Annotated in this window: 48 protein-coding genes (1 of these 48 running past the window's edge); 11 read left to right on the top strand and 37 right to left on the bottom strand. The window is 73.2% G+C overall.

Features of this window, described 5'->3' with window-relative positions; all coding sequences use genetic code 11:
• The 16 genes from IE311_RS32490 to IE311_RS32415 all read right to left on the bottom strand — a co-directional run.
• On the bottom strand, positions 1 to 663 hold the start of the coding sequence (locus tag IE311_RS32490; protein ID WP_189835460.1) for an acyltransferase family protein. It extends 678 nt beyond the left edge of the window; only the first 663 of its 1,341 coding nucleotides appear in the window; it begins with the start codon at positions 661 to 663; its stop codon lies off the left edge, out of view.
• A 213-nt stretch (positions 664 to 876) separates the two neighbouring features.
• Positions 877 to 1,068: a DUF6052 family protein gene (locus IE311_RS32485; protein WP_189835459.1), complete on the bottom strand. Its 192-nt coding sequence runs from the start codon at positions 1,066 to 1,068 to the stop codon at positions 877 to 879.
• Positions 1,037 to 2,317 carry a phenylacetate--CoA ligase family protein gene (locus IE311_RS32480; RefSeq protein ID WP_229902304.1) on the bottom strand — a complete coding sequence of 427 codons (1,281 nt, stop codon included), beginning with the start codon at positions 2,315 to 2,317 and terminating at the stop codon, positions 1,037 to 1,039. Before IE311_RS32480 ends, IE311_RS32485 begins: the two co-directional genes overlap by 32 nt.
• 131 nt (positions 2,318 to 2,448) lie before the next feature.
• Positions 2,449 to 3,447 carry a zinc-dependent alcohol dehydrogenase family protein gene (locus tag IE311_RS32475; protein WP_189835458.1) on the bottom strand — a complete coding sequence of 333 codons (999 nt, stop codon included), beginning with the start codon at positions 3,445 to 3,447 and terminating at the stop codon, positions 2,449 to 2,451.
• Positions 3,444 to 4,100 (bottom strand): anthranilate synthase component II, encoded by a 657-nt coding sequence (locus tag IE311_RS32470; protein WP_229902303.1) that lies wholly within the window; start codon positions 4,098 to 4,100, stop codon positions 3,444 to 3,446. The genes IE311_RS32475 and IE311_RS32470 overlap by 4 nt, the downstream gene beginning before the upstream one ends.
• Positions 4,097 to 5,572, bottom strand: coding sequence for an anthranilate synthase component I family protein (locus IE311_RS32465; RefSeq protein WP_189835456.1), 1,476 nt, complete (start codon positions 5,570 to 5,572; stop codon positions 4,097 to 4,099). Before IE311_RS32465 ends, IE311_RS32470 begins: the two co-directional genes overlap by 4 nt.
• Positions 5,573 to 5,588: 16 nt before the next feature.
• Positions 5,589 to 7,022 (bottom strand): phenylacetate--CoA ligase family protein, encoded by a 1,434-nt coding sequence (locus IE311_RS32460; protein WP_189835455.1) that lies wholly within the window; start codon positions 7,020 to 7,022, stop codon positions 5,589 to 5,591.
• On the bottom strand, positions 7,019 to 7,687 hold the full coding sequence (locus IE311_RS32455; protein ID WP_189835454.1) for a flavodoxin family protein: 669 nt from the start codon (positions 7,685 to 7,687) through the stop codon (positions 7,019 to 7,021). Before IE311_RS32455 ends, IE311_RS32460 begins: the two co-directional genes overlap by 4 nt.
• A 256-nt stretch (positions 7,688 to 7,943) precedes the next feature.
• Complete coding sequence (locus IE311_RS32450) at positions 7,944 to 9,560, bottom strand: MFS transporter (RefSeq protein WP_189835453.1); 1,617 nt, start codon at positions 9,558 to 9,560, stop codon at positions 7,944 to 7,946.
• 28 nt (positions 9,561 to 9,588) lie between these two features.
• Entirely contained in the window at positions 9,589 to 10,704 is a 1,116-nt protein-coding gene (locus tag IE311_RS32445; RefSeq protein ID WP_189835452.1) for a serine hydrolase domain-containing protein, read from the bottom strand.
• Positions 10,705 to 10,750: 46 nt separating this feature from the next.
• Positions 10,751 to 12,133 carry an FAD-binding protein gene (locus tag IE311_RS32440; protein ID WP_189835451.1) on the bottom strand — a complete coding sequence of 461 codons (1,383 nt, stop codon included), beginning with the start codon at positions 12,131 to 12,133 and terminating at the stop codon, positions 10,751 to 10,753.
• Complete coding sequence (locus IE311_RS32435; protein WP_189835450.1) at positions 12,130 to 13,395, bottom strand: acyl-CoA dehydrogenase family protein; 1,266 nt, start codon at positions 13,393 to 13,395, stop codon at positions 12,130 to 12,132. Before IE311_RS32435 ends, IE311_RS32440 begins: the two co-directional genes overlap by 4 nt.
• A gap of 26 nt (positions 13,396 to 13,421) precedes the next feature.
• Positions 13,422 to 14,768 (bottom strand): FAD-binding oxidoreductase, encoded by a 1,347-nt coding sequence (locus tag IE311_RS32430; protein WP_189835449.1) that lies wholly within the window; start codon positions 14,766 to 14,768, stop codon positions 13,422 to 13,424.
• 57 nt (positions 14,769 to 14,825) lie between these two features.
• Positions 14,826 to 15,608 (bottom strand): SDR family oxidoreductase, encoded by a 783-nt coding sequence (locus IE311_RS32425; protein ID WP_189835448.1) that lies wholly within the window; start codon positions 15,606 to 15,608, stop codon positions 14,826 to 14,828.
• Positions 15,609 to 15,660: 52 nt separating this feature from the next.
• The gene (locus tag IE311_RS32420; protein ID WP_189835447.1) at positions 15,661 to 16,377 is read right to left on the bottom strand and encodes a DUF2306 domain-containing protein; all 717 of its coding nucleotides are present in this window, start codon (positions 16,375 to 16,377) and stop codon (positions 15,661 to 15,663) included.
• A gap of 41 nt (positions 16,378 to 16,418) precedes the next feature.
• Positions 16,419 to 17,780: an extracellular solute-binding protein gene (locus IE311_RS32415; protein ID WP_189835446.1), complete on the bottom strand. Its 1,362-nt coding sequence runs from the start codon at positions 17,778 to 17,780 to the stop codon at positions 16,419 to 16,421.
• 168 nt (positions 17,781 to 17,948) lie between these two features.
• On the opposite strand from IE311_RS32415, the gene IE311_RS32410 reads away from it, so the two are divergent.
• The 4 genes from IE311_RS32410 to IE311_RS32395 are packed head-to-tail and all read left to right on the top strand — an operon-like array spanning position 17,949 to position 21,536.
• Positions 17,949 to 19,502: a 4-hydroxyphenylacetate 3-hydroxylase family protein gene (locus tag IE311_RS32410; RefSeq protein WP_189835445.1), complete on the top strand. Its 1,554-nt coding sequence runs from the start codon at positions 17,949 to 17,951 to the stop codon at positions 19,500 to 19,502.
• A gap of 13 nt (positions 19,503 to 19,515) precedes the next feature.
• Positions 19,516 to 19,770: a phosphopantetheine-binding protein gene (locus tag IE311_RS32405; RefSeq protein WP_189835444.1), complete on the top strand. Its 255-nt coding sequence runs from the start codon at positions 19,516 to 19,518 to the stop codon at positions 19,768 to 19,770.
• A complete protein-coding gene (locus tag IE311_RS32400) occupies positions 19,767 to 21,170 on the top strand; it encodes a condensation domain-containing protein (protein WP_229902302.1) in 1,404 nt (467 codons plus the stop codon). Before IE311_RS32405 ends, IE311_RS32400 begins: the two co-directional genes overlap by 4 nt.
• Positions 21,171 to 21,176: 6 nt before the next feature.
• Positions 21,177 to 21,536: a YciI family protein gene (locus IE311_RS32395; protein WP_189835443.1), complete on the top strand. Its 360-nt coding sequence runs from the start codon at positions 21,177 to 21,179 to the stop codon at positions 21,534 to 21,536.
• 81 nt (positions 21,537 to 21,617) lie between these two features.
• Here the strand turns inward: IE311_RS32395 and IE311_RS32390 are convergent, their stop codons facing one another.
• The 12 genes from IE311_RS32390 to IE311_RS32335 all read right to left on the bottom strand — a co-directional run bounded on the left by IE311_RS32390 (position 21,618) and on the right by IE311_RS32335 (position 38,983).
• Positions 21,618 to 22,451, bottom strand: coding sequence for an SAM-dependent methyltransferase (locus IE311_RS32390; RefSeq protein WP_189835442.1), 834 nt, complete (start codon positions 22,449 to 22,451; stop codon positions 21,618 to 21,620).
• Between the two features lie 39 nt (positions 22,452 to 22,490).
• Positions 22,491 to 24,740, bottom strand: coding sequence for a cytochrome P450 (locus IE311_RS32385; RefSeq protein ID WP_189835441.1), 2,250 nt, complete (start codon positions 24,738 to 24,740; stop codon positions 22,491 to 22,493).
• Between the two features lie 31 nt (positions 24,741 to 24,771).
• Entirely contained in the window at positions 24,772 to 25,953 is a 1,182-nt protein-coding gene (locus IE311_RS32380) for an acyl-CoA dehydrogenase family protein (RefSeq protein WP_189835440.1), read from the bottom strand.
• Between the two features lie 178 nt (positions 25,954 to 26,131).
• Complete coding sequence (locus IE311_RS32375) at positions 26,132 to 27,661, bottom strand: class I SAM-dependent methyltransferase (RefSeq protein WP_189835439.1); 1,530 nt, start codon at positions 27,659 to 27,661, stop codon at positions 26,132 to 26,134.
• A gap of 116 nt (positions 27,662 to 27,777) precedes the next feature.
• The gene (gene cmdF, locus IE311_RS32370) at positions 27,778 to 29,394 is read right to left on the bottom strand and encodes a tyrosine 2,3-aminomutase (protein ID WP_189835438.1); all 1,617 of its coding nucleotides are present in this window, start codon (positions 29,392 to 29,394) and stop codon (positions 27,778 to 27,780) included.
• Between the two features lie 45 nt (positions 29,395 to 29,439).
• Positions 29,440 to 32,016 carry an AMP-binding protein gene (locus IE311_RS32365; protein ID WP_229902301.1) on the bottom strand — a complete coding sequence of 859 codons (2,577 nt, stop codon included), beginning with the start codon at positions 32,014 to 32,016 and terminating at the stop codon, positions 29,440 to 29,442.
• Between the two features lie 213 nt (positions 32,017 to 32,229).
• Entirely contained in the window at positions 32,230 to 33,480 is a 1,251-nt protein-coding gene (locus IE311_RS32360; RefSeq protein ID WP_189835436.1) for an ATP-grasp domain-containing protein, read from the bottom strand.
• Positions 33,477 to 34,439, bottom strand: a complete 963-nt coding sequence (locus IE311_RS32355) for a PLP-dependent cysteine synthase family protein (RefSeq protein WP_189835435.1) — start codon at positions 34,437 to 34,439, stop codon at positions 33,477 to 33,479. The genes IE311_RS32360 and IE311_RS32355 overlap by 4 nt, the downstream gene beginning before the upstream one ends.
• A gap of 58 nt (positions 34,440 to 34,497) precedes the next feature.
• Positions 34,498 to 35,232 (bottom strand): serine O-acetyltransferase EpsC, encoded by a 735-nt coding sequence (epsC, locus tag IE311_RS32350; protein ID WP_189835434.1) that lies wholly within the window; start codon positions 35,230 to 35,232, stop codon positions 34,498 to 34,500.
• A gap of 30 nt (positions 35,233 to 35,262) precedes the next feature.
• Positions 35,263 to 36,588 carry an ATP-grasp domain-containing protein gene (locus IE311_RS32345; RefSeq protein ID WP_189835433.1) on the bottom strand — a complete coding sequence of 442 codons (1,326 nt, stop codon included), beginning with the start codon at positions 36,586 to 36,588 and terminating at the stop codon, positions 35,263 to 35,265.
• Entirely contained in the window at positions 36,585 to 37,835 is a 1,251-nt protein-coding gene (locus IE311_RS32340) for an ATP-grasp domain-containing protein (protein ID WP_189835432.1), read from the bottom strand. Before IE311_RS32340 ends, IE311_RS32345 begins: the two co-directional genes overlap by 4 nt.
• A gap of 221 nt (positions 37,836 to 38,056) precedes the next feature.
• Complete coding sequence (locus tag IE311_RS32335) at positions 38,057 to 38,983, bottom strand: GNAT family N-acetyltransferase (RefSeq protein WP_189835431.1); 927 nt, start codon at positions 38,981 to 38,983, stop codon at positions 38,057 to 38,059.
• Between the two features lie 399 nt (positions 38,984 to 39,382).
• Between IE311_RS32335 and IE311_RS32330 the strand changes: the two genes are divergently transcribed.
• The 4 genes from IE311_RS32330 (at position 39,383) to IE311_RS32315 (ending at position 44,711) form a co-directional block, all read left to right on the top strand.
• Entirely contained in the window at positions 39,383 to 40,690 is a 1,308-nt protein-coding gene (locus tag IE311_RS32330) for an aldehyde dehydrogenase family protein (RefSeq protein WP_189835430.1), read from the top strand.
• 119 nt (positions 40,691 to 40,809) lie between these two features.
• Positions 40,810 to 42,531, top strand: coding sequence for a thiamine pyrophosphate-binding protein (locus IE311_RS32325; RefSeq protein WP_189835429.1), 1,722 nt, complete (start codon positions 40,810 to 40,812; stop codon positions 42,529 to 42,531).
• The gene (locus IE311_RS32320) at positions 42,528 to 44,123 is read left to right on the top strand and encodes a class I adenylate-forming enzyme family protein (RefSeq protein ID WP_229902300.1); all 1,596 of its coding nucleotides are present in this window, start codon (positions 42,528 to 42,530) and stop codon (positions 44,121 to 44,123) included. The genes IE311_RS32325 and IE311_RS32320 overlap by 4 nt, the downstream gene beginning before the upstream one ends.
• Positions 44,124 to 44,270: 147 nt before the next feature.
• Entirely contained in the window at positions 44,271 to 44,711 is a 441-nt protein-coding gene (locus IE311_RS32315) for an enediyne antibiotic chromoprotein (protein WP_189835428.1), read from the top strand.
• 57 nt (positions 44,712 to 44,768) lie between these two features.
• Here IE311_RS32315 and IE311_RS32310 read toward each other — a convergent pair whose 3' ends face one another.
• The 9 genes from IE311_RS32310 to IE311_RS32270 form a co-directional block, all read right to left on the bottom strand.
• Entirely contained in the window at positions 44,769 to 45,101 is a 333-nt protein-coding gene (locus tag IE311_RS32310; RefSeq protein ID WP_189835427.1) for a hypothetical protein, read from the bottom strand.
• A 90-nt stretch (positions 45,102 to 45,191) separates the two neighbouring features.
• Positions 45,192 to 47,042: an NAD(P)H-dependent oxidoreductase gene (locus tag IE311_RS32305; RefSeq protein WP_189835426.1), complete on the bottom strand. Its 1,851-nt coding sequence runs from the start codon at positions 47,040 to 47,042 to the stop codon at positions 45,192 to 45,194.
• A 1-nt stretch (position 47,043) separates the two neighbouring features.
• A complete protein-coding gene (locus IE311_RS32300) occupies positions 47,044 to 48,510 on the bottom strand; it encodes a dihydroorotase (RefSeq protein WP_189835425.1) in 1,467 nt (488 codons plus the stop codon).
• The gene (locus IE311_RS32295) at positions 48,498 to 49,604 is read right to left on the bottom strand and encodes an acyl-CoA dehydrogenase family protein (RefSeq protein WP_189835424.1); all 1,107 of its coding nucleotides are present in this window, start codon (positions 49,602 to 49,604) and stop codon (positions 48,498 to 48,500) included. The genes IE311_RS32300 and IE311_RS32295 overlap by 13 nt, the downstream gene beginning before the upstream one ends.
• A complete protein-coding gene (locus IE311_RS32290) occupies positions 49,601 to 50,662 on the bottom strand; it encodes a PrpF domain-containing protein (RefSeq protein ID WP_189835423.1) in 1,062 nt (353 codons plus the stop codon). The genes IE311_RS32295 and IE311_RS32290 overlap by 4 nt, the downstream gene beginning before the upstream one ends.
• Positions 50,659 to 52,500 carry an asparagine synthase (glutamine-hydrolyzing) gene (gene asnB, locus IE311_RS32285; RefSeq protein ID WP_189835422.1) on the bottom strand — a complete coding sequence of 614 codons (1,842 nt, stop codon included), beginning with the start codon at positions 52,498 to 52,500 and terminating at the stop codon, positions 50,659 to 50,661. The genes IE311_RS32290 and asnB overlap by 4 nt, the downstream gene beginning before the upstream one ends.
• 31 nt (positions 52,501 to 52,531) lie before the next feature.
• Complete coding sequence (locus IE311_RS32280) at positions 52,532 to 53,488, bottom strand: PLP-dependent cysteine synthase family protein (protein ID WP_189835421.1); 957 nt, start codon at positions 53,486 to 53,488, stop codon at positions 52,532 to 52,534.
• 26 nt (positions 53,489 to 53,514) lie between these two features.
• Entirely contained in the window at positions 53,515 to 54,300 is a 786-nt protein-coding gene (locus tag IE311_RS32275) for an HpcH/HpaI aldolase family protein (protein WP_189835472.1), read from the bottom strand.
• A 44-nt stretch (positions 54,301 to 54,344) separates the two neighbouring features.
• A complete protein-coding gene (locus IE311_RS32270) occupies positions 54,345 to 55,205 on the bottom strand; it encodes a TauD/TfdA dioxygenase family protein (protein WP_189835420.1) in 861 nt (286 codons plus the stop codon).
• Between the two features lie 389 nt (positions 55,206 to 55,594).
• On the opposite strand from IE311_RS32270, the gene IE311_RS32265 reads away from it, so the two are divergent.
• The 3 genes from IE311_RS32265 to IE311_RS32255 all read left to right on the top strand — a co-directional run.
• On the top strand, positions 55,595 to 55,801 hold the full coding sequence (locus tag IE311_RS32265; protein WP_189835419.1) for a tautomerase family protein: 207 nt from the start codon (positions 55,595 to 55,597) through the stop codon (positions 55,799 to 55,801).
• Entirely contained in the window at positions 55,798 to 57,108 is a 1,311-nt protein-coding gene (locus tag IE311_RS32260) for an MDR family MFS transporter (RefSeq protein WP_189835418.1), read from the top strand. The genes IE311_RS32265 and IE311_RS32260 overlap by 4 nt, the downstream gene beginning before the upstream one ends.
• 1 nt (position 57,109) lies before the next feature.
• On the top strand, positions 57,110 to 57,671 hold a 562-nt coding region (locus IE311_RS32255; protein WP_308439850.1), incomplete at its 3' end, for an S-adenosylmethionine synthetase N-terminal domain-containing protein.

Raw genomic sequence — 57,671 nt, 5'->3', positions numbered from 1 at the left:
GTACCAGACGTCGGCCGTCATGGACGGCAGGAAGCAGTAGGCGGTCCAGGCCATGCCGATGAGGACCAGGGCGACGAGCGGGACGAACATCCGGCGGGCGCGCTGGGCCGGGGTGGCACCGCGCACGGCGAACTTGTGGATGATCCAGGCGATCACCGGCAGCGCCAGGTAGAACAGCATCTCGGTGGGAACGGTCCAGGTCGGCTCGATGCCGGTGATCCACTCGGCCCGGGTGAAGAAGTGGATCATCAGGAGCGGCCGCAGGAAGAACCAGACGCCGTCGATCTTGTCGTAGTCCAGGAGCAGGATCGAGGCCAGCACCAGCGCCCAGAACGCGGGAACGATGCGCACGAAACGGCGCCAGTAGAAGGAGGCGACCCGCGGGGTGGCGCCCTCGGCGGTCACCGTGCGGCGGGCGAAGGGCCGGTAGAGCATCAGGCCGGACAGGACGAAGAAGGGAGGCAGGAAGACGCCCATGCCCTCGGTGAGATAACCCCACAGGTTGGCGCGCGGGTCCGCGAAGTGATTGCTCACACCGGCCGTGTAGGCGACGTGATAGACGAGGACTGCGACCGCGCACAGTCCGCGCAGACCGTCGAGGACGGGGACTCTGCGCTTCTGGGGGGATTCGGCGGCGCCTGTTCGGACATTGCGAGATGCCACGTTTCGCGCTCCCTTGGAAGTCGATACCTGATGGGCCGCGAGTCATGCTGGCGTCGGCGCCGCACCGCCGCACCTTCAGAAGTGCGGTGTTTTCAGGGAAGGTTTAGACGCGGGGATCACCCGCGGACGTGGGCCGGCCCGCCACCCCGGGTGGCGTGCCGGCCCACGTCGCGGCGGGATCGGGCGGTGTCGGTACGGACCTCGGCGCGGGCCTCAGACCGTGGAGAAGTAGTCGAACTCCACGCCCTGGCCGTCGAGGGCCGTGCGCAGCTCGGCCAGGGCCATGGTCACCGCGGCGCCCACCGCGGGCACCCGGCAGTCGGCAGACAGCTCCTTCAGGGCCGTGTAGGCGCCGAGCAGCCGGGCCTCCTGCTCAGGGCTGAGAAACGAGTGCGCGTTCGTCACTGAGCCTCGCCGCCTTCCATTCCTGCCGGGGCAGAGTGCCCTCGGGGGCCAGCTCCACCTCGGGCCGTATCCCGATCTCGCGCTTGAACTCCTCGGCGATCCGCCGGGTCAGGGTGGTCACGTCGCCGCCCGGCACGTGCCGCGGCTCCACCCGGACGAAGACGGTGTCCAGACCGCGCACCGAGCTGATCGACGTCGAGAACTCGCTGACCTCGTCGAAGCCGCGGACCACGTCCTCGATCATCACCGGGGTGACCGACACTCCGCGGATCTTGCGCATGTCGTCGACCCGCCGGATGATCCCGCCGTCGTAGAAGTCCCAGGTCCTGCCGCAGCCGCAGGCGGCGGCGGGCCGCTTGACGACCACGTCCTCGGTCCAGTGCCGGAACAGCTGCATGCCCTCGCGGGACAGTCCGGTGGTGACCCGGACCCCCTCCTCGCCGTAGCCGACGGGCAGCTTGGTCTCGGGGTGCAGCACCTCCTCGATCGTCGAGGGCTCGATGATGTGACAGGCGCCCCGGCGCGACGGGCACTCGAACATGAAGACGCCGCCGAACTCGGTGGTGCCCGCGGCGTTGAAGACGCGCGCCCCGAAGGCCTCCTCGATGGTGCGCGTGGTGAACTTCGACCGGGGCTCGGCGCCCGCCAGAATGATCTTGACGTTCGCCTCCTTCGCCAGATCGACGCCCATCTCGCGGGCCGTCTCGATCAGGCGCATCGCATAGCTCGGGGTGAGCCCGACGACCTCGATGCCGTAGTCGACGAGGAGCTTGATCCGCGTCCGGGAGTCCAGGCCGCCGGCCGGGACGACCGTGCAGCCCATCCGCTCCAGGCCGTAGTGCATTCCCCAGAAGCCCATGAAAAGGCCGTATCCGAAGGCGACCATGCCCTTGTGGTGCGGGCGCACGCCCATCGCGTACAGCGCCGTGCAGAAGGTGTCCGTCGACCAGGTCCAGTCACCCGCCGTGTCGATGGTGCGTACCGGCGGATTGCCGCTGGTGCCGCTGGTCTGGTGGTGACGGATGCCACGGGCCGGGTCGATCGACGGCCAGGTGCCGTACGGCGGCGCCTGCTGCTCGGCGGCGAGCAGGTCCGCCTTGTGCAGCAGGGGTACGCGCCGGGCGTAGTCCTCCATCGAGGTGATGTCTCCGGGCAGCCGGTCACGCCAGAAGGGCGAGCGGGCGCGGGCGTTGAGGAGCGCCCGTTGTAGCCTGCGCCACTGCCACGCCTCGAGCTCGTGGCGTGGCATGGTTTCTGCCTTGGGGTTCCAGTACTCCACTTCGCCTCCGTCGCCGGTGGGGTCCCCCCGGATCCTCGTCGGCGCGCGCACGTCGCCGCATCTCCTGGCGTGCTCACCAGAAGGCACCGGAGGCGGCCGGGTCAGTCGGCGGTGATCACCACCTTGCCGATGTGGCCGGCGGCCTCGAGGTACCGGAACGCGGCACCGGCCTCCGAGAACGGGAACTCCCGGTCGATCACCGGCCGGATGCGCCGCTGCTCCAGGGCGCGGTTCATGGCCCGGAACATCTCCGCGCTGCCGACCTGGACGCCCTGTACGCACAGCACCTTGCGCAGCAGGGGAACCGGGCTGATCCCGGCCCCGCCGCCGAGCACACCGATGACGCTGATCCGGCCGCCGACCCGGGCCGCCGTGATCGACTGGCGCATGGTGCCGGCCCCGCCGACCTCGACGACATGGTCGACGCCGCCGCCGCTCAGTCCGGCCGCGCGCAGGCCCCATTCGGGCTCCCGGGCGTGGTCGATCACCTCGGCCGCCCCCAGCTCGCGCAGCCGCTCCAGCTTCGCCGGGCTGCCGGAGGTCGAGATCACCCGCGCGCCGCCCGCCGCGGCGAACTGCAGCGCGAACACCGACACGCCGCCGCTGCCCAGGGTGAGCACCGTCTGGCCGGGGTGCAGACCGCCGAGCTCCACGACCGCCTGCCACGCGGTGAGCGCGGCGCACGGCAGGGTGGCGGCCTCGGCGAAGTCGAGATGGGCGGGGACGGCGACGACCGCCTCCTCGTCGAAGACCACGTACTCGGCGAGGACCCCGTCGACGGACCCGCCGAGGGCCCGGTCGACTCGGGGGCGTCCCGAGCGCCAGCCGGGCAGGAACAGCCCGGCGACCGCGTCCCCGGGCCGCCAGGCCGTGACCTCCGAGCCGGTCTCGACGACCTCGCCCGCTCCGTCCGACAGCGGTACGAGGCCGGGCACGACGTCACGGCTGTAGCGTCCGTGCGCGATCAGCAGGTCACGGTGGTTGAGGGACCAGGCCCGCATCCTGACCAGCACCTCGCGAGGGCCGGGCCCGGGGATCTCGCACTTCTCCTCGTGCAGCGAGGCCGGGCCGTCGAAGCCGGTGAGCCGGTAGCGCCTCACGCGGCGACGCCGCGGTCCTGCCAGGACGGGAACGCCGCGGCCGCGCGCACAAAGTTGTGGATCATGCGCATGCCGCCCTCCGTCCGGATGGACTCCGGGTGGAACTGCACCGACTCCACCGGCAGCGTCCGGTGCCGGAGCCCCATGACGTAGCCGTCGTCGACGGAGGTCGCACTCACTTCCAGGACCGGCGGAAGGCTGTCCTCGACCACGACGAGCGAGTGGTAGCGGGTCGCCTGGAACCCCTCGGGCATGTCCTCGAAGAGGCCGCGGCCGTCGTGGCTGACCCGACTGGTCTTGCCGTGCATCAGGTGCTCCGCCGGCACCACGGACGCCCCGTAGGCCCGCCCGATCGCCTGGTGACCGAGGCAGACGCCCAGGATGGGCAGCCGGCCCGCGAAGGAGCGCACCAGCTCCACGTGCCCGCTGATGTCCGGGTGGCCGGGGCCCGGGCCGAGCAGCAGCGCATCGGGCCGCAGCTCCACCACCTGTTGCTCGCTCATGGTGTGGGACCGTGCCATGACCGGATCGGCCCCGGCGGACATCAGGTACTGCCGCAGGATGTCGACGAAGCTGTCGAAGGCGTCCACGACGAGGATCCGGGGCCCGGGTCCCGGCCGTTTGACGCCGCTGTTCAGGGCGGTCACGCTCACAGCAGTCCCTTTCCGGTCACCGCCCAGTAGGCGGCGCTCATCTTCGCTAGCGTCTCGGTCCATTCGCGCTCCGGAACGGAGTCGGCGACCACCCCTGCGGAGGCCCGCGTGCGGTACAGGCCGTCCTCGTGGAACAAGGTGCGGATGCACAGGGCGAGGTTGGTGTAGCCGCCGATGTCGATCACGCCGATCGCGCCCGCGTACAGACCTCGGCGGCTGCGCTCGATCTGCTCGATGATCTCCATGGCCCGGATCTTCGGCGTTCCGGTCATCGTGCCCGCGGGGAACAGCGCGGCGATGATGTCGTAGGTGTCGCGGTCCGGCTCGGCCTCCCCCACCACCGTCGAGACCAGGTGCAGCACGTGCGAGTAGCGCTCGACGATCAGCTCGTCGGGCACCTCCAGGGTGTCCGCGCGGCAGATCCGGCCGATGTCGTTGCGGCACAGGTCCACCAGCATGATGTGCTCGGCGATCTCCTTCTCGTCGGCCAGCAGCCGGGCGCCCGCCGCCTCGTCGTCGCCGTCGCGCGGGACGGTGCCGGCGATCGGACGCATGGTGACGGTGCGGTCCTCCACCCGGACGAACAGTTCCGGGCTGGCGCCGAGCACGGTCTGCCCCCGCACGTGCGCCAGGTACATGTACGGCGAGGCGTTGTGGGTGCGCATCCGCTGGTAGACGTCGATCGGATCGACGGCGCTGCGGATGGTCAGCTCATGGCCGAGCTGCACCTGGTAGATGTCGCCGACGGCGATGTGCTTCAGGGCCCGTTCGACGTCCCGGCGGTACGCGTCGGGGTCGGTGTCGTCCGAGGCGGCCGAGGCCGGCACGGGACCCGCGGGGGGCACCGGATGGTCCGCCTCGGCCCGCGCGAGCAGCGCCGTCACCTCGGCCGGGTCGAACGCCCGCCAGTGGTCGGACTCGTGCAGGAGAAGCTCCCCCTCGCCGCTGTCGAGGTCGGTGACCACACAGCCCTGGTGCAGCACCAGGTGGACGTCGGGCAGCGGGGGACGCTCGTCGATGACGTACGGCAGGTCCTCGATGTAGCGGACGGTGTCGTAGCCGAAGTAGCCGAGGAAACCGAAGCGGAACCGGTTCGGCGAGCCCTCCGCGTCGAACAGCGCGTGCAGCTCCCGCAGGACCTGCCACAGGTCGCGCCGGGCGCGCAGCCGCAGGCCGCCGGCCGTCTCGTCGAGCAGCGGGGCGATCCGCCGCAGCAGCGCCTCGCGCAGGGACGGTTCGCCGTCGAGGCTGACGACGCTGTCCGTGACGGACAGCGAGAGCAGCTCGCCGAAGCCGACGAACTGGTACTTGCGGTCGCGGTCCGGTCCCGCGGCCGACTCGAGCAGGTACACCTGCTCCTTGCCGAAGCGGTGGGCGAGCGCCTGGTGCACCGGGAGCGTCGGGTACGACGGCAGGACGTCGCGGCGGGTGGTCACCCGGATCGCGGCGGGCTCCGGCCTGGGGTCGGGCATGGTGGGTCCTCTCCGCTCAGGTGGTGATCGCGTACCGGTGAGCGACCTGACGCGCCACCAGCACCGACGTGTCCAGGGGGCCTCGGTCGTCCAGCACGCGCGCCGCCTTCCAGCTGACGAAGGATCCGGTGTGGGTCACCGGGTCCAGCTCGTCCTCCACGACGACCGTCGTGTCGAGGCCGGTCAGCGCGCGCAGCCGGGCGGCGACGCCGGCGGTGGTGCCGTCCCGGTCGGGGTGGCCCGGCAGCAGGTCGAGCCGTACGGTGACGCGGTCGCCGCCCGCCTCGTCGCGGTCGATGACGACCTGGTAGCCGAGGCAGCCGGAGACCGTGTCCAGGACCGCGGTCTCGAGCTCGGCTGGCTGGAGCACGGAGTGGCCGAGCCGGATGCGGTCGGCGGCCCGGCCGACCACCTCGACGACATCGCCGGGCAGCGGGGCGCCGGGCGGCGCCGCGGTGATCCGGACCAGGTCGCCGGTGCGGTAGCGGATCAGCGGCTTGATGCCGTCGACCAGCATGGTCAGGACGAGTTCGCCCTCGCCCCGGGTGCCGAGGAACTCCCCGGTGTCCGGGTCGACCAGCTCGAAGAGGTAGTTGGGCTGCGACAGGTGGAGCTGTCCGGTGTCGGCGCCGGTCGCGATGCACAGCGACTCCTGGGAGCCGTACAGCGTCGGCCGGACCTGGGCGTGCGGCCACACCGTGGCGACGTCGGCGGCGAACTCGGGGGTGCAGATCTCGCCCAGCACGAGGAACAGCTTCACCGGCAGCCGCGCCAGGTCGTAGCCGTAGTGCAGGGCGGCCTTGGCGAGGCTCAGACAGAGGGCGGGGGCGCAGACGATCACCTCGACGCCGAGGTCCTCGATCAGGCGCAGCGCCTTCTGGAAGCCGACGCGCGGGGACTCCGGCCAGATCTTGACGTGACAGGCGCCCAGCGCGGCGGTCACCGAGGTGAACACGTCGCCGAAGGCGTACAGCTCCGAGGGCCCCATCAGCCCGACGACGGGCATCCGGTCGCCGAAGTGCGCGCGCAGCACGCGCCGCCAGGACTCCTCCACGGCCGCGTTGCTGGTCGCGATGTCCCGGGGGCCGCGCGGGCAGGGCGTGGACGGCCCGGTGGTGCCGGTCGTCTCGTAGAAGACGGCGGCGTCGGCGGGACTGCCGGAGAGCACGTCGTACATCTCGCGGCGCAGGTCGTCCTTGGTGGTGAAGGGGAGTTCGGCGAGGGTGTCCGGGGTGACCCGGGTGACGTCCACGCCGGCGAGGTGACGGCGGTAGAACGGCGAGCGCTCGGTGACGTGCCGCAGGACGGCGGTCAGCCGCTCGGTCCGCCAGCGCTCCATGTCCTCGTCGGCCAGGGTGCCGTCGTGGAAGGCGCGCAGCACCGGCTCGTACGACTCCCAGAAGGCGGGCAGGCCCGGGTCGCCGGAGGAGAGCGGGGCGGTGGTGCTCATACGGCGTCCACCAGCTCGTTCAGAGGCAGACCGACCCGCTCGTTGCGGTCGCCACCGGCCAGCGCGTCACGGCCGGTCAGCTCGCGGTGCTCGCGCAGCAGCGTGATCATGTCGGACATGCGGTCGACCAGGCGCTCGACGTTGCGCAGCCCCTCGTCGTCCTTGGCGGCGTCGCCGCGGTGCAGCGCGTGCACGGTCGCCGGGAAGCCGCTGCCGACCAGGATCATGCGGTTGAGCAGGGCGTTGACGGTCAGCTGGGCCCACACCTCGCCCGCGCTGTAGCGCCGGGCGACGGAGATGATGCCCGCGACCTTGTTGCTCAGCGGACGGTCGAAGCGCAGATAGCCGACCCCGGCCCGCTCGATGAAGGTCTGCATGAGGCTCGCCGTACCGAAGCCGTGCACCGGGGCGGCGAAGACGATGCCGTCGGCCTCGATCATCCTGCGCACCACGGAGGGGATGTCGTCGCCCACGGCGCAGACGACCGTGCGGTCGTTGCAGTCGCCGCACGGGCCGCACCGCTCCATCCGGACGTTCCGCAGGTCGACGACCTCGAACTCGACACCGAGCGCACGGGCGTGCTCCGCCGCGTGCCGGAGCACGTCCGCGGTGTTGCCATCCCGCTCGGAGCCGTTGATGGCGAGGATCTTCGGTGCTGCGGTCATGGTGGTGCCTCCTAGGAATCGGGCGGCGGTGACGGGGTGGGCAGCGCCGAGCGCTGCCGGGCATCGCGGGGGCACGCGCGCACCGGTCGTGACGGCCGCACCGGACCGGTCGTCGGAATCGTCGCGGCTCGGGACAGACCGCGCATCTCCTTGCGTGCTTGTTTGAAACCGCGCCCCACAAGGGAGTTGACGCACCGTCAGCAGGCATGGCCGAGGGGCGCGACGCGCTCGGCGCCGCGCCCCTCAGGCGTCGTTCTCAGACCCCGGTGCGCTCCGCGGCGGGTGCCCCGGCCGTGGCTTCCGCCCCCGCCGGCTCCGTCGTGCCGGGCTCCTCCGCCGGGCTCCTCTCCCGCAGCTTGAAGGCGACGGCGACGGCCACGGCGGCCACCGCCGCGGACGCGACCCAGCTGACCGTGTGCAGCGAGCTGGTGAAGGCGTCACGGGACGCCGTCACCAGGTCCTGCCCGGCGCCGCCGGACAGCTCGCGGGCGGCGGCGGTGCCCCCGGCCACGGTCTCCTGGGCGGCCTCGGCCAGCGGGGCGGGCAACGAGGCCGGAATCTGCCCGGCCATCTCGTCCCGGTAGAACGCGGCGCCCAGAGTGCCGAGGAAGGCGAGACCGAGCGTCGAGCCCAGCACGTTGCTGCTCTCGGACAGCGAGGCCGCGGCGCCCGCCTTCTCCACCGGCACGGCGCCCACCACGAGCCCGGTACCGAGGGCGAACAGCGGACCGACACCGAAAGCGACGAGCGCGATGCAGACGACGACCCCGACGACCGAGCCGTCGCCGCCGACCTGGGTGAGGGCGAGCAGCGCGAGGAGGGAGACGCACAGCCCGCCCACCATCGCGGTCACCGGCTTCATCCAGCGCAGGAACAGCGGGGCGAGCAGCACGCCCGCGGCGATGCCGCCGCCCGTCGGGGCCTGCCAGAGCCCCGCCGCGGTCGGGCTCAGTTCCGCCACGGTCACGATGTACTGGCTGGTGAGGAACGAGGTTCCGGCGAAGGCACCGGAGGCCACGGCCATGCCCGCCAGTGCGACGGAGAAGGCCGGCCTGCCGAACAGCCTCAGGTCCACGAGCGGGTCGGCGAGGGTGCGCTGGCGACGCAGGAACACCGCGCCCGCGCCGAGCCCGACGGCCAGCGACAGCAGAGCCAGCGGGGTCGAGCTGTGGGCACCGCCCGCGGCGAGCTCCTTGACGCCGTAGATCACCGGGAGGATCGCGAACAGGGACAGCGCCACGCTGATCAGGTCGAGCGGGCCGCTCGCCCTGCCCGTGCGGTACTCGGGGAGCAGCAGAGGTCCGGCCACCAGCAGCACCACCATCACGGGGACGCCGAGGAGGAAGACCGAGCCCCACCAGAAGTGGCCCAGCATCACCCCGCCGACCAGCGGACCGACGGCCGCACCGCCGAACTGGCAGGTCGCCCAGAGCGAGATCGCGAGGCCGCGCTCCCGGTCGTTCCGGAACATGTTGCTGATCAGCGCGAGGGTGGAGGGATTGAGCGTGGCACCGGCGACGCCCAGCAGGGCGCGGGCCGCGATCAGCATGCCGGGGCTGCTCGCGTAGGCGGCGAGCAGGGACGCCGCGCCGAACGCGGCGGCACCGATCAGCAGCAGCTTGCGCCGCCCGATCCGGTCACCCAGGTTTCCCATGGTGATGAGGAAACCGGCGAGCATGAACCCGTAGATGTCGGTGATCCACAGCTGCTCGGTGCCGCTGGTACCCAGGTCATCGCTGAGCTGGGGCAGCGCGAGGAACAGGACGCCGATGTCGAGTGCGATCAGCAGGGTCGGCAGGGCCAGAACGCCGAGGCCGATCCACTCGCGTCGTCCCGCCTTCGCCCCGGCGACGGCCTGGGCTGCGTTCGTCATGACGGACACCTCTCTGACTACGGCCCGTTCAGGCTCCGGCGACGGCCTGGGTGACGATCTCGCTGACGCGCTCGAAGGCGCTCGCCTCGGTCGGGTTGAAGCGGTTCTTGGTGAGGGCGAAGGCGACCTTGGTACGGGTGTCGGCGTAGGCGCCGCTGCCGCCCATGCCCTGGGCGCCGAAGACGTTCAGGGTCTGCTGCGGGTCGCTGCCCGGGCGGCCGAGGAAGTAGCCGAGGCCCTTCGGGGACGGCGCGAACACGACCTGGTCGAGGTCGTCGACGGCCACCGCGCTGATCTGCTCCAGGCGCTCCTGCGAGACGAGGCGGACCCCGTCCACCTCGCCCAGCAGAGCCGCGTACATCTTGGCGACACCGCGGGCGGTCATCGTGCCGCCGGCCGGGATGTCGGAGGCGAGGATGTCGGAGCGGTTGCCGTAGGAGGCGCTGGGCATGATGGCCGGCGGCGCCGCCTTGAGCAGCGGGAAGTCCTCCGGCATGTCACCGAACGCGGCGGGGTCGATCGGCGCGTCCTCCAGGCGGGCCAGCAGGCCCTGCTCGGCCTGCGGGACACCGAGGTAGAGCTCCTTGGAGATACCGAGCGGGGTCGAGACCTCCTCCAGCAGCACCTGCGAGATCGGCTTGCCGGTCGCCCGGCGGACGATCTCGCCGACCAGGTAGCCGAAGGTGACCGCGTGGTAGCCGGTCTGGGTGCCGGGCTCCCACCAGGGCTCGGCGGACGCGACGATGGACGTCATCTTGTCCCAGTCGGTCAGGTCGTCCGGAGTGATGTCGCCCGGCAGACCGGGGACGCCCGCGGAGTGGGTCAGGGCGTGCGCGACCGTCGCGTTCTCCTTGCCGTGCACACCGAACTCGGGCCACAGCTCGGCGATGCGGGTGTCGTAGCCGAAGAGGCCCTTCTCGACCAGGGTGTGCACGACGGTGGCCGTGACGCCCTTGCCGGTGGAGGCGCTCCAGAACGGGGTGTCGGAGGTGACCGGGCGGCCGGTCTCCGGGTCGGCGACACCGGAGACGGCGTCGACGACGAGCTCGCCGTCCACGTAGACGGCCGCCTGCAGGCCGGTCTCGGCACCCGACTCGGTCAGCTCGTCCAGCACGGTCTGAACGTGCTTCTGAAGGTCGCTCATGTCTCTCTTTCCTCGTGTGCGTGATGCGGGGTGGGGGGAAGGCCCGTCAGAGGAGGTCCGACGTGCCGGTCATGGCATCGGGCCGGAACAGCCCGTCCGGGTCGTACGCCAGACGGACGCGGTCCACGGCGGCGATGTCCGCCGCGTCCAGATGGCCCTGCGGCTGGTCGGGACTCTCCACGAACCCCGGCGCGGTGCGACCGGTGTCCCAGGGGGCGAGCGCGGCGCGCAGACGCGCGCAGCGCTCACGGATCACGGGCGCCGGATGCAGGCCGGGAAGTCCCGCGGCCATCACCGCGTAGGCGGCCGGCAGATGGTCGAGGACACCGCCGCGCGGGTCCGGCTCCGCCAGCGCGCCGCCGAGCTGCCGCAGTTCGGCGGCGACCAGGGGGGACGAGGACTCCGGTCCGACCACGTGGAGCAGGGCCTCGGCCCCTTTCCCGCGCAGGTCGCCGACGAGCAGGTGGTCGCCGAGCACCTCCACCGGACCCGGCGGGTCCTGGTGGGCCTGCGCGACCGCCGGGGTGGCGCCCGGCGCCCAGCTGTCCTCCAGCGGGGCGGCGACGGCGCGCAGTGGCCCCAGCAGGTCGTCGGCCCGGCGTCCGGCGGTCGCCAGATCGCCTTCGGCCGGGGCGAGCACCGCACCGGCCACGCACACCACGGGCCCCGAGCGCAGCTCGACCGGGATCTCGGGCACCGGCGGCAGGTTCATGACCCGCAGCGAGGTGGACACCTCGCGCGGAGCGTCGGCGGCCCAGTCGAGCCATCGTTCGAGCAGCCGCTCGGCGTGCCGGCCGGCCCAGAAGGCCGCCCCGGTGACCACCCCGGCGGCCGGGAACAGTTCCAGCTCCACACCGGTGACCACACCGAGTCCGCCACCGCCGCCGCGCAGCGCCCACAGCAGCTCCGGCTCGTGGCCGGCGTCGACCCGGCGCACCTCACCGTCGGCGGTCACGACCTCGACGGCCGTCACCCCGTTGGCCGCGATGCCGGTCCGGCGGCCGTACAGGCTCACCCCGCCGCGCAGCAGATAGCCGACGGCGCCGACGGTCGGCGACGTGCCGTGCGCGGCCGCCAGGCCGTGCCCGGCCGCCGCGGCCACCACCTCGGCCCAGCGGGTGCCGGCCGGGATCCAGGCGGTGCGGCGCGCGGGGTCGACCCGGACCCCGCCGCCGAGTTCGGTACGGATCAGCAGCTGGCCGTCCATCGGCCGGGCCGCCCCGGCGGAGTGGCCGGTGGTGTGCACCCGGACCGGCAGGCCGGCGGTGCGCCCGTACCGTACGGCCGCGCGTACCTCGGCGACCGTACGGGCGGTCAGCGCCGCCGCGGGGCGGGCCGGCGCGGCCTCGTTGAAGACGGCCGCGGCACGCGCGTACTCCGGCTCGCCGGGCAGCGCGGGCCGGATGCCCGTGGCGGCGGGGGCGGTCACGAGTGGGCGCCTTCGGCGACGCCGAAGCGGACCCTGGCGTACTCGCGGGTGGCGACGCTCTGCAGCAGCACGCCGATCCCGGCGTGGCTGTGCTGGGTCGACATGTCGCGCCAGATCCGCTCGATGCGCTCGCCGGAGCGCACCGCGCTCGACCCGGCGGTCGGGAACAGATGCCGCTCCACCGCGCCCCAGGCGAGCTTCAGCACCTCGCGGCAGATGGTGGCGAGCCGCAGGTCCTCCTCACGGGTGAAGTCCTCCGGCGCCCTGGCGCACAGCTCCTCCCACTGGCGCACGGCGTGCAGCAGCGCCGCCTCGGCGGTCGCGACCATGCCCGAGGCGTGCCCGTACCAGTACTGGTAGTCGGGGTCCTCGGCGCGCGAGGTGCCGGTGAAGATGGTGGTGCGCGAGCGCATCAGCTCCTCGTAGGCGTCCAGCGCGCCCTGAGCCATGCCGACCGCCACGGCGGCCGACTCCAGCAGCATGAAGCTCAGCGGACCGCCGCCGTACTGCCCGTTGCCGTGCAGCGCCCGGCCGGGTGTGCCCGCGCTGACGTCGACCTCGCTCAGGTGGGTGGCCTCGATCGCGTAGTGCGCCGGGACCCGCCCGCCCTGGAAGGAGACGCTGTGCGAGCCGCTGCCCTTCAGTCCGAGCTGACGACCCCAGTCGTCGAGCATCGTCCACTCGGAGCGCGGCGCGACGAACAGCAGCAGCTTCGGATCCGCGCCCTCGCCGGACTCCTCGTCCTCGATGACGGTGTGCCCGATGAAGTGCGTGGCGTAGGGGGCGCCGGAGCAGTAGGGGAAGGTGCCGTCGATGATCCAGCCGCCGCCGGGGGCGCGCCGCGCGGTGCCGGCCGGGGTGATGGTCGCCGGGCTGATGAAGTCCCCGTCGGCGAACAGCTCGGCCTGCGTGCGCTCCTCGAACAGCGAGGCGACGGCGAGGGAGTGCGCCGCGCCCAGGCAGTACATCCAGCCCGTCGACGGGCAGCCCCGGGACAGAGCCATCGTGACCTTGAGGAAGGTCTCGGCGCCGAACTCGTACCCGCCGTACCTGCGGGGCACCAGGATCCGGTAGAGACCGGCCCGCGCGAACTCCTCGTGGGTGTCGGACGCGTAGTAGGTGCGCTGTTCGGTCTCCGCCTGCCGGTCCACGAGGCCGGCCGCGAGCCGCTCGGCGCGGCGCACCACCTCCTCGGGGGTGAGGCCCGGCTCCGGCGGCGCGACGCCGACGCCCGGTACGTCCGTGGCGACGAGGGTGGTCATGGGGGTGTCCTTCCCGTGTGGGCGCGTCAGGCCTGCGCGTGCGGAGCTACGTTGGCGTTGCGGGAGAACACGTTCTCCGGGTCGTAGGCGTCCTTGACCGCCCGCAGCCGCTCGTACGTCTCCGGCGGGTAGACGGCGGCCAGGTCGTCGGCGTCCAGCTCGCTGAGGAAGCCGCTGTAGGCGCCCTCGGTGAACGGGGCGAGCGCCGACCAGAACGCGGTCAGCTCCGGCAGAGCGGCCTCGTTGTCCGCGCGAGAGCCGAGCTTGGCCGTGTTCACCATGACCTCCGCGTCGCGGTGTCCGAACGCGGTGGCGCCGGCCGGTACCCGGCCCAGCGCGCCGCCCAGGCTGCGCAGCTCCACGAAGAGGTTGTCGAAGGCGGCCGCACCGGTGAGCAGGGTGTCGACCAGCTCGTCGGAGCACTCCCGCGCGAAGCGGTTGCGCACCATCGGCTCCCAGTCCGGCGGGAGCTCGCCCGCCTGGTCGAGCACGTCCGGGTAGGCGACCAGGTTGATGTCCTTGCTCTCCAGCGTGCCCAGTTCGAGCAGCGGGGCGATGGCCGCGCTCGCGGCGGCGATGTCGTCGCCCGCGTAGCAGACCAGGATGTTGACCGGCGCAGGGTCGCCACCGAACGACGGGAACAGCTGAACGTGCGAGGTCAGCTCCTCGGGCGCCTCGCGCAGCGCGCGGGCCCAGCCCTTCACCACCGGGGCCGCCTCGGCCGCGGGGTAGACGATGGACCCGAAGTGCACCTTCGGCAGCGGCTTGGCGGCCACCTCGAAGGAGGTCACCACACCGAAGTTGCCGCCGCCGCCGCGCAGCCCCCAGAACAGGTCGGCGTGCTCGTCGGCGGTGGCGCGCAGCACCCGGCCGTCCGCGGTGACGACCTCGGCCGCCACCAGGTTGTCGATCGCGAGACCGGTGGCGCGCACCGTCCAGCCGATGCCGCCGCCGACCAGCAGGCCGCCCACCCCCACCTGGTCGGTGTCGCCCGAGGAGAAGGACAGGCCGTGCGGCGTCAGCGCCTGGGCCACCTGACCCCACTGCGCGCCGGGGCCGATGCTGACCAGGCCGCGCTCGGCGTCGAGGACCTCCACGCCGTTCAGCGGCGAGACGTCGACGACCAGGCCGCCGACGTCGGTGCTCAGGCCCGCGTTGCTGTGGCCGCCGCTGCGCACCGAGACGCGCAGGCCCTGCTCGCGCGCGAACGCGAGGGCCAGACGCACGTCCTCGGCGCCGTGACAGCGGACGACGACGTCCGGCTGCCCCTTGTGGACGAAGATGTCCTTCACGTCGTCGTAGGCCGGGTCGCCCGGCAGGACGACCTCGCCGATGACGGACTCGGCCAGGGCGGTCGCCGCAGCGCTGTTCATGGGGTCTCCCGTGGTGGTTCGAGGTGGGCTGGTCGCGTCCCGGCAGGGACGACCGGGTCAGTGGTGGAACTCGCCGCCGTTGACGTCCAGGCACTGCCCGGTGACGGCCCGGGACAGGTCGGACAGCAGGAACAGGACGCTGTCGGCGATCTCCTGCGGCTCGGGCAGCCTGCGCAGGTCGAGATCGGCCGCGACCTCGTCGTACACCTGCTGCTCGGGGACCCCGCGCTCACCGGCGAGGTAGGCGAAGTAGCCCTGGAGGGCGGGCGCCCAGATGTATCCGGGAGCGACCGTGTTGACGCGGACGCCCTGCGGGCCGAGTTCGCTCGACAGGCTCTGGGCGAGCGCCAGCAGGCTCGCCTTCGCCATCTTGTACGTGCCGAAGAGCGGCTTGGAGTGCCGGATCGCCACCGAGTTGATCATGACGACGGAGCCCTTGGCCTCGGCGAGCGCAGGGGCGAACAGCCGGGTCAGCCGCAGCGCCGCGTAGACGTTGGTCTCGAAGCCGGAGCGGATGTCGTCGATGGCCACGTCGGCGAGCGGCGCCATCGGGGGCAGCGCGAAGGCGTTGTTGACCAGCCCGTCCACCCGGCCGAAGGTGTCCACGGCCGTCTTGACCAGTGCCTCGACGGCGGCCTCGTCGGTGATGTCGGTCGGTACGGCGAGGGCCCGGCGGCCGGTCTCCTCGACGGCCGCGGCGGTCTCCGCCAGCACGGAGGCGGTCCGCGCCGCGAGCACGACGTCGGCGCCCGCACGCGCGGCGCCCAGCGCCAGTGCCCGGCCGAGGCCGGGACCGACACCGGACACCACCACGACCTTGTTCTTCAGCAGTTCGCTCACTTGGATCCTTGTTCCTTCTGTCCCTCGGGTCGTCGTCCGCGGCGGCGGGCGCTCAGACGATTTCCTTCAGCGGACGGTCGGCGGTGCGGTTCAGCCACCACTGGACGAGGAAGAGGTTGATGACCCAGCCGAGCCACGGCGCGGTGCCCGCGACCTGCGACCAGATCGCCTGGTTCTGCACGCCGAGGCTCATCAGCAGGACGACGAAGACCCGGCCCCACACGATGTTGATGGCGAAGGCGAAGCTGTAGAGCATCCACATCCGGTGCGCCTGGACGCGCCCCTGCACCGCGCGGGTGAAGCCCATGCCGGTGGTGAACAGCCACAGCACGCCACCGAGGGTGGTGCCGACCGAGGGGCCCATCGACAGCGGTGTGATGAAGAAGGCGAGCAGCGCGGAGGGCAGGACGCCCGCGAAGACATAGGCCCGGCCGATCAGCCGGTGCGCGGCGGGGTGCCGGCGGCGGAGCCACGGCCACAGCTGCAGCACGACCGTCACCAGCGCGATCGTGCCGGTGGCGATGTGGGCGACCAGCATCGGGTAGTGCTGCGGGGCTTCGGGCCGGATGGGTATGAGCGAAGCCTTCGGATCCAGGCCCAGGTACGGCGGCCACACGAAGCTGAGGAACGCGAACACCACGACGCCGAGCGGCAGCACCCACGGTCGCCGCCACCACACCGGGGCGGCGGACCGCTTGGCCGCGGGGCGCGGCTCCACCGCGTCCGGGGCCGGCCTCGTACGGGGAGCCGTGTCCAGGTTCTGCGCCACTGTGTTTCCTCCAGAGAAAAGTCCTGTGCGGGCCGGGTTGATCAGCCGACCCGGAAGCGGTGCGGCCCGCGCTGACCGGGCATCAGGCCCAGGCAGTGGGCGTTGTGGTCGTCGAGGAGGCGCTGTGCCTCGGACCTGGCGAGGGCGAACCGCTCGGCGGGGTCGGCGCCCGCCGTGAGCACGTCGTGCATCGCCGCGGTCAGCGTGTCCTGGATGCCGACGAAGTCGCCGACCAGCGCACCGTCCGCGGCGGTCGCGCGCTCGCCCGCGGCGAGCTGGTCGAGGGCGACCCGGTGGTGGGGGTTCGCCTCGAACCAGCCTTCGTCCTCCAGGAGTGCCCGGGCGGACTCGGTGACGGGGATGAAGCCGCTCGTCTTGTGGCGTTCGGCGGCGTTACGCGGGGTCAGGAAGGTCAGGAGGAAGGCGAGCGCGGCGTCGCGGGCAGCGGGTTCGAGCCCGGCCGCGAGCCACAGCGAGTCGCCCCCGATGACGTTGCCCGCGTAGGGCACCCCGGCGCTGTACGGCATGGGCGCCGCCACGACCTCGAAGCCCCCGTCGTGGCCCGCCTGCACCATCCGGTCGGCCTCCACGGAGGTGCTGAGCACGAACGCGACCCGCTGCTCGGCGAACGCACGGTAGTTGCGCTCCCACGCCGGGTAGGTGTCGTCGCCCGCCGACCGCAGGCCGGAGTAGAGGTAGTGGCCGTCCGCGTGCAGCCCCTGCCACCAGCGGGCGAAGCGCAGCACCGCGGGCGAGTCGGCCTCGACGGCGGTAGCGCGCTCCGTCCGGCCGTTGCCGGGTGTGGCGAGCAGGGCGCCCTGCTGGGCCACCGCCTGCTGGAACAGCCAGCCGTGGTTGGGCCAGGTCACCCCGTGCGAGGGTCCGCCGTCCAGGCGCGCCACCGCCGCGCAGGCGGCGGTCAGTTCCTCCCAGGTGCGGGGCACGGAGCGCACCCCGGCGGCCTCCAGCACGGTGGTGTTGGCGTACAGCAGGGTCGTCGACGTCAGCGGGGGGAGGGCGAAGAGCCCCTCGCCGTCGAAGGTGTAGTAGTCGCGGGCGGCCGGCACCAGGTCGTCCAGGCGCGCGGGCACACCGAGGATCTTGTCGCGGCCGTCGACGGCCCGCTCCACGGAGGTGAACAGTGGCGAGCCGTCGGACGCGAGCAGATCGCGGGAGAGCTGTGTCGAGGTGTAGAAGCTCTGCACGATGGCCGGCGGACGCCCCTCGCGGGCGGCGCGGGCCACTTCCTCGGGGAGCTTCAGATGGTCGACCCCGCGGACCTGGACCCGCACCCCGGGGTGGGTCCGCTCGAACTCCGCCGCCAGTTCCCTGGTCTCGCTCAGGAACAGCGGAACGACCGGGTAGTCGTTGAGCCAGACGTCGAGAACGACCTGGTCGGACATGGGGTTCGGCCTCCGCTCGGGGGAACTGCGAAAGACAGTCGGCGCTCATTCTTCGTGAGCGGAATGCGCACTGCATCTTCTGCCGTGCTCTCAAGGCGGCAATCTGGGATAAGGCCCCGCCGGGTCCGTGGTGCCAGACTCGCTGCCCTGGGCGAGGAGAGGAACACCATGCCTGAAGAGCGCCGCAGGACACGCCCGTTCACCGGCGATGAGTACGTGGAGAGCCTGCGCGACGGCCGCGAGGTCTTCATCTACGGGGACAAGGTCAAGGACGTCACGACGCATCCGGCCTTCCACAACCCGATCCGGATGACCGCCCGCCTCTACGACGCGCTGCACGACCCGAAGCGCCGGCCCGTCCTCACCGCCCCCACCGACACCGGCAGCGACGGCTACACGCACCGCTTCTTCACCACGCCCCGCTCGGTCGACGACCTCGTCGCCGACCAGAAGGCCATCGCCGAGTGGTCCCGGCTCAGCTACGGCTGGATGGGCCGCAGCCCCGACTACAAGGCGGCGTTCCTCGGCACGCTCGGGGCGAACGCGGACTTCTACGGCCCGTTCGCGGACAACGCGCGGCGCTGGTACCGGGAGTCACAGGAGAAGGTCCTCTACTGGAACCACGCGATCGTCCACCCGCCGGTCGACCGCAACCTCCCCCCGGACCAGGTCAAGGACGTGTTCGTGCACGTCGAGAAGGAGACCGACGCCGGCCTGGTGGTCAGTGGCGCCAAGGTGGTGGCGACCGGTTCGGCGCTCACCCACTACAACTTCATCGCCCACTACGGGCTGCCGGTCAAGGAACGTGAGTTCGCGCTGGTCGCGACCGTTCCGATGGACGCGCCCGGGCTCAAGCTGATCTGCCGCCCGTCCTACTCCGCCACGGCCGCTCTGGCCGGCACCCCCTTCGACTACCCGCTGAGCTCGCGCCTCGACGAGAACGACACGATCCTCGTCATGGACAAGGTGCTCATCCCCTGGGAGAACGTCTTCATCTACGGGGACCTGGGCAAGGTCCAGATGTTCACCGCCAAGTCCGGCTTTCCCGAGCGGTTCACCTTCCACGGCTGCACCCGCCTCGCGGTGAAGCTGGAGTTCCTCGCCGGGCTCCTCGCCAAGGCCCTGGAGGTCACCGGAACCAGCGAGTTCCGCGGTGTGCAGAGCCGCCTCGGCGAGGTGCTCGCCTGGCGCAACCTGTTCTGGGGTCTCTCCGACGCCGCCGCCCGCAACCCCGTGGAGTGGAAGAACGGCGCCCTGCTGCCCAACCCCGAGTACGGCATGGCCTACCGCTGGTTCATGCAGATCGGCTATCCGCGCATCAAGGAGATCGTCCAGCAGGACGTCGCCAGCGGACTGATCTACGTCAACTCCAGTGCCGACGACTTCGCCAACCCCGAGATCCGCCCCTATCTCGACAAGTACGTGCGCGGCTCGGGCGGCACGGACGCCGAGGGGCGCGTCAAGGTCATGAAGCTGCTGTGGGACGCGGTGGGCACCGAATTCGGCGGCCGCCACGAACTGTACGAGCGCAACTACGCGGGAAACCACGAGAACACCCGCGTCGAGCTGCTCTTCTCACAGACCGTCAGCGGCCAATTGGATCAGTACAAGAGTTTCGTCGACGATTGCATGAGCGAGTACGACCTGGACGGCTGGACCGTCCCGGATCTCTCCTCCTTCGACGAGCTCAGGAAGACCAGGAACGAAGCGTTCCGTGACTGAGGAGAACACACCCGTGACGAACAGTGTCGAGGAGACCGCCACCCGCATCTGGACGGACATCCTGCGTCCGGCCGCGGGACAGGAGGATCGCTCCTTCTTCGCCCTCGGCGGCCAGTCGGTCTCCGCCGTGCGGATCGTGGCCCGGGTCGAAGCGGAACTCGGTGCCGAGCTCGACATCCGCGTCCTGTTCGAGGACCCGGACCTGGCCGCCTTCCGGCAGGCCGTCGGCGAGGCCGTCGACGCGCTTGCGGAGAGCAGGGCCGCGTGACTGTCGCCGACCTCGCGCCGGCCGAAGGATTCCCGCTCGCGGTCCAGCAGGAGTTCCTGTGCCTGTGGGACAAGGGCGACGACATGGGACCGTTCGGCCCCCGCTTCCACATCGTCGACGGCTGGCGGGTGAGCGGCCGCATCGACACCGCGCTGCTGCAGGCCGCCCTCGACGACGTCGTCGTCCGGCACGAGGCGCTGCGTACCACCGTCGTCCGGGACGCCGAGCCGCGCCACCAGCGGATCCTCGCCCCCGCGCCGGTGCCGCTGGAGGTCCGGGAGCTGCCCGTGACCGACCCGGCCGACGAGGAGGGCCGTCACCTCGCCGGCGAGGAACTGCTCAACGAACTCGCCGCCGACACCATCGGCGTCCGCCGCATGCCGCTGCTGCGCGCGGTCCTCGGCCGCTTCGACGACGAGGACGCCGTCCTCGCGCTGATCGCCCACCACACCGCCGTCGACGCCTGGTCGATGCAGGTCATCCTGCGCGACCTCGCCGCTCTCTACGCCCGGCGCGCCGGAGCCGACCTGCCGCCGCTCGCCCCCGCGCCGCAGTACCGCGAGTACGCGCACTGGCAGCGCTCCGACGAGGCCCGCGAGGCCGAGCGGACCGCCCGCGCGTTCTGGCGCACCAAGCTCGACGGCGCCCGCGCCCTCGCGCTGCCCACCGACCGGACCCGCAGCGAGGCACCGGAGTTCTCCACCTCCTGGCACCGGTTCGGCTGGGGCACCCGGCTGCGCGAGCAGGTGACGACGCTGGCCGCGGGTACCCGCAGCTCGGCCTTCATCGTGCTGCTCGCCGCCTTCAACGTCTTTCTCAACCGGCAGACCGGCGACACCGACCTCGTGGTGCCCACCTTCACGCCGGGCCGTACCCAGGCCCGCTTCCAGGACGCCGTCGGCTCCTTCTTCAACTTCCTGCCGCTGCGCACCGACCTGACCGGCTGCGCCACCTTCCACGACGTGCTCGCCCGCACCCGCGAGAGCTGCCTGGACGCCTACACCCGGGAGATCCCGCTGGCGCACGTCCTGGACGAGGCACCCGACCTCATGGCCAGGGTCGGCGTCGACGGCCTGGCGTCCTGCGTCTTCCAGGTCATCCAGACCCCGTTCACGATGGCGGGGGAGCGGATCGGACCGCTCGCCTACCGGGCCGTGCGCCGCAAGGTGCTCTCGCAGAACGTCGGCTCGGACATCCCCGACGGCACCCTGCTGTGCCTGGAGGTCTCCCCGACCGGAGAGCTCATCGGCGAGCTCGGTTTCAGCAGCAACCTCTACGACGAGAGCACGGTCCGGCGCCTGGTCGCCGACTTCCGCGACGTCCTGAGCGAGCTGATGGCCGACCCGCTCGCCCCGCTGCCGGCCCCCACCGATTTCCCCCCAGCCCCGAACCAGGAGTGACGACAGGTGAAGTTCCTGCTCATCATGCACATGAACCCCGTCCTGTGGGACAAGCTCTCCGAAGCGGAGCAGCAGGAGGTGTTCGACGGCCACGACCGCTTCCAGGAGATCATCCGCGGCAGCGGTGAGATGGTCGGCACCAAGGCCCTCGACGCCCCCACGAACACCGTCACCGTGACCGTCGCGGACGGCGCCGTGCAGTCCGTCGAAGGACCGTACGTGCCCGGCGAATCGTTCCTGTGCGGCTACTACGTCGTCGACGTGGCCTCCAAGGAGCGTGCCGTCGAACTCGCGGCGCTCATCCCCGACGCCAAGCTGACCGCCGTGGAGGTCCGCGAGGTCGTCCACGACGACGGCGCCGAGTAGCTCCCGCCGGAGACGACGAAGGGGGCCCGCCGCGTGAGCGGCGGGCCCCCTTCGCGTGTCCCGCGTCACGGGACGGCGTATTCAGACGCGAGGCCTGCGGACCGTGACGATGCTGTACGCGACGCGCTCGGAGCCCGGGCTGAAGAAGTCGGCCATCGCCTCCTTGAGTCCGGCGACCGCCTCGTCGCCGAAGGCCGCGCGCAGCGTCTCCCGCTCCTCCTCGGCGGCCTCCACGTACTTCGGACCCATGCCGAACACGCGCGGACCGCACTGGGTCCACTCCTCGACGTGGAAGCCCGCCGCGCGCAGCGCCACCAGCCACTCCTCGACCGGCTGGAGCAGCGGCAGGGCCAGCTTCTCGGCGAGCGCGTTCCGCTCGTCCGGCGGCACGCCCGGGGCCAGCGTGTAGTCGGTCATCGTCAGGGCACCGCCCGGACGCACCACCCGGAACAGCTCGCCGAGCGCCGCGGCCAGGTCCGGCGCGTACTGCAGCGACTCCATCGCCATCACGGCGTCGAACGAACCGTCGGCATGGTGTCCGAGCTCGGCGTAGCTGCCGTGCTCGAACCGGAGCCGGTCGGACAGGCCGCGCGCGGCGGCCTTCTCCGTACCGGCACCGGCCTCGAACCCGCTGACCGTCACGCCCGTGACATCGGCGCCGGTCTCCTCGGCGACCAGCAGCGCCGGCCCGCCGGGCCCGCAGCCCGCGTCGAGGACCCGCTGACCGGCCCGTACGCCGAGCACGTCGACGACCTTGCGGGTCAGCCGGCGCGACGCCTCCGCCATCGGGGTGTCATCGTCCGGACCGAACCAGTAGCTCAGATGGGCCTGGCCCTCGTTGAAGACGTCGGAGACCGGGGACGACTGGTCCCAGCGCTCCCCTTCGCGCATCGCCTGCGCGGTCGTTGTGCTCATCTCTCCTGCTCCTGGCGGTGACGGCGGATCGGTGACGGATCAGTAGGTGACGACGGCCCGGAACCGGACCTCGCCCTTGGCGGCCAGGGCGACCGCCTCGGCGATCCGCTCCTTCGGGAAGACCTCGACGATCGGGTCGACCTTGCCCTCGGCGACCAGCCGCAGCGCCTCGGTGAGCTGCTCGAGACCGTTGTGGGTGGCGCCGATGATCTGCTGGCGCTGCGCCCAGACCGGGCTGGTCGGCCCGATCGAGAAGGACCCCTCGGGGTCGATGGTGGCGAGCACCAGACGGCCGTTGGGGCGCAGCCCCTGCAGCGCGTCGGTGGCCGCCTCGTACGAGGTGCCGGTCACCAGGATCACATCGGCGCCGCCCGCGGCCGCCAGCTCCGCGCCGTTGGCCACGACGGTGGCGGCCCCCAGCTCGCGGGCCAGGTCGTGCTTGTCGGGGGAGCGGGTGATCGCGACTGTGTCGAAGCCGCAGGCCCGGGAGAACTGCAGCGCCAGGTGACCGAGGCCGCCGATGCCGAGGACAGCCACCCGCTCGTGCGGCTTGGGGTCGGCGGCACGCAGTGCGCTCCACGAGGTGTACCCGGCGCACAGCACGGGCGCCGCCTGCACATAGCTGACCTCGTCGGGCAGCAGCACCGTCGAGTCCGCGAGCACGGTGACGTACTCGGCGTGGTGGCCGGGGACGGTCAGGCCGCTCATCACGGGAGCCGCGCAGTTCATGCCGGACTGGCCGGTCAGCGGCAGGTTCAGCTTGCAGTAGTCGCACGTCCCGCAGGTGCCCTGCACCCAGGTCGCCCCGACCCGGTCACCGACCGTGCGGTGGGTGACGCCGGGGCCCACGGCGACGACGTCGCCCGCCGCCTCGTGACCGACCACGACCGGGTCGAACCCGGGGAACGGGAAGTGGCCGTCGGTCAGCCAGAGGTCGTTGTGGCACAGGCCGCTGGCCCGCACCCGGATCAGCACCTGGCCGGGGCCGGGCTGCGGCACCGGGACGTCCCGCAGCTCCCAGGTGGCACCCACCTCGGGCACCACGGCGGCCTTCATGGTCGTCGGGCGGGCGTCGAGCAGCACAGGCAGCTCGGCCACGCCGTTCATGATGAACGTGCCCTGCGGGGCGATGGACTCGGCCGGCACGGCCAGGCCCAGGTGCGGGAACCGCTCGAACAGCGCGGCCAGCGCGATCTCGGCCTCCAGCAGGGCCAGCGGCTGGCCGATGCAGCGGTAGATGGCGTGCCCGAAGGAGAGGCTCTCCTTGTCGGCGCGCGTGATGTCGAAGCGGTCGGCGTCCGCGCCGTGCACCTCGGGGTCGCGGCCGATCGCCGCGTAGTTGACGAGCACCGGCTCGCCCTTGGGGATGGTGACGCCGCCGATCTCGACGTCCTCCACGGGGAAGCGGAACGGCAGGTGCGCCACCGGCGCCTCCACCCGCAGCGTCTCCTGGATGACGTCCTGCCAGGTCGCCGCGCCGGAGCGGACCAGGGCGAGCTGCTCCGGGTGCGTCAGCAGGGCGAGCACGGCGTTGGCGATGAGGTTCTTCACCGGTTCGGTGCCGGTGGCGAGCATGATGTGCAGCGTGCCGACCAGCTCGTCGTCCGACAGCAGCGCGCTGTCCCCCTGCTGGGCCGCGACGAGGTCACTGGTCAGGTCGTCGCCCGGCGAGCGCCGCTTGGAGTCGACGAAGTCGAGCATCTCCTGGTGCCAGCGGGCCACGTTGGCGGCCGCCTCCTCCGGCGAGATGCTGGTGTCGACGTTGACCTCGCCGCCGCGCAGCATCTCGGCGCGGGCCTCCGCGGGCACCCCGAACAGGTCGCAGATGGCGCGGGCCGGCAGCGGGTGGGCGAACAGGCCCTTCAGGTCCACCGGCTCACCGGCCGGAAGGGCGGCCAGCTCGTCGAGCAGTTGGGTGGTGATCGCCTCCACGGCCGGCCGCAGCGCTTCCACCCGGCGCGGGGTGAAGGCGTGCGCGCACGGCTTGCGCAGCCGGGTGTGGTCGGCGCCGTAGGCGGTGGTCATGTTCTCCATGAGCACCCAGCCGATCAGCGGGAAGTCCTCGCCGACCGTGCCGTCGACGTAGGCGTCGAAGTGCCGCCTGCCGTCCTTGGAGAAGCGGTGGTCGCTGAGGATCTCCCGGGCGGCGGCGTGGCCGGTGACCGACCAGGCCTTCACACCGCCCGGCAGCTCGATCCGGGCCACCGGTCCCTGCGCCCGTATGCGGGAGCCCTCGGCGTGGATGTCGGCGCCCAGGGGGTCCAGGGCGACAGGGCAGCGGCTTTCCATCGGGAAGTCCTCCGGCGGATCTCGGGTGGGCCTACAGGTAGACGGTGTTGGGCTCCTGGCCGCAGACGATCCGGCCGTACAGCTCAAGGTTGGTGTTGGGGTGGAGGATCGCGTGCAGGTTGATGGTCTGCACGTCCCGCTCGATGCGCTGGATCGGCACCGAGCTGTAGATCGAGGAGCCGCCGCTCGCGGTGTTGAGGAGGTCCACGGCCTCCTTGGCGCGCTGGGTGACGGCGCCGAGGTCGAGGCGGACCCGGGCCCGCTCCTCCAGCGTCCACTCCTCACCCGCGGCACCCTTGGTGTCGACCATCGCGGCGGCGCGGTGGGCGTGGAAGTCCGCCTCGTCGATCTTCACGGTGGCCTCGGCGACCTGGAGGTGCGTCAGCGGGGCCTCGGCCTGGCTCTCGTACGCGGTGTACGTGATCTTGCGGCCGGGCAGCCGGTCCAGGAACGCGTCCTTGGCGGCGCGGGCGAGACCGAGGGCCGGGGCGGAGATGGTGGCACAGGCGGTCGGCATGAACGGCGCGCTGTAGAGCGGGGAGCCCGCGTTGAGCACCGAACGGTGCTGACCCATGAGCACCGGCACCATCGGGAGCACGCGCTCCTGCGGCACGAACAGGTTCTCGGCGATCGTGCTGACGCTGCCGCTGCCCCGCAGACCGGCGGTGTGCCAGTCGTCCACGATGGTCAGGTCGGAGACCGGGATGGCCACCATGATCGGCTGCGGCTCGCCGTCCTCACCGATGAGGATCGCGGCGTTGGTGTTCCAGTGGCTGTGCCGGACACCGGAGTTGAACGACCACTTGCCGTTGAGCACGATGCCGCCGGGGACCGGGGTGGCCATCGCGGTCGGGCTGAGAATGCCGCTGATGCGGACGTCGGGGGTCGAGAAGACCTCGTCCTGGACCTCGTCGGGGAAGAGGCCGACCATCCAGGAGCTGATCGCCCAGACCGAGGCGGTCCAGGCGGCGGAGCCGTCACCCCGGGCGAGCTCGGCGAGCGTGTCGACCACGGTGCGCATGTCGGACTGGTAACCGCCGTAGCGGTGCGGCACGCGCATCTTGAGGATTCCGGCCTCGGTGAGGGCCTCCACCGTCTCCTGGGACAGGTTGCGGTTCTCCTCGCCGACCGGAGCGTTCCGCTGGAGCAGCGGAATCAGGTCCGTCGCACGGCGGACGAGTTCTTCGCGGGACGGCGCCTCGATGGTCTGCATGAATTCTCCTGAATCGGTCACCGGAGTTGGGCCGAAAGGATCGTTTCACCGAGCAAAGGGCGGTTCCATATTCAATGTTGCTCAGTGCGAATTCCGGTGCTCGGCGAGCCCATGGGGCCTGCCGAGCACCGGATCATCGGGAATTTTCCATGCTTTCCGGGAATCTCCGGACGTGCCGTCAGCGCTTTTCGGCGGTGATGATGACGAAGGTGCCGGGACCGGTCTCGGCCACCGGGGAGAGCCCCGCCTCGTCCAGCCAGGCATGGACCTGCCGGGTCTCGAACAGCTTGATGCCGTCCGGGCTGCCCGGGAACGCGTGCGAGCCCTGGAAGTAGCGGTAGACCGGGTCGGACGCCCAGCGGAACGTCAGCAGCGTCAGCCGGCCGCCCGGCCGCAGCGCGCGACCGATCTCGGAGATCGCCTTGCCCGCGTCCGGCAGCGCCTGGAGCGCGTTCCAGCAGTTGACCGCCGCCAGCGAGGAGTCCGCCACCGGCAGCGCGAGGGCGCTCGCCCGCAGCGTCGCGATCTCGGGCAGCCGGGCCCGCAGACCGGCCAGCATGGGCGCGATCAGGTCCAGGGCCAGCACCCCGCCGTCCGCGGCCGCCTCGGCGACGACGGCGGTCCAGCGGCCCGCCCCCGCGGCGACGTCCAGGACGGGACCCTCGACGGCGGACAGCTGCTCGGTCAGGTAGTCGTCCTCGTCGACGGGGCTGACGGCCCCGCCCCAGTTCTGGCCCATCACCCTCAGGAACGCCGGACGCAGCACGTTCTCGTAGTGGAAGCCGATGCCCTGCAGACCGGCCGCGTTCTGCAGCACGTCGTCCTCGTCGTGCTCACCGGCGCCGGCGGTCAGGTCGAGCACACCGTGCGGCAGCGCGTAGCTCCGCTCGCACCCGGTGCAGGACGCACCGGTGGCCGCGAACGACAGCGTGGCGCGGCAGGCGGGGCAGCGCAGCACGTCCGCGAAGCGGCTGAACTCCTCGATGCGCGGGGCCGGCGGCTCGGCCGGCCGGGCGTCGGCGTGGACGCTGGTGTCGCGGACCACCGTCGGGCGGCCGTTGCGCAACGCCCACACGGCCTTCGCGCCGGTGTACGCGAGCACCGACCGGGTGTCGCTCGACCAGGTCGCCGCGAGCTGCTCCGGCGTCAGGGCGCGGATCCAGTCCTGGTCGAAGGCCAGCTCCTCGGCGCCGAGCTGCCACTCGTACGGCGAGGGCCAGACCCGGCCCAGCACGACGTCCTCGGGGGCGAGCGGCTGCAGGCAGCGCTCCAGCCGGGTGCGGTCGTCCGGAGTGAGCTCGGTGCCGGCCGCGGCGGCGAGGATCCCCTCGCGGTCACCACCGAGGTGGGAGAGCAGGTACAGGGCGGCGAGCTGGGTGGGGCCGCCCGGCTCGGATCCGGTGAGCAGCGGCAGGTAGTCGGCGAGCCCGGCCCGTACGGCTTCGGTCAGCGGGCCGCCGCCCGCGGTGTGCTCCGTCTCGGCCAGCAGCCCGAGCAGCAGCGCGAGGTACCCCTGGCGCAGCTCGTCGGCGCCGGACAGGGCGGCCACCAGCCGGGGCACCTCGGCCGGCGCCCCGTCCGTGGCCACGCCGTCCTTCCACAGCGCGTCGGTCAGCCGCAGGAACTCCTCGTCGGCCCGTTCGGGCGAGGCGGTGAGCAGGGCGTGCGGAAGGGCGTCGGTCGGCGGGGCGACCGGGGCGGCAGTCATGGGGTGCGGGGTCCTTTCGGGCAGCGGGCCGGGCAGAGGGCGGGGCGGGCCGGCCGCGGTCTGCGGCCGGCCTCGCGTGCCGTGGATGAAGGGCGCCGGGTGTCCGGCGCGCCGGATCAGCGCAGGACGACGTCGGTGTGACGGTCCAGGGCAGCCAGGAACTCTCCGCGCGACAGGGCGGCGGCGACCAGCTCGATGTCGTCGGCCATGTAGCGGTCCACGCCCAGCGTCGGGACCAGCGCGCGGACGGCGTCGTACGTGGCCTTGGCGGCCGGGCTCAGGCCCTCGAAGCGGCCCGAGATGTCGACGGCCTGCGCGGCGGCGAGGAACTCGACGGCGAGGATGCGGTTGTTGTTCTCGAGGACACGGCGGGCGTTGCGGGCGGCGATCAGACCCATGCTGACGACGTCCTGGTTGTCGCCGTTGGACGGCACGCTCTGGGTGCTGGCGGGGCCGATCGTGCGGTTCTCGGCGACGAGCGCGGTGGCCGGGTACTGGGCACCGGCGAAGCCGCTGTGCAGACCGGGGTCGCCGGCCACCAGGAACTCCGGCAGGCCGTAGCTCAGGTGACGGTTGAGCACCCGGTTGACCTGGCGCTCGGCGAGCACGCCGAGCTGGGTCAGCGCGATGGTCACGAAGTCCATGGCGAACGCGATGGGCTGGCCGTGGAAGTTCGCGCCGTGGAAGATCTCGTCCTGGCCCTCGAAGAACAGCGGGTTGTCGTTGGCCGAGTTGAGCTCGATCTCCAGCTTCTGCACCGCGTGGTAGAGGGTGTCGCGGACGGCGCCGACGATCTGCGGGATGGCCCGCAGCGAGTACGCCTTCTGCAGGTAGATCTCGGAGCGCTGGACGTCCTTGTCGGTGTCCTTGTCGGCCTCGAGCTCGCGGCGCAGGTCGGCGTGCTCGACCGTCAGGTTGCTGCCGTCCATCAGCGCGCGCATGTTGGCCGCCGTGTCGATCTGCCCCTGGTGCGGGCGGGCGATGTCGTGGCCCTCGGCGAGGAACGGGCTGGTGGAGCCGCGCAGCGTCTCGATGAGCAGCGCCGTGACGATCTCGGCCTGGCGGGCCTGGGCGAGGGCGCGGCCGACCACGAGCGAGCCGAGACCGGTCATCGCCGAGGTGCCGTTGATGAGGGCCAGGCCCTCCTTGAACTTCAGCTGGAGCGGCTCGATGCCCAGCTCGTCGAGGACCTTGCGGGTGGGCACCCGCTTGCCGTCGCGCAGCACGTAGCCCTCACCGATCAGGGTGCTGGCCACGTGGGACAGCGGGGCGAGGTCGCCACTGGCGCCCAGGGAGCCGATCTGCGGGATCGCCGGGGTGATGCCGAGGTTGAGGTAGAGGGCGAGGCGCTCCAGGATCTCCGGACGCACCGCGGAGTAGCCCTTGGCCAGCGTGTTGAGGCGGGCGGCGACGATGGCGCGAGCCTCGTCCTCGGCGAACAGCGGTCCGACACCGGCGCTGTGGCTGCGGACCAGGTTGGTCTGCAGCTCGGTCTCCTTGGACTTGTCCACCTGCATGTAGATCATCTCGCCGTAGCCGGTGGTCACCCCGTAGATCGGGATGTTCTGCTCGGCGATGCCCTCGAAGATCTCCCTGCTCCTGCGGGCCTTCGCCATCGCCTCACCGGGGACCGCGGCCTGCGCGCCCTCCTCGGCGACCTGACGCACCGAGTCGATGGTCAGGCTCTCGCCGTCGAACGCGACCGGAATGGCGGAAATCTCGACAGTCGTCAACGTACTCACTCCCAGTGGAATCGGATGAAGGCAGGTGATACGGGGTCAGGCCGCGGCGGTCGCCGCCCGCAGATGCGAGCGGTCCACCTTCCCGGCGGCGTTGCGCGGCAGGCGGCCCGGCGCCTCGTGGAACGTCGCGGGCAGGCTCAGGGGGCCGAAGTGGCCGCGCAGGTGCGCCCGCCATTCGGCGGGGGCACCGAGCGGCCGGCCGTCGGCGTCCCGGCGCGGCACGACATGGACGTCGAGCCCGCGCACCAGGCCCGACACCGGTTCGGCGACCGGCACCACGGCACACTCCAGGACGGAGGCGTGCGAGGCCAGCGACCCTTCGATCTCGGTCAGTTCGACCCGGTTGCCGGCCAGCTTGATCTGGAAGTCCTCGCGGCCCCGGTACTCCAGGGTGCCGTCGGGCAGCCGCCGCCCGAGGTCGCCGGTGCGGTACCAGCCCCCCTCGGCGCCGGGCGTGTCCAGCCACTCCACCGGGCGGAACGGGGTGCGGTCGGCACTGCCCAGGTACCCCGAGGTCACATAGGGAGAGCGCACCACGATGCTGCCGGTGACTCCGACCGGGCAGGTCAGGTCGTTCTCGTCGAGGACGAGGAGCTGGCGGCCCGGGATGGCCCGGCCGATCGGCACCGGGCCCTCGGTCAGGCCGGTGACCTCGTGCCAGGTGGCGGCGACGACCTCGGTCGGCCCGTACAGGTTGAAGACGCGCAGCGCCGGCAGCTCCTCGGCCAGGCCGCCGAGCAGCTCCGGCGGCAGCGCCTCGCCCATCAGCAGCAGATGGCCGAAGGCGTCGAGCCGCGGCCCCGCGCCGGTCCGGGCGATCACGTCGAGGAGGTCGCGGGCGAAGCTGGGCACGGTCTGCAGGTGCGTGATGCGGTGCTCGGCCAGCCACGGCACCAGCAGGTCCGGGTTCACCCGCACCTGGTCCGGCACGACGTACAGCGTGCCGCCGGTGGCGAGCGTCGCGCCGACCTCGGCGAGCGCCGGATCGTGCTCGGGGGAGACCCACTGGGCCACCCGGGCTCCGGGGCCCATCGCGAACCGGGTGCCGAACCAGCTGCTGAACTGGGTGAGCGCGGCGTGCGTCTGCGGGATGCCCTTGGGGCGGCCGGTGGAGCCGGAGGTGAAGGCGATGTACGCGGTGTCGGCGGGGGTGACGACGGGCTCCGGGGTCACGGGCGGGACGGCCGCGTCGGCGGCCACGTCCACCACCCGGCCGCCGAACTCGGCGCGGTACCAGTCGAGCAGTTCGTCGGCGCCGTCGCCCTCGACGACCACGCAGGCCGGCCGCAGCGACGTGAGCACGGAGCGGCCGCGCTCACCGGCGGGACCGGGGGCGAGCCAGCACAGCTCGGCGCCGTGGGCCAGGACGCCGAGCAGCGCGGCGATCCGCGACGGCCCCGGCGGCATCCGGACCACCACGGCGTCGCCCGCGGTCACGCCCGCGGCGGCGAGCCGTCGGGTGACGTCGCGGGCCGCCGCGTCCAGCGCGGCGTAGCCGGTGGTGCGGCCGTCCCAGACGACCGCGGGCGCGTCGGTGACGGCGTGCGCGGCCACCTGCATGGGCAGGGGTTCGGTGTGACCGACCGGCCTGAACATCGGCAGGGCCGCGTAGCGTTCGATCAGCGCGGCGGCCGGCAGCAGCGGCGGCAGCGTGTTGACCGGCGTGTCCGGTGCGTCCAGCGCCGCCGCCAGCAGGGTGCGCAGGCCGTCGAGCAGGTGCGCGGCCGAGTCCGGGTCGTAGAGCGCGGTGCGGTACTCCAGACGGCCCGAGAGCCGCGGAGTCCCCTCGTCGGCGCTGTCGTCGATGGCGTCGACGACGAGAACGAGTCCGGTCGGCACCACCACCCGGTCGGGGACGACGGGCCGGGCGCGCAGGCCCGCGACCCGGTCGACGACCGGCGCGGCGGACCGGTCGGCGAAGACGGCGTCGAGCTGCGGAAGGTCGCGGTCACCGCGCAGCGGGTGCGGTTCGAAGCCGAGCAGCGCGCGGAGGGTTCCGTCGCCCGCGTGGCCGCCGTGCCGCAGCAGCAGCGCCCGCAGCGCGGCGAGGACGACACCGGTCGGGGACGCACTCTGTTCCGCGGCGACCTCCGCGACCCGGCGGGCCAGCTCGCCGTTCCACACGAACGGCAGCGAGGCCCCTTCGTACCGGTGGATCCTGGTCCGGAGGGTGCGGACGACCGCCTCCCGGGCCGCCGTCTCCTGGGCCGTCGCCGCCGCTTCCGCTTCCGGGGCCGGTGCGCCGTGGCGCTCGTGCGCGTACGCGGCCGACAGCGTGTCGACCAGCCGGGAGACATGGGCCTCGTCGACGGCTCCGTCCACCGTCACGAACAACAGCAGGTCCGCCGGGGTGATCCGGGCGGCGTGCAGCCGCGCGTGCGGACCCGCCGTGGAGGGCCGGGCCCCCTGGGCCTCGGTGGCCCACCGGCCGCACAGTGCGGCGGCCAGCGCGTCGACGTCGTCCACCGCCACGGCGGTGAGGTCGGTGAAGCACAGTCGCTCGGCCGTCGCGGCGTCGCCGGGCCGGGTGCTCACCGTCGTGTCCCAGGCCCGGCGCAGCGCGGCCAGGTCGAGGCCGCCCGCCAGCCGGAATCCCGCACATCGGGGGGACACGGGAGGGTGCACCGGGGGTCTGTCGCCCGAGTGGTTTGCTGCCGCTTCGAAGTTCACGGGGGACATTGTTCGACCGGGCGGCCGGGCCGTGCTTCTCCTGGAGTGCGGAGGTGGCCGTGCACCCGCTCTCCGGGCGGTACGGCCGCGAACACCGTGGTTACTTCGCCATGTCGGGCCCCCGCGGACCCGGAGGGCCCCGTCCCCGTCCCCGGGTCAGTTGTCGCCGGGCTCCGCCCTGAACCAGAGCCCCGCCTTGAACCAGGCCTCCGCCGCCCGGATCCGGGCCTCCGTCTCGCTCCGGTCCGTGCCGGTGACGACGAACGCGGCGAGGAAGTCCCCGGAGTGCGAGGCGTCCTGGACGGTGTCGCCGACCTCCGCGTACGCCGTGTACTTCACGACGCCCTCCGGCAGCGTCGCCGGGTCCGGCAGCGCGGTCAGCACCCCGGGCCGCTTGGTGAAGAGCAGCTGCCCGGCGAGCTGCGCCGGGTCCGCGCGCTCGCCCGTCGGGGCGGGCAGGCCGAGCTGGCGGCGGACCGGGTACTCCATCGGGTCGAAGCCGAACAGCGCACGCTGCACGTCGCGCACGCCCGCGCCCCCGGCCCGGGAGGCCGCCTCGCACAGCACCAGTTCGCCGCCGGTGGTGTGGAACACCTCGATGTGGAAGGCGAAGTGCTCGGGGCCGCCGAACGCCTCCAGGATCCGCTCGCCGAACGCGACGAGCCGTCGTGCCAGCGGGTCGGCGGTGTCGAGCGCGATGTCGACCCGCCCCTTGCGGTCGCGGAAGTCGGCCAGCGCGTACTGGTACTGCGACGGCCACATCGTCGCGATCCGGCCGTCCAGGACGGTGCCGTCGATGTGGCACATGGAGCCCTCGACGAATGTCTCGGCCAGCCACTCCGGTTCGCCGTCGGGGCGCAGCAGCTCGGCGTCCCGCGCCCAGCCGGCGAGCTCCTCGCGGGTGCGCAGCACGGACACGCCGACGGACAGCAGCCCCTGACGGGGCTTGACCACGACCGGCAGGCCGTGGGTGTCGGCGAAGGCGTCGAGCTCCGCGGCCGAGCGCAGCAGTACGTGCGCGGCGACCGGGATCCCGGCGGCCGTGGCGAGCTTCTTCATCTCCCACTTGTCGCGGTACACCAGGGCCGACCCGGGCCGCTGGCCCGGCAGCCCGAAGCGCTCGCGCAGCGCGGCCGCCCGCAGGATGTCGAACTCCTGGCAGGCCACGATGTCGGTGACCCCGAACTCCTCGACGAGTTCGGCGGCCCGCCGCTCCACATGGTCGCCGGTGTCGTAGTCGGTCAGCACCTCGGCGTGCAGATAGGGGGCTTCGGTGGGCAGTTCCTCGCCGAACAGGGCGAGCTGTTCGGCCGAGCCCAGCAGGACGATCTTCTCCCCGTGGCCGGCGAGCCACCGCTCGTACGGGTTGGCGCGCAGCGAGCCGCGGTGCAGGACGAGCGTGGTCATGCGGAGGTCCCTTCGTTCCAGATGCTGACGTAGCGTTCGCCGGTGTCCGGCAGGATCGTGACGATCGTCCGGCCCGCGTAGGCGGGATCCCGGGCGAGCCGGAGCGCTCCGTGCACGGCGGCGCCCGAGGAGAGCCCGGCGAACAGCGCCTGTTCCCGGGTGAGCGCCCGGGCGGTGCCGAGCGCCTCGTCGTCGGAGCAGGTCAGCACCCGGTCGATGAGTGCGACGTCGGTGGTGGGGGAGACGAAGCCGCCGTTCAGACCGGGGATCCGGTGCGTGCCGGCGTATCCCTGGGAGAGCACCGGCGAGCCCTCCGGCTCCACCGCGACGATCTCCACGGCGGGGTTGCGCTCGCGCAGGAAGCGCCCGGCGCCGGTCAGGGTGCCGCCGGTGCCGACCCCGGCGACCAGGACGTCGACCTGACCGCCGGTGTCCGCCCAGATCTCGGGTCCGGTGGACTCGTAGTGGGCGCGGACGTTGTCGGGGTTGTCGTGCTGGCGCACGTACCAGGAGCCGGGCGTGGCGGCCTCGATCTCCTCCGCCTTGGCGATGGCTCCGGCGAACCGCTCGGCGCTGGGCGTCTGCACGATCTCCGCGCCGAGCGCGGCCAGCAGCCCGAGCCGCTCGGGGGTGGCGCTGTCGGGCAGCACGACGATGCAGCGGTAACCGCGCAGGGCGCTCAGCGCGGCGAGCGCGATCCCGGTGTTACCGGAGGTCGCCTCCACGACGGTGCCGCCCGGGGCGAGGTCTCCGCGCTGTTCGGCGCCGCGCAGCATCGCGAGCGCGGCCCGGTCCTTGATGCTGGCGAACGGGTTGGTGGACTCGATCTTGGCGAGGACCTCGGTGCCGGGCGCGGCGTCGGGGACGGAGAGCCGGACCAACGGGGTGTTGCCGACGAGTTCTTCGAGGCCGGCGGCGACGCGCCGCCCGGCGGGTGCGATGAGGAGATCGGGGGTCACCGGAAGGCTCCAGGAGTGGGGGACGGGGGAGGGGAAGAGGACGGGGCGGCCGCGGGGGTCACCAGGAGCCCGCCGAGGCGAGCTCCCGTACGGCGTCGGACACCGACAGCGGCGGCCGATCGCCCACGGAAGCGCCCACGGGCCCGCCGGGCCGGGCGGCGACGGGCGGGACCCCGGGACCGGCGGCGCCCGTACGGGCCACCGGCACCGGGCCGGCCACGAGCGGGGGCACCGCCCGCGGCCCCGGCGCGGGACGGACCACGGAGCGGGCCGCGTACACCCGGGCGCCGGGCGGCAGGTCCTCGGTGACCGTGGCCATCGCCCCGACCAGGGCGTGGTCGCCGATGGTCACCGGGCCGAGCACGGTCGCGTTCGCGCCGAGGATCACGCCGTCGCCGACCACCGGGTGGCGGCGGGCGCCCGGCGGGCGGTGGTTGTCGGCCCACCAGCCCACCGCGCCCAGCGTCACCTGCTGGTAGATCGTCACGTCGTCACCCACGACGGCGGTCTGGCCGATCACCACGGACGCGCCGTGGTCGATGAACACCCGCCGCCCCAGCACCGCGCCGGGATGAATCTCCACCCCGGTGCGTCGCCGGGAGATCCGGGCGATCGTCCGTGCCGCGGTGCGCATCCCACGGCCGTACAGCCGGTGTGACACACGGTGGGCCCACACGGCGGACAGGCCGGTGTGGCCGAGCGCCTCGCGGCGGCTGGTGAGGGACGGGTCCCGGGCGACGACGACGGAGAGGTCCTCGGCCAGGGTCCGCAGCAGTCCGGTCTCCTCGGTCATGGGGTCGGCTCCTTTCGCCACGGCCGTCGCTCAGGCGGCCAGGGTCGAGGCCGCCGCGGCGGCCGGTTCGACGTCGATCCGGATGGACTCGCGGACCAGCCGCTCGCACAGCGCGACCGCGCCGTCGGTGTCGGCGGCCGTGACCACGACACTGCCGAGCCGGTCCCAGTTGTCGCGCAGCGGCCGGACGGTGTCACCCGGGCCCACGTTGACCTGCGCGGCGAGCACGTCGGGCCGGGCCCTGACCTCGTCGACGCCCGCGACGGCCGTCACGGTGCCGGGCTCGCGCAGCACCACGCGCATCACCGCGGCGCCCTTCGGCTCGGGGGAGGCGGCGAGCGGCTCGACCAGGCCCAGCGGCCAGGCCGTGCCGTACGCGATCATGTCGATGCCGTACGCGGCCTCGACCAGCTCCACGATGTTGTCGCCGCCCAGCCGGTTGTGCGACTCGATGACGAGGGGCCCGCGCGAGGAGAGCCGGATCTCGGTGTGGCTGGGGCCGTCGGTGACGCCCATCCCGGTCAGGAACTCCTCGACCGCGCCGGTCAGCGCCGCCCGGTCGTCCGCGTCGAGCCGTGCGGGTACCGCGTGCCCGAGCTCGGCGAAGTGCTCCTCGCTGGTCAGCTTCTCGGTGACGGCGACGACGACGTGGCGGCCCGCGAAGCTCAGCGCCTCGACGCTGAACTCCGGTCCGTCGATGTACGACTCCATCAGGAAGCCGTCGACGGTGAACATGGTGGAGCCGCGGTCGGTGCGGCCGCCGTCCATCTCCCGGATCCGCGCCCACACCCGGTCCAGGTCCGCGCGGTTCTCCGCGCGCAGCAGGCCGAAGCCCGCGGTGGTGGACACCGGCTTGACGATGAAGGGGTAGCCCGCCCGCTCGCCGAACGCGTCCAGCGACTTCCGGCCCTCCACGAGCGCGGCGTGCGGCACCGGAAGCCCGTTCTCGGCGAGGTGCCGGCGCATCAGCGACTTGTCGCGCATCCGACGGCTCACCTCGTGGCGCCGTCCGTCCGTCAGCCCGAACAGGTCGCCGAGGCGGCCCGCCGGGGTCACCCCGGGCTCGGTCAGCGACACGACGGCGTCCACGCCGTACACGGCGCGGGCGGCCTCGGCGAACGGCCGGACGGTGTCCCAGTCGGTGTAGTCGACGACGAGCAGCACGTCGGCGGCGCGGGTCTGGTACTCGGTGACCTTGTCCGGGTGCTGGATCAGCACGGTCGTGACGCCGAGCGCCGCATAACGCTCCACATGGGCGTCGACGCCGCCGATCAGCAGCACGGTCTTCCGGCCGGTCGGCGCGACCGGGACCGGGGCGGGGGAGGGGACGGGGCCGGTGTGCTCGGTGGTGGTCATCGGTGGGTTCCCTTCGGGGCGGCCAGGGCGGTCTCGCGGACGTCGACGCGCAGCAGCCCGCGGACGCGGGCGATCCGGTCGGCGGCCTCGGCGGGCGACTCGGCGTCGACGACGACATAGCCGTGGCGCGTGAACGAATTGGTGGTGGGCGGCAGCTCATCCCCGGGGGAGTGGGGGAAGTGCAGCGTCTGGACGTAGGGCAGGGCACGGATCGCGTCGAGTCCGGTGACCGACCGCAGCTCCCCGGCGGGCAGCAGGAAGAAGCCGACGGACGCGGTGTGCTTCGGCCGCGGCGGTTCGACCGGCTGACCGGCCAGCGTCCGGAAGATCGCGGCCTCGATGTCGTAGTCGGAGGCGGTCTCGACGAGCAGCGGGATGCGGTCGCCGCCCAGCCGGGTCTGCGACTCGACGACGCGCGGACCCCGGTCGGTGAGGATGACCTCGGTGTGCGCCGGGCCGAAGCGGTAGCCGGCCAGGTCGAGCAGGCCGATGACGACCGCGTGGATCGCGGCCCGCTCGGCGTCGGCCAGCGGCGCCGGGTGGACGTGCGAGGTCTCCACGAAGTACGGCGCGCCCGTGGTGTGCTTGGCGGTGATGCCGATGACGTGGTGCACCCCGTCGGCCGAGAGGGTCTCCACGCTGAACTCGGGTCCCTGCAGGTACTCCTCGATCAGGTACGGGCCGGGCAGCCCGGCCGCGGTGACCCGCTCCGTCCACTCGTCGAGGTCGGCCGCGTCGCGGATCAGCGCGACGCCCCGGCTGCCGGAGGCGCGGGCGGGCTTGACCACCACGGGCAGCGGCAGGCCGGCCAGTGCGCCGGACACCTCGCCGGCGGTCGCGACGGAGGCGGAGCGCACCGCCGAGAGACCGTGCGCGGCGAGCAGTCCGCGCATGGCGGCCTTGTCGTTGAGCACCCCGATCGCGGCCGCCGGGTTGGGCGAGACACCGAGCGCCTCGGCCTCGGCGTAGGCCGGGGGCATCGACTCCTCCGCGCCGAGGTGCAGCACATGGCCGATGCCGTGCGCGCGGACCGTCGCGGCGATCAGGGCGCGCAGCCCCTTCTCGTCGGAGAAGTCGGTGAGCAGCAGCTCCTGGGCGTGCTCGGCGACCTCGTCGAGGTACTTCCGCTCGCGCAGCGAGGGGTCCCAGATCGCCCAGACCTCGAAGCCCGCCTCGGCGGCCTTGCGGACGAACTGGCTGTAGGGCATCACCATCAGCAGCCGCTTGGATGCGCCGGTGGGGGTCATGTCGGGGACTCCGTTCTGGGCCTGGTCGGTGACTCGGCACGGGGCCGTCGCCGTCCGACGGGGACGGCGACTTCACGAAGAAGCGCCGAGTCCCGGCGGACGTCTTCCGGCACGGGGGCGGGTCGGTATCGTCGTGTCAGACATCGGGACGGCTCGGTCGGGAGCGCGTCCCAGCAGTGGTCAGGCATCCGACGGCCGCGGGGGGCGTCCGCCGGAGGAGGTCAGGTGCCGCTCAGCCGGAAACGGATGAGGGAGCGTGCATCCGTCACCGTGAAGACGGGCAAGAGCGCCCCGGCGCCGTGCACGTCGCCCGTCTCCAGCGTGGCCAGGGCGCGTACGGCGCCACGGGCGCGCAGTTCGGCGAGCCCGGCGGTCAGCAGGGCGAGGCCGATGCCGAGCCCGCGGAAGGCCGGGGCGACCGCGGCCTCCAGGAGCCTGCCCTCGTTGCCGGATCCCTGCGTCAGGACATGTCCGGCCGGACGCCCGGACACCTCGAGGAGCAGCGCCGCTCCACCGTTCTCCCGCGACCGGCGCAGCGTCGCGGCGAAGACAGCCGCGTCCTCGGTCCTGGGGCCCCGGACCGCGCACCGCAGATGCAGCGCGTGCAGGGCCGCGAGGTCGCCGGGGTCGTCGAGGTCGGCCGCGCGCACCGAACCGCCGTCGGGCAGCACCATCGGCAGCGGGTCCGTCGTCAGGTCGATGTCGTACTGGCCGGTCGTGGCGCCGCGGACGAAACCCGCCTCCTTCAGCACCACCGGGACCACCTCGTCGCCGCGCAACACGCCGCCGACGGTCACCGAGTACGGTCTGCCGTCCTCCGCCGTGAGCTCGTCGGCCCGGTCCAGCAGCAGGCACAGCAAGGTGCGGGCCGCGCTCACTCCGTGCCGGCCGGGCAGCGCGGTCAGCACGGCGTCGAGCTCGTCGCCGCGCGGGGTCAGCGCCGCCCAGGCGAGCACTTCGTCGCCGGGGCCGGTCAGACACCAGCTGTTCTCCTCGTAGCCGGGGTGCCCGGCCGCCCGGAGGACGTCCTCTCGGGTGTACGTGGCCACTCCGGTGAGGTTCTTCTCGTGCGTGCGCATCAGGCGGACCAGGCTGTCCGGCGGGATGTCGGTCGGGCGTCTGACGGTGAGTTGCCCGTGCGGGGTCATCGGTGCCTCCCGTCCTTGGGGAGTCGGGTCCGGCGGTCGGGCCGGAGCGTCCGGGAGCCCGTGGCGGGCCGCTGTCGGCGGCGGCCCCCCACCGGGCGGGGCCCGGAACCCGGTACAGGCAGGGAAAGGGACGCCGTGAAACGGAATTCACCGGTATTCACAGCGCTCCTCCTTATCTCTGACCGACCGGATTCCGGCGCCGGCACGGGGGGGGTCCGGCGTAGTGCGAGATGCTACGTGCCCAAGCTGTGCAGTCCTTCTCTGAGAATGCTCGGTGACCCTCTCCGCGATTGAACACGGCCGAACGCAGCACGAACCAAGATGCGTCCACGCGGCCGCCCACGAGACGCTTCGGCGAGCAAACCCGAAGGTCAGGGACGGGTGCGAAGGGGTGGTCGCATGCACGGCGGCGTCATCGAGGCGAGCGTGGACCCACTCACGCCGCAGCACCACGGTCGAACAGCCGCTTTCCCGCATCCGGTTCGCACCGGTTCGGAGGACATCGTTCCGAAACTCGTCGACGTACTTGTGCAGAACCGCGACGAATTGCTCACGGCGCTCACCGAAATCTCCACCGCTCAGGCGGCGGGTGACGAACTCATGCGCTCCGTGAAGGCGCTGGCAGGTGCTCCCTGGGAACTGCTCCGCAATTCCCCCCGGCGGCTCGCCCGCCTCGCCACGTTCCTCCCGTCGAACAACCTGCTCTACTCCTACGTGCTGTTCGGCGTCGTCCCCTCGCTCTACACCGACGAGATCCGGCTGCGCCCATCGGCCCGGGTCGCCCGCGCCGCGCTCGCCGTCCACGAGATCCTCGGCCCGCCGCTGCGCCGGCTCGGTGCCGGACGGATCGTCATGACCCCGTGCACCCAGCGGGAGTTCCTCGCCGACTGCGCCCGCTCCGACGCCGTCGTCTTCACCGGCCGCCCGGAGAACGGGGCGGCCGTCGCCGCCCGGCTGCCGGCCGGGACCCTGCTGCTCTCCTTCGGCTCCGGGCCCAACCCGGTGGTCGTCGGACCCGACGCCGATCCCGACACCGTGTGCCGCGCTGTGCTCGACGCCCGGCTCCACAACTCGGGCCAGGACTGTCTGTGCACCGACCTCGTCCTCGTCCACCGCTCACAGGTCCGCGCGCTGGTGCCGCGGCTCGCCGACGCGCTGGCCGGGATCCGGGTCGGCGACCGGCGCGACCCCGCCACCCGGGTCGCCCCGCTGGTCTATCCGGACGCCGTCGAGGACGCCGCCGCCTTCCTCGCCACGCACCGCGAGTTCACCGTCCGCGGCGGCCGGACCGACCTCGCCCGGCACACCGTCGAGCCGACGCTGCTGCACCTGCCGTGGCAGGAGGACTTCCACCCGCCGGAGTTCTTCTCCCCCGTCGTCCTCACCATGGCGTACGACGCGCCCGGCCAGGTCGACCGCTGGCTGCGCTCCGCCGAGGAGACCGCCCGCGGCATGTACGTCTCGGTGTTCGGGGAACCGGCCCTCGCCGGAAGGTCCCGCATCGCGACCAGTGTGGTCTGCGAGGAGCGCGTCACCTTCGACGTCGAGGACGGCAACCGTCCCTTCGGCGGCTACGGCCCGCTGGCGGGGAACGTCCGCCGCCACGGCATCGTGACCGGCCGCCCCCTGCTGCTGTCCGCCGAGGCGGGCCCGTCCACCGCCGGCCCCGGCGTCGGCCCCCGCTCCCGCGGCCGCACCGGTTCCTGATCGCCCGCCTTTCCGGCCACCCCCGTGCGCCGGTCGCCGCGACGGCCCCGCAGCTGTGCCCGCGTACCCGCGTACCCGTACGTGCGCCCCGTATCACCGAACCGATGAGGAGCTGCCCCGTGAGCGTGACCATCGAGAACCATGCCTGGCACGTCGTCGCGGGGACCCTCGCCGACGCCGGATGCGACCTCGTCGTCGGCCTGCCGTCCGACGAGCCCGGCCTGATGGACGCCGCCAGGACCGTGCCCGGGCTGCGCGTCGTCGGGGTTCGCGACCAGCGGGCGGGCGCCTGCGCCGCGATCGGCCACGCCGCCGTCTCCGGACGGCCCGCCGTCCTCGCCGTCAACTCCGGCCCGAGCTTCGCCAACGCCCTCACCGGCCTGCTCGAAGCGGACTCGCTGGGCGCCCCGGTCGTCGTCGTCACCACCCGCGTACCCGCGCTCGGCATCGGCCGCGGCGCCTTCCAGCACACCGACCAGGCCGCCATGGCCGCACCGCTGACCAAGTGGACCTTCCTGGTGGAGGACCCGCGTCAGCTGACCTGGGCGTTGCGCCGCGCCGTCCACCTCGCCGTCAACGGCGCCCCCGGCGTGGTCCTGGTCGAGATCGCCGACGAGGTGCTGCGTGCCCCGGCGCCCGAGCCCCGCCCCGCCCCACCGGTGCGCCGCCTGCGCTTCGCCGCCGACGCGGAAGAGGTCCGCCGCGCCGCCGCGCTGCTCGCCGGCGCACGTCTCCCCGTCGTCGTCGTGGGCGGCGGCTGCAAGCCCGCGGGAGCGGGAGCCGCCGTGCGACGGCTCGCCGAACTGCTCGGCGCACCGGTCTTCACCACCGCCGCCGGGCGGGGCGTCCTCGACGAGGAACACCCGCTCGCCTGCGGCCTGGTGGGCCTCTACACCACGCCACCGGCGGACCGGCTGCTCGCCGAGGCGGACGTCGTCCTCGCGATGGGCTCCCGCCTGGAGGAGACCGCCCGGATGGGCTGGGACGGGCTCGACGACAAGACGCTCGTCCATGTCGACGTGGACCCGGCCGTGTTCCTGGCCGCCCTGGAACCCGAGGCCGCCCTGCTCGGCGACGCCGCCGTGGTCGCGGGCCAGCTTGCCGACGCCCTGACGACACAGCCCCCGGACGCACCGGCCCTGGCTGCCCGCAGAGCCTCGATCGCCGCCGTACGGGAGGAGATGCGCGCCCGCCACACGCCCGGCGACCCGGACGGATCCGGTCTGACCGTGTCCGAGGCGCTGCGGCTGCTCCAGGAGTCGGTGGGCCGCGACGCCACCCTCGTCCAGGAGAACGGACTGCACGACATGTGGGGCTACCACTGGCCGGTGGTCTCCGTCGGCGACGGGGCCCGGGTCGTCACGCCCGGCGAGCAGACCATGGTCGGGTTCGGGCTCCCGGCGGCCGTCGGCGCGGCCGCCGCCGACCCGGCCCGCAGGACCGTCCTGGTCTGCGGCGACGGCGCGTTCGAGATGGGGTTCGCCGCGCTGCCCACCGCGACCGAACTGAAGCTCGGCCTCACCGTCCTCGTCCTGGACAACCGCGGCTACGGCTGGCCCCGGTTCGTCCGCGTCGAGGAGCGGGCCCCCGACACCCTCACCCGCTTCACCGCCCCCTCCCACACCGACGCCGCCGTCCGCGCCCTCGGCGGCGACGCGGTGCGCTGCACCACGCCGGCGGAACTCGCCACCGCGCTCGCGGCCGCGGCCGAGGCGCACACCGAGGGCCGGCTCACCGTCATCACGGTCCCCGTCCACGACGCCGACGTCCCGGTGGGCGTACGCCGGGTCTTCGCCGATCCCGCGACCCCCGAGCCCTCGTCGTCCGGAGCGGCAGCATGACCCCCCGCCCCGGGACCCACCCACTCCCCGGCCCGGCCACCACCGGAACTCCCGCTCCGGTCCCCGGTGGCTCCGCCGCCGCGACCACCGGCCGGTCCGTCGCCCAGGTCCCCGCCCCGGCCGCCGGACGACCCGCCGCTTCGGCCTGCGGCCCGGCCACCGCCCCGGCTCCCGGCCCAGCGGCCGACCACTCCGCCCGACCCGCCCCGCGCCCGACGTCCCGACCCGCCCCCCGCCTGACCGTCGACGGCGAAGCCGTCCCCGCCGGCCGGCTCGCCCGGCTGGTCGACGGGACCTCCCGGGGACTGGCCGCCGCCGGGGCGGGGCCCGGGCGGGCGGTCGCACTCGCCTGTGACCATCCGCTCGCCGCGGTCGTCGCCGCGCTCGCGGCCGAGGCGGTCGGTGCCCCGCTGCTGCTCGACGGCGCGGCCCCCGCCCGGCACATCGCCCCGGCGGCCCAGATCCGCGCCACCGGCTCGGGGGTGCCCGTCGTCGTCGCCGGTGCCGCCCGGCCGTTCGACGTCCCGGACCGGGTCGCCGCCGTGTTCTGGACCTCGGGCAGCTCGGGCGACCCCAAGGCGGTCGCCGTCCCGGCCGCCGCCCTCGACCACCAGGGGCGGGCCACCGCCGCCCGGATGCGGGTCACCGACGCCGACCGGCTGCTGCTCCCGCTGCCCCTGCGGCACGCCTACGGCTACAGCGTGCTGCGGGTGTGGCGGGCCACCGGCGCCCACCTGCACGCGGAGTCGGGTTTCCACCTGCGCACCACCCTGACCCGGATCGCGACCGAGCGCATCACCTCGCTCGACGGGGTGCCCACCATGTACCGGATGCTGGCCGCCGAGGCCGCCCGTGACCCGGAGGCGGCCCTGCTGCTCGCGGGCCTGCGGATCCGCGGCTGCGGCGGCGACGTGCTGACACCCGCCCTGTACGACGATTTCCTCGCCGTCACCGGGGCGTCCCTGCACGACGGGTACGGCCTCAGCGAGGCGGGCCCGAACGTTGCCCTCAACGCCCCGGGCGACCTGCGCCCCGGCACCGTCGGGCGGCTCCTCGACGGCGTCGAGGCCCGGCTCGGCGGCCCCGACCGGGAGATCCAGGTGGCGAGCCCGAGCCTGATGCTCGGTTACCTCGACCCGGCCACCGGCGGCCTCGACCGCACCCCGTTCACCGACGACGGCTGGCTGCGCACCGGCGACACCGGCGCGGTCACGGCCGACGGCTGGCTCACCGTCCGCGGCCGGATCAAGGAAGTGCTCGTGGTGCACGGCGAGACCGTGGCCCCCACCGTCGTCGAGGATGCGGTACGGGCCGCGGCCGGAGTCCTGGACGCGGCGGTCGTGGGCATCCGGGGCGGCGGTGACCGCGGCGACCGGGGCGACACCGTCTGGGCGTTCGTGGAGAGCGCGGATCCCGACCACCGGGCGGTGGCCGCCCGGGTCGCCGAGGCGTGCCGCCGCAGGCTCCCCCCTCACGCCCGCCCGCGTGCGGTCCGCGTGATGCCGCGACTGCCGCGGACCGGAAGCGGAAAGTTCGACCGGGTTCGGCTGCGCGGCTGGGCCTCCGGCACGGCGGCGACTGTCGCCGCGTAGCCGTAGGGCCCGATTACATGGTGTTTTGAGTGAGTTTCATGAAGCAACCTGGAAGATGTGACGGTCCCTCAAGATCGCTAAATTCATTGGTGGCTGCCCGGAAGAGGAGCGGCCGCTTCCCCCTCCTTCGAACCATGGAGTTCTCGCATGACCGTCAAGAACACGTTCGGCCTCATCGCTCGCGTCGGCGCCACCGCCGCCCTCGCCACCGGCCTGGCCGTCGCCTTCCAGCCCGCCGCGATGGCCGCGGCCCCGGTCGTCTCGGTGACCCCGGCCGCCGGCCTCGCGGACGGCGCCACGGTGACCGTCACCGGCACCGGCCTGACCCCGGGCGCCGTCTACCACGTCGCCCAGTGCGAGATCGTCGCCTCCGGCGACTACGGCTGTGACCCGGCGACCGTGGTGGACGTCGCCGCGGACGCCCAGGGCAAGCTCAGCACCCAGTTCACCGTGCACAAGGTCTTCCAGGCCGTGAAGGGCGCCGCGGGCACCCCGTCCGGCACGGTCGACTGCGGCGCCACCGCCTGCCAGGTCGGCCTCGGCGACTCCCAGGGCGTCGGCGGCGGCCAGCGCATCACCTTCGCCTGAGCACCGGCCGGCTGACGACGTCGCGCGGTCCGTGGCGCCGCCGCACCCGACTCCCCGTCAGGGAGCCTGGCTCCCTCTCGGGGAGGGTGCGGCGTCGGCCAGGACCACCGCGACCGTCTCCGGCTCGAAGTTGACCGCGCTGGACCAGCCACCGATCGCCAGCCGGAACCAGATCGCGCTGGTGATCACCCCGTCCCGGTGCTGGTCCTCCACCACCTCGTCACCGGGCGACCAGCCCTCGGCCTCGTAGCAGTCGGCCGCGTCCGGCAGCAGCAGCCGGGTCACGGGGCTCTCCAGGGACGGACCCGACCGGACGTTGGCATCACGCCACACCGGCCCGAGCAGGGCGGGCAACGGATGGAACCCGCCGGACTTGGGGGACGACGACATCGGACCTCTCCTTCTCTCTGTGTTTCTCTTCGGCTTTCTCGCCGCTCCCGGCCGCTCCGGCCAGGGAGTCCTCCTCGCCCGCGTACCGACTCAGGCGACGGCCCCCAGGACCGTCTTCCTCTCGGCGGCCCGCGTGCCGCCCAGCCACACCACCTGGGACACCATCTGCAGCAGCCGCGCCGTGTCCGGCGCGGGCTTCTCACCGGTGGTGTCGGCCGTCGGCACCCGGTCGACGGCAACCCCCACCGGCGTCGGCCAGCCCCGCAGCGCGTGCCCGATGGTGCGCAGCGTCGTCAGTGTCGACACCGCGCCCTGCGCCGCCGCGCCGACCGCGACCGTGCCGATCGGCCTCCCCTCCAGGTACGGCACCGGACCGCCGATGTCGTTGACGTAGTCGAGGGCGTTCTTCAGCAGCCCCGAGACGGTGGCGTGGTACGTCGGCGACACCAGGACGACCCCGTCGGCGGCCCGCAGCTCGTCGAGGAACCCGGCCACCGCCGCGTGCGAGGTGCCGAGGCCCGGCCGGTACGCCGGGAAGTCGATCTCCGCACCGGTGAACACCCGCGCGGAAGCACCCTGCTCGGCGCAGCGCTCCGCGCACCAGTCGGCCACCCGGTCGCAGGTGGATCCCTGGCGCAGCGATCCGCTGATCAGGACGATGTGCGGTGCCGGCATGGCGGAGGGCCCTTTCTTCGGACGGAGGGTGGTCGGCTGGGTGGTCGGCTGGGCGGTCGTCGAAGAGGTCGGACCGGCGGCCCGTTCGGGGCCTTGGGCCCTGGGCCGCCAGCCCAGGACGTCGGTGAGTGCCACGTCCTTCCGGCCGGCGGAACGGACATGGGCGTTGCGGCGCTCCTCGGCCGCCCGGTCGGCGCCCTGGTCGAGGGAGCCCTGACGACGTGAGGCGAGCACCACGGCCCCGGCGCGCGGCGCGCGCTCGCGGGCGTAGTCGGCGAGCGCGTCGGGCACCTCTGCGGCCGAGGCCAGCGCCTCGGCCAGCACCAGCGCGTCCTCGAGGGCCATGTTCGCGCCCTGGCCGAGGGCCGGGACCATCGGATGGGCGGCGTCGCCGAGCAGCGCCACCCGGCCGTCGACCCAGCCGTCGACGGGGTCGCGGTCATGGATGTCGGTGACGACGATGTCCTCGGGAACAGCCTCGCGCACCAGGTCGACGACCGGCGGGTGCCAGCCGTCCATGGCCTCGAGCAGCGCCGCCCGGGCGCCGTCCGGGCCCAGTGCGGGCCACACCCCCGGCGGCGCGGTGATCTTGGCGGTCCAGTACAGGGTGTCGCCGCCCACCGGGGCGACGAACAGCTGGATGCCCCGGCCGTTGACCACGTGCCCCCGCGCACCGAGCGCCGAGCCGCTGGTCCGGCCGCGCACCGAGGTGTAGCCGCGGTAGTGCGGCGGCCCGTCGCCCAGCATCTGGGCCCGGACCGCCGAATGGATGCCGTCGGCGCCGATCAGCGCGTCGCAGTCGACGGTGTGCCCGTCCGAGAGGACGGCGGTGACCTGATCGGGCCCGGTGATGTAGCCCGTCACCGCGGTCGAGAGGCGGACGGCGGCCCCGGCGGAGAGCGCCTCGTCGAGCAGCGCGCGGTGCAACGCCGTGCGCAGCACCGGGATCTGCGGAGCGCCCAGCGCGGCCGTCGACGTGCCGACCTGCTCCTCGGCGAGCACCGTGCCGTCCGCCTCCATCACGATCCGCACCTCGTCGCGCCGCGTGACGTGGCCGACGTCGCGGAGCCGGGCCCCGAGACGTCCGCTCAACGCGTCGACCGCGCGTACCCCGTTCGGGTACAGGACGAGCCCCGAGCCCCTGGCACCGACCCGTCCCGCCCGTTCCACCACGGTCACGTCGAGGCCGCGCGCGGCCATGCCCGCGGCCGCCGCGAGCCCTCCGATCCCGGCGCCCGCCACCACCACGGACCGTTTTCTGGTCATGTCATCCCTCCCGCGCGGCGAACGCCGCCGTCGGTGTCGTGTCCCGGGTCGTCGCGGACCAGAGGCTCTTGTCCCCGGGGTTCGCGTCCCCGGCCGCCGGAGCCGCCCCGAGCAGCCGGCCGTCGTACGCGCCGAACCTCCCCGACGCGGCGTCCCACACGGTCCGCCCGGCCCGCAGCGTGCGCTCGACCCGGCCGGTGAACGTCCAGCCCTCGTAGGCCGACCAGCCGCACTTGCTCTCCACGTCGTGCGCCGAGAGCATCCACGGCGTGTCCGGCGCGAAGATCACCAGGTCGGCGTCGGCGCCCGGCGCGATCCGCCCCTTGCCCGGCAGCCGGAACAACTCGGCGGGCAGCTGCGACAGATGCCGCACCAGCCGGGCCACGGCCACGTCCGGATCCTCGTCGGGACGGCGGCGGCGCATCCCCGTCCACACGGCGACCGCCAGCTCCTGCACGCCGGGCAGCCCCGGCGGCGAGTCGGCGACCGACCGGGTCTTGTCCTCGACGGTGTGCGGCGCGTGGTCGCTGCCCAGCGTCGCGGCCTGCCCCTCGACCAGCGCCCGCCACAGCCGGTCCTGGTCCAGCTGGCCGCGGATCGAGGGCGAAAGCCGGGTGCGCGCCCCCAGCCTGCGGGTGTCCTGGTCCGTGAACGACAGGTGATGGCCGGTGACCTCGAAGGTCACCGGGTATCCGGCGGCCCGCGCCGCGCACACCAGGTCGGCCTCCTCGGCGCTCGACAGATGCAGGATGTGCGCGGCGGTGCCGTACCGCCGGGCCAGCTCGACGACCTTGGCGACGGCGACGATGCCGCCGGTGCGCGGGCGGCGCCGCTCGTACTCCAGATAGCTGCCCGGATCGCCCCACCAGGCGTCGAGCAGCGCGAACAGTCCGTCGTCCTCGGCGTGCAGGACCAACTGGACCCCGCCCTCGGCCGCCGCGGCGAACGCCCGCTCCAGCACGGCAGGGTCACGCACCACCGTCGGCGCCGTGTGGTGGCCCGCCATGAACACCTTCGCGCTCGTCGCCACCGCCGGATCGAGTTCCGCCAGCAGCTCGGGCCTGGCCGGGTCGAGCCCGATGTGGAAACGCAGGTCCACCAGCGAACGGCCCGCCACCAGCCGGGCCTTCTCGGCCACCGCGGCCGGGTCGAGCGTCGGCGGCACCGTGTTCGGCATGTCCATCACGGTGGTGACACCGCCGCGGACCGCCGCCCGGCTGCCGTGCTCCCAGTCCTCCTTGTACGTCAGACCCGGCGTGCGGAAGTGCACATGGGAGTCGATGAGACCGGGCAGCACGTAGTGGTCGCCCGCGTCGATCCGCTCGACGTGTGACGGGGCGGTGTCGGCGCCTGTCACGGCGGTGATCCGCCCGCCGGCGATCAGTACATGGCCCGCCCGCACCCCGTCCGGCGTCACCAGCCTGCGACCGCTGACCACGAGGTCGGGCACCGCGCTCAGCCCGTCCATGACGCCGCCACCAGGTCCCGGCACAGGTCGTTGGTCGGCCCCATGAACGCGATGCCCCGCGCGTCGGACAGGAGTCGCCCGATCCGCGCGCCGTCGTGGTACCCGGCCGAGCCGAGCATCCGCGCCACGTCGAGGCAGATCTCCTCGGCCGCCACGCTCGCGTGCAGTTTGCTGTGCAGCGTCGTCAGACCCGGATCGGCCGAGGTCCGCGCCCCCGCCCGGTCCACCACGGCCCGCGCCGCCTCGAGCCGGGTCGCCAGATCCACCAGCCGGTGCCGCACGGTCGGCAGCGCGAGCAGCCCGCGGTGCTCCGCGTGCCGTACGGCCACGTCGAACGCGCCCTGGGCGATGCCCACCGACACCGCGCCCAGGCTCGCGCCCGACTCCCGCACCCCCGCGATCACCGAGGCGGCCCCGCCGACGGGCCCGAGCAGGTCGGCGTCCGCGACCACACAGCCGTCCAGCGCGACCAGGCCGGTCGCCGAACCGCGCATGCCGGCGAGTCCGAAACCGAGTTCCGGGACCACACCCGGGGTGTCCGCCCCGACCAGGAAGAAGGTCTGCCCGTCCGCTCCGTACCCGCCCGGCACCACGGGCGGCGCCTCGGAAGCCGTCCGCACCAGCACCAGATAGATGTCGGCGACTCCGGCGCCGGTCGCGAACGCCTTCGAGCCGTCCAGCCGCCACCGGCCGTCGGCGAGCCGCGTCCCCGTGCTCGACAGATTTCGCTTCGCCGCCCCCGCGCCCGTCTCGCTCCACGCCGAGGCCGCCAGCACGCTGCCGTCGGCGAGCCCCGGCAGCCAGCGCTCCCGCTGCTCCTCGGTGCCCCACTCGGCGATCCGGGCGCTCACGGCGAAATGCTGGAACGCGACGATCGCCACCGACGGATTGACGGCGGCGAGCTCCGCGACGATCCGGTTGACCGCCACCGCGTCCCCGCCCGCACCACCGTGCCGGACCGGCACGGCCGTGCCGAGCAGACCGCTCGCGCGCAGCTGGGCCAGCACCTGACGGTCCGGCTCACCCGCCGGATCGGTCGTGTCGGCGGATTCGGACAACCGGGCGCGCAGCTCGGCCGTCAACAGCGGTCTCATGCCGCCCCCGACAACGCCAGGCATTGGGCGACCTCCTCGAATTGCAGATGGCTCAGGGGCGTCAGGACGAACGAACCCTGGAAAGTGACGCTCTTGCGTGCGACGGTCGCCCACAGCAGGGCGCCCTCGCCGTCGGCCGCGCCGGGCGTCGCCGTGACCGCCGTGACGGCCGTCCGGCCGCCCGTCGTCGCGATCTCCAGCAGCCCGGTGTCGGCACCGTTCTCGCGGGCGATCCGCCACGGCACGGTGCCCGGAATCCGTACAGCCGTCCCCAGGCACACCACCCCGGTCAGGGCGATCGACGGGTGCCAGCCCGGCACCGTCACGGCCCGGGCCGCGATCCCGCCGTCCTCGGCGGGCAGCACCGCCGCGATCTTCGGGAATGCCCCGTCGGCCGGCCAGCCCAGCCGGCCGGCCGCCGCCGCGCGCAACGCCTCCAGCCGGCCCAGGAGTTCGTCGCCCGCACCGAACAGCGCCGCCTGGTCGGGCACCCCGAGCTCGCGGGCGTCCACGAAGGCGTACGCGTTGGCGCTCGCGACCAGCGACACCTCGGTCCGGTCGGCGCCCGCCACCAGTGGCGTACGGGGCGCCCCGGAGGGCAGCAGCTCACCGAACGGCACCGGCGCCGACTGCACGAAGGTCACCGTGAACGCGGCCCCGTCCCGCTCCACCCGGTCGACCTCGCACACCACGCTGTCGCCGTTGTTGAGCACCTGCACCCGGATCCGCGCCCCCGGCACCAGCCGCGGCAGCATGCCCGAACGGGCCGCGGCCACCACCGCCGACAGGATCGAATGACCGCACGAACCCCGCAGGTCGAACCGGTCGGGGGCGCCGGGCAGCGCCTGCACGAACCGGTAGTCCAGATCGAACATCGGGTGCGCGGACGGCTCCACCAGAGCGATCTTCAGCACATGCGCGCCGCCCGCCGACACCAGGTAGCGGCGGGCCTCGGCGAGGTGCGCGAGCAGCGCCTCGTCGTTCCGCGGCAGTCGTCCGGCGTCCAGCACGAAGGTGGGGCAGGGACTGCCCGCCGCGTACGCGAGATGGCCGATCACGCCGCCACCGCCAGCGTCCGCGGCCCGTCCGGCGCCACCGGCGCGATCCCGGGGAGGGTCACCGGCCGGCGGAACTGCTCGTGCCACACCTCGTAGGCGAGCAGCGCCCACAACGCGAGCGCGGCGCCGTCGTCCGGCCGCTCGGCCTGCGCCGTGAAGAGCGCCTCGACCGCCGCGCCGTCCAACTGTCCCCGCTCCGCGAGCCGGTCCGCCGCCAGCAGGTCCCGGGCGTGCTCCCACAGCGAGGTGCCCGGCCGCAGCATCGCCGTCACCGGCAGCGTGAACGGCTGCTTCGGGCGGGCGAGCACCCGCTCCGGCAGCAGCCCCGCCGCCGCCGCGTACAACGTCCGCTTGACCTGTCCGCCCTGGATCCGCTGGTGGTCCGCGAGCGCCCGGCCGAGCGCGACCACCGACCGCTGGCAGAACGGCACCCGCGCCTCCACCGAGGAGGCCATGCTCAGGTGGTCGACCCGGCGCAGGTGGTAGGCGGGCAGCCGCTGCTCCAGCTCGAACCGGGTGATCCGGTCCAGGACCGTGCCGGGACCGTGGAGCAGCTCGGCCAGGACACCGGCGGGCAGCGCCGGATCGGCCGCGACATGGGCCCGGTAGTCGGCGGTGTACAGGCGCGCCCGCAACGCGGCCGGGGCGGCGGACAGCGCGTCCAGATACCCCGCCGACCACTCCTCGCCCGCGGCGGACCGCTCGGCCGCCACCCGCATCCGCTCGTACCCGCCGAACACCTCGTCGGCGGCGTCACCGGTCAGCGCCACCGTGAAACCGGCCTCGCGCACGGCCCGGAACAGCGCGTACGTGCTCAGGGCGATCGGGTCGGCGTTCGGCTGGCCCAGATGCCACACCGTGTCCTGGAGGAGCGCGGGGAAGTCCGCCGGGTCGATCTCCACCTGGTGGTGCGCCGCCCCGGCCCGCTCGGCGACCTCACGAGCGAAGTGCCGCTCGTCGAACGGCCACGCCCCCCGGTAGGCGATGTTGAAGGTGTCCACCGGACCCTGCTCGGCGGCGAACGCCGTCACCAGGCTCGAGTCCAGACCGCCGGAGGTGATCAGGGCCACCGGCACGTCCGCGACGAGCAGCCGGCCCACCTCCGTGCGCAGCGTCCTGCGCACCCGGCGGGCCGCGCTGAAGCCGTCCGGGACCGGACCCTCGGCCCCGTCGGCGGGCCGCCGTCGCACCCGGGGGGTTCCGCCGAGCTCGCACACCCAGGTGGTGCCCGGCTGGAGGACGTCCACGTCCTCGTACACGGTTCGCGTGCCGAACGGCGTCCTGGTCGCCAGGTACGCGTCGAGTGCCGACTCCCGCACCCGGGCGCCGATCCCGCTGAAGCCCAGCAGCGCGGGCAGTTCGGAGGAGAAGCGCAGGGAACGCTCCGCCGCGTCCCAGCGCAGGTACAACGGCTTCATCCCGATGTGGTCGGTGGCGAGCAGCAGCCGCGGCACCGGGCCGCGCTCGTCGATCAGAGCCAGCGCGTACATGCCGTCGAGGTGGTCGGCGAACTCCTCGCCGTACTCCAGGTACAGCGCGGGCAGCACCGAGCCGTCACAGCGGTCGGGGATGTCATGGCCGCGCGCCACCAGGCGGGCACGCAGTTCCTCGTGGTTGTAGATCTCACCGTTGAACACGACCCGCACCCGGCCGCCCCGGCCGTACGGCTGCTCGCCGCCGTCCAGGTCGACCACGGCGAGCCGGTTGCTGCCGAGGCCCCAGCCGGGGGCCCGCGCGGTCCGGGTGGCGTCCGGGCCCCCGTGCCGCTGGAGGGCGGCGACGGCGCGCATCTCGTGCGGCGTCGCCGCCGCGTTGAAGTAACCGAAGATCCGGCACATGTCTGCCTGTCTTTCGTGAGGAGACGACGGATCAGCGGGCCGTCGACAGATAGCGCTCCCCGCTGTCGGGGAAGACGGTGACGACCGTCGCGTCCGCCCAGCGGGAGCGGCCGGTCACGGTACGGGCGGCCCAGGCGGCCGCCCCGGAGGAGACACCGACGGGCACGCCGGTGGCGCGGGTGATCTCCCGGGTGGTCGCCGCGGCCGCCTCGTCGGTGACCGCGACGACCTCGTCCACCAGGGACAGGTCGGTGATCTCGGAGACGTATCCGGCGCCGATGCCGGGAATGCCGTGCGGCCCGGCCTCACCGCCGGACAGCACGGCGCTGCGGGCCGGTTCGACGGCCACCACGTGCAGCGCGGTGCGCTCCTTCAGATAGCGGGCGGTGCCGGTGAGGGTGCCGCCGGTGCCGACCCCGCACACCAGCACGTCGATCCGGTCGCCGAGGGCCTGCCAGATCTCCGGTCCGGTGGTCGCGTAGTGCGCCGCCGGATTGGCCGGGTTGCGGTCCTGGTGCGGCACCCACGAGCCGGGCACGGTCCGCTGCAGCTCCTCGGCGTACGCCCAGGCGGCCATCAGCCCGTCCCCGGCCGGCACGAGATGCACCTCGGCGCCCAGCTCGCGCAGGATCAGGCGGCGTTCCTCGGTGGCGTTGTCGGGCATCACGATGAGACAGCGGTGGCCGCGCCGGGCGCACAGCGCGGCCAGCGAGATGCCGGTGCTGCCCGACGAGCACTCGATGACGGTGCCGCCGGCCGGCGGCAGCAGCCCGGCCTCCTCGGCCGCCCGCATCATGAACAGCGCGGCCCGGTCCTTCACGCTGGACAGAGGGTTGGCCATCTCCAGTTTGGCCAGCAACCGCACCGACGCGCCGAGTCCGGGCAGTCGCACGTCGAGCAGCGGCGTCCGCCCGACCAGGTCGTCCACCGACCCGGCCGGTGCGTCCACCGGCCCGGCCGGTGCCCGCGTGCTGAGTTCTGTCGTCACGGTTTCCCCTTTCCGGTCCCGCGCGGTCAGACCGTGCCGAGGCCGCGTGCCGCGGCCAGATGCGCGGCGGCGGCCTGCTGAAGGTGGGTGATGTCGCTCGAGACGGTGGCGAAGGTGAACCCCTCGGCGAGGCGTTTCGCGGCGTTCTCGCCGTCCAGGACGTGGATGCCGCAGGCGATGCCGTTGCGCCGGGCCGCGTCCTTGATCCGCACCAGCGCCTCCTCCAGCGCGTCCGCCGCCGCCGGGTCGCCGAAGAAGCGCGCGCCGAGCGCCGCCGACAGGTCGGCGGGACCGACGTACACCGCGTCCAGACCCTCGGTGGCGCAGATGGCCTCCAGGTCGTCCAGCGCGGCCGCCGTCTCGATCATCACGACGCAGGCGACCTGCTCGTCGATCTCGGCGGGCACCGAACCGAGCCGCACCTCGGCCCGGACCGGACCGCCCAGGCTGCGGGTGCCCACCGGATGGTGCCGGCAGGCCCGGACCACGGTCCTGGTCTGCTCGGCGCTCTCCACCATGGGGACGATCACGGCGCGTGCCCCGGTGTCCAGGGCGATGCCGATCGCGACCGGGTCGGGCGACGGCACCCGGATCACCCCGGCGGACCGGCCCCGGGCGTCGACCGCCAGCATCGCCGACTGCCAGCCGGGCTGATGCAGCACGCCGTGCTGGCCGTCGACACCGATGTAGTCGTAGCCGAGACCGGCGATCCGCTCGGTCCCGGCCGGGTTGTCCAGCGCGATCCAGTAGCCGACCAGCGGCTCCCTGCGGCGCAGCCGCGCGGCGAACTCCTCCGGCCCGGGCACGGACACAGGCGCGTCGCCGGGCCCGGCGTGCGCGGTCGCGGGCGCGGTGTTCACTCGCCCTCCCGCAGGGCGTAGCTGCGCTTGCCGTCGAGACCGACCGGCACGTCACCGTCGACGGACACCCGGTGCAGCACGCGCTGGTGGCGGTCGTAGTCGTTGACCGCGTAGTGCTGGGTGCTGCGGTTGTCGAAGATCAGCACGTCACCGGGGCGCCAGGACCACCGCGCGGTGTTCTCCGGGCGCCGCACGTACGACTGCAGCACGTCGATGATCGGCCGCGACTCGCGCGGGGTCATCCCGACCAGCCACTGCGCGAAACCGCCGAGGAACAGGCTCGGTTCACCGGACTCCGGATGCACCCGCACCACCGGGTGCGCGGCCTCGAACCGGCGGGCCAGGAACGCCTCCCTGACCTTCTCCCCGCGCTCGGTGCCGAGCCGCGGCTGCTCCGCGTGATTGGTGTGCACGGCCCACAGGCCGTCCGCTATCGCGCGCAGCTCCGCCGGCAGGTCCCGGTACCCGGCGGCCGCGTTCGCGACCATCGTGTCCCCGCCGTAGGGCGGCAGCACCACGCTGCGCAGGCTCGTGCCCAGCGACGGGGCGGTGGTGAAGCTGACGTCGGTGTGCCAGTGGTCGGCACGCTGGTCCTCCCCGTCGACCGGGAGCACCTGAGGGGTGCCGTCGACCGTCCGCATCATCGGGTGCGGGGCGGTGAGCGGGCCGAACCTCGCGGCGAAGGCGAGCTGGTGGGCGTCGTTGATGTCCTGGTCACGGAAGAACAGGACCTTGTGCTCCAGGAACGCGTCGTGGATCTGCCGGAAGACGGCGTCCGACAGCTCGGTGGAGAGGTCGACGCCCGTCACCTCCGCGCCGATCCTGCCGCCGATCCTGCGTAGGCCGAAGAGGGACACCAGCATTCCTTCCGAGCGGGTCGGGAGCCCTGTGCTCCCGTGACGGGCTGGGCCGCGCGGGCATCGGGCGCGCCAGGCCGTCCCGTCACGGGAGAACACCCGGCGGCGGTCGGACGGGACCGGCCGGGCAGGACGGCGCTGATCACACCACGGCCGGAAATCGACGGCAAGACATCCTGGAATTGCGTCGCGACTTCACCAACTCGCTGTCGGCGACCCCGGAAAAAGGGCCCGGAAAAATCCACGACTTGTTCAAGTCGTGGCGCTCGTCCGGCCATCGCTTGCCGACCCGCCGACAGCGGGAGATTCTCGAGCCGCCGCGCCTGTGCCCGCACCCCGGAAACGAATTCCGCGCTCTTTGCCGTCTTCTGCAGAAAAGGACCGCTGACATGCCGGTGATCACCGTCAACTGGTGGCAGGGCAACGACCGAGAGAGCCGCAGAGACCTCGTGGCCGGCATCACCGATGTCGTCACCCAGGTCTCCGGCTGCCCCGACGAAGCCGTCACCGTGATCATCCGGGACGTGGACCCCGACCACTGGGGCAAGGGCGGCCGGCTCGCCGACGAGATCCGCCCGCCGCGGAGCCTGCGATGAGCACGGCGGAGGGGAAGAAGGCGACGGACGACACCCGGACCGCCCTCACCCTGCGCTCCCTGCACCCCAACATCCGCCTCCGCCTCGGCGTCGGCTTCGTCCAGCGGCTGCTCTCGATCATGCTGATGCCGCTGCTCGTCATCCACCTCGCGGGCCTGTACGGCGCCGCCGTCGCCGGCGCCCTCACGGTCTGCGTGGCGGCGGCCGGCATCGCGGCCAACTTCCTCGGCGGCCACCTGGCCGACGTCCACGGCAGACGCCCGGTCATGGTGGCCGGCGAACTCGGCGCCACCCTCACCTTCGCCCTCCTCGCCCTCGCCAACTCACCCTGGTGGAGCTCGGGGCCCGCGACGTTCGGACTGTTCCTGCTGAACACCTGCTGCTCGCAGCTGGCCACCCCGGCGGCCGACGCGATGATGGTGGACGTCTCCACCCCCGAGAACCGCCCGCTCGTCTACACGATCAACTACTGGTCCATCAACCTGGCCTTCACCGTCGGCGCGCTCCTCGGCGGCTTCCTGTACGACGGGCACTTCCTCCAGCTGCTGACCGGCGCCGCCGTGCTCTGTCTCCTGACCACGGCGGTGATGTGGCGGTGGATCAGCGAGACCGCGCCCGCCCCCGGCGCCCCCGGCGCGTCCGGCCCGGCCGCCATGGTCCGCGGCTATCTCGCCGTCGCCCGCGACCGGGTCTTCCTGCGGCAGCTGGCCGCCGCCACGCTGATCGCGGCCGTCGAGATGCAGATCGGCTACTACATCGCCGTCCGGCTCGCCGACGAGTTCCCCCGCCAGACCCTCCTCACCCTCGGGTCCTTCGGCCTCGACGTCGACGGCACGGCGATCCTCGGCGTCCTGCGCGCGGTCAACGCCGCCCTGGTCGTCGCCCTCATCCTCGCCGCCAAGACCCTCCTCGGACGGGTCGGCGAACGCACCCGGCTGTACGGCGGCATCGCCGTCTTCACCGTCGGCTACATGATCTGGGCCGTCAGCAACTCCGGCTGGGTGCTGATCGCCGCCGCCGTGCTGCTCACCGTCGGCGAGATCGCCAGCGTCCCGGTGCGCCAGGCCCTGCTGGCCGACCTCGTCGACCCCGAGGCCCGCACCAAGTACATGGCCGCCTACGCCCTCAACGCGCGCGTCGGCCTGCTCGTCGCGGCCCTGTGCGTCACGCTCGGGGCCTTCGTCCCCGCCGTCGGCATGAGCCTGCTCTACGCCACCGCGGGCATCGCCGCGCTGCTCCTCTACCGGTCCCTCCTCGGGGTGCGCACCACCCGCGAGGCCGAGACGAACCTCGTGAAGGCTGCCTGACATGACCCGCACCGCGACCAGACGTCTGTTCACCTCGGAGTCCGTCACCGAGGGCCATCCCGACAAGATCGCCGACCGGATCAGCGACACCGTCCTCGACGCCCTCCTCGCCCAGGACCCGCAGGCCCGGGTGGCGGTCGAGACGCTGATCACCACCGGTCAGGTGCACATCGCGGGCGAGGTCACCACCACGGCGTACGCGCCGATCGCGCAACTGGTGCGCGAGGCGATCCTGGAGATCGGCTACGACTCCTCCGCGAAGGGCTTCGACGGCGCGTCCTGCGGGGTCTCGGTGTCCATCGGCGCCCAGTCGCCGGACATCGCGCAGGGCGTCGACACCGCGCACGAGGCCCGCGTGGAGGGCGCCGAGGACGCCCTCGCGTCCCAGGGCGCGGGCGACCAGGGCCTGATGTTCGGCTACGCGTCGGACGAGACCCTGAACCTGATGCCGCTCCCCATCGAGCTGGCCCACCGGCTCTCGCGCCGGCTCACCGAGGTCCGCAAGAACGGCACCGTGCCCTATCTGCGCCCCGACGGGAAGACCCAGGTCACCATCGAGTACG

Origin of the sequence: Streptomyces zaomyceticus (genome assembly GCF_014656215.1) — a bacterium.
Classification (GTDB): domain Bacteria; phylum Actinomycetota; class Actinomycetes; order Streptomycetales; family Streptomycetaceae; genus Streptomyces; species Streptomyces zaomyceticus.
This window is presented reverse-complemented; position numbering and strand designations above follow the sequence as displayed.

Bases quoted from the DNA above. Each gene is read 5' to 3' on its own strand.
- IE311_RS32480 (WP_229902304.1), bottom strand. From the start codon at position 2,317: ATGCCACGCCACGAGCTCGAGGCGTGGCAGTGGCGCAGGCTACAACGG.
- IE311_RS32465 (WP_189835456.1), bottom strand. From the start codon at position 5,572: ATGCCCGACCCCAGGCCGGAGCCCGCCGCGATCCGGGTGACCACCCGC.
- IE311_RS32460 (WP_189835455.1), bottom strand. From the start codon at position 7,022: ATGAGCACCACCGCCCCGCTCTCCTCCGGCGACCCGGGCCTGCCCGCC.
- IE311_RS32455 (WP_189835454.1), bottom strand. From the start codon at position 7,687: ATGACCGCAGCACCGAAGATCCTCGCCATCAACGGCTCCGAGCGGGAT.
- IE311_RS32450 (WP_189835453.1), bottom strand. From the start codon at position 9,560: ATGACGAACGCAGCCCAGGCCGTCGCCGGGGCGAAGGCGGGACGACGC.
- IE311_RS32445 (WP_189835452.1), bottom strand. From the start codon at position 10,704: ATGAGCGACCTTCAGAAGCACGTTCAGACCGTGCTGGACGAGCTGACC.
- IE311_RS32435 (WP_189835450.1), bottom strand. From the start codon at position 13,395: ATGACCACCCTCGTCGCCACGGACGTACCGGGCGTCGGCGTCGCGCCG.
- IE311_RS32430 (WP_189835449.1), bottom strand. From the start codon at position 14,768: ATGAACAGCGCTGCGGCGACCGCCCTGGCCGAGTCCGTCATCGGCGAG.
- IE311_RS32415 (WP_189835446.1), bottom strand. From the start codon at position 17,780: ATGTCCGACCAGGTCGTTCTCGACGTCTGGCTCAACGACTACCCGGTC.
- IE311_RS32410 (WP_189835445.1), top strand. From the start codon at position 17,949: ATGCCTGAAGAGCGCCGCAGGACACGCCCGTTCACCGGCGATGAGTAC.
- IE311_RS32390 (WP_189835442.1), bottom strand. From the start codon at position 22,451: ATGAGCACAACGACCGCGCAGGCGATGCGCGAAGGGGAGCGCTGGGAC.
- IE311_RS32385 (WP_189835441.1), bottom strand. From the start codon at position 24,740: ATGGAAAGCCGCTGCCCTGTCGCCCTGGACCCCCTGGGCGCCGACATC.
- IE311_RS32380 (WP_189835440.1), bottom strand. From the start codon at position 25,953: ATGCAGACCATCGAGGCGCCGTCCCGCGAAGAACTCGTCCGCCGTGCG.
- IE311_RS32375 (WP_189835439.1), bottom strand. From the start codon at position 27,661: ATGACTGCCGCCCCGGTCGCCCCGCCGACCGACGCCCTTCCGCACGCC.
- IE311_RS32360 (WP_189835436.1), bottom strand. From the start codon at position 33,480: ATGACCACGCTCGTCCTGCACCGCGGCTCGCTGCGCGCCAACCCGTAC.
- epsC (WP_189835434.1), bottom strand. From the start codon at position 35,232: ATGACCGAGGAGACCGGACTGCTGCGGACCCTGGCCGAGGACCTCTCC.
- IE311_RS32345 (WP_189835433.1), bottom strand. From the start codon at position 36,588: ATGACCACCACCGAGCACACCGGCCCCGTCCCCTCCCCCGCCCCGGTC.
- IE311_RS32340 (WP_189835432.1), bottom strand. From the start codon at position 37,835: ATGACCCCCACCGGCGCATCCAAGCGGCTGCTGATGGTGATGCCCTAC.
- IE311_RS32335 (WP_189835431.1), bottom strand. From the start codon at position 38,983: ATGACCCCGCACGGGCAACTCACCGTCAGACGCCCGACCGACATCCCG.
- IE311_RS32330 (WP_189835430.1), top strand. From the start codon at position 39,383: ATGCACGGCGGCGTCATCGAGGCGAGCGTGGACCCACTCACGCCGCAG.
- IE311_RS32320 (WP_229902300.1), top strand. From the start codon at position 42,528: ATGACCCCCCGCCCCGGGACCCACCCACTCCCCGGCCCGGCCACCACC.
- IE311_RS32315 (WP_189835428.1), top strand. From the start codon at position 44,271: ATGACCGTCAAGAACACGTTCGGCCTCATCGCTCGCGTCGGCGCCACC.
- IE311_RS32310 (WP_189835427.1), bottom strand. From the start codon at position 45,101: ATGTCGTCGTCCCCCAAGTCCGGCGGGTTCCATCCGTTGCCCGCCCTG.
- IE311_RS32305 (WP_189835426.1), bottom strand. From the start codon at position 47,042: ATGACCAGAAAACGGTCCGTGGTGGTGGCGGGCGCCGGGATCGGAGGG.
- IE311_RS32300 (WP_189835425.1), bottom strand. From the start codon at position 48,510: ATGGACGGGCTGAGCGCGGTGCCCGACCTCGTGGTCAGCGGTCGCAGG.
- IE311_RS32295 (WP_189835424.1), bottom strand. From the start codon at position 49,604: ATGAGACCGCTGTTGACGGCCGAGCTGCGCGCCCGGTTGTCCGAATCC.
- asnB (WP_189835422.1), bottom strand. From the start codon at position 52,500: ATGTGCCGGATCTTCGGTTACTTCAACGCGGCGGCGACGCCGCACGAG.
- IE311_RS32265 (WP_189835419.1), top strand. From the start codon at position 55,595: ATGCCGGTGATCACCGTCAACTGGTGGCAGGGCAACGACCGAGAGAGC.
- IE311_RS32260 (WP_189835418.1), top strand. From the start codon at position 55,798: ATGAGCACGGCGGAGGGGAAGAAGGCGACGGACGACACCCGGACCGCC.